The organism is Planctomycetia bacterium (genome assembly GCA_015200345.1).
In the GTDB taxonomy this organism is placed as follows: Bacteria; Planctomycetota; Phycisphaerae; order UBA1845; family UTPLA1; genus PLA3.
The window spans coordinates 1,383,871-1,441,541 of the sequence record CP054187.1; the positions used below are offsets into that span (position 1 = coordinate 1,383,871).

The 57,671-nt window shown below is 63.6% G+C and carries 50 protein-coding genes and 1 pseudogene (2 of these 51 only partly in view); 27 read left to right on the plus strand and 24 right to left on the minus strand.

Annotated elements, in window-relative coordinates; genetic code table 11:
- Both elbB and HRU71_05775 read right to left on the minus strand, forming a co-directional pair.
- On the minus strand, positions 1–24 hold the 5' portion of the coding sequence (gene elbB, locus HRU71_05770) for an isoprenoid biosynthesis glyoxalase ElbB (protein ID QOJ03022.1). The gene continues 642 nt to the left of window position 1, outside the view; only the first 24 of its 666 coding nucleotides appear in the window; it begins with the start codon at positions 22–24; its stop codon lies off the left edge, out of view.
- A gap of 151 nt (positions 25–175) precedes the next feature.
- Positions 176–1,183 (minus strand): TGS domain-containing protein, encoded by a 1,008-nt coding sequence (locus HRU71_05775; protein QOJ03023.1) that lies wholly within the window; start codon positions 1,181–1,183, stop codon positions 176–178.
- A 109-nt stretch (positions 1,184–1,292) separates the two neighbouring features.
- Here HRU71_05775 and HRU71_05780 point away from each other — a divergent pair, with 109 nt between their 5' ends.
- Positions 1,293–1,790 (plus strand): YfcE family phosphodiesterase, encoded by a 498-nt coding sequence (locus tag HRU71_05780; protein ID QOJ03024.1) that lies wholly within the window; start codon positions 1,293–1,295, stop codon positions 1,788–1,790.
- Positions 1,791–1,815: 25 nt separating this feature from the next.
- On the opposite strand, the gene HRU71_05785 is transcribed toward HRU71_05780, so the two are convergent.
- The 6 genes from HRU71_05785 to HRU71_05810 all read right to left on the minus strand — a co-directional run bounded on the left by HRU71_05785 (position 1,816) and on the right by HRU71_05810 (position 9,918).
- Positions 1,816–3,564: a right-handed parallel beta-helix repeat-containing protein gene (locus HRU71_05785; GenBank protein QOJ03025.1), complete on the minus strand. Its 1,749-nt coding sequence runs from the start codon at positions 3,562–3,564 to the stop codon at positions 1,816–1,818.
- Positions 3,565–3,604: 40 nt separating this feature from the next.
- On the minus strand, positions 3,605–4,537 hold the full coding sequence (locus HRU71_05790) for a hypothetical protein (GenBank protein QOJ03026.1): 933 nt from the start codon (positions 4,535–4,537) through the stop codon (positions 3,605–3,607).
- Between the two features lie 175 nt (positions 4,538–4,712).
- Complete coding sequence (locus tag HRU71_05795) at positions 4,713–6,314, minus strand: glucose-6-phosphate isomerase (protein ID QOJ03027.1); 1,602 nt, start codon at positions 6,312–6,314, stop codon at positions 4,713–4,715.
- 45 nt (positions 6,315–6,359) lie between these two features.
- Positions 6,360–7,553, minus strand: coding sequence for an ABC transporter permease (locus HRU71_05800; GenBank protein ID QOJ03028.1), 1,194 nt, complete (start codon positions 7,551–7,553; stop codon positions 6,360–6,362).
- 3 nt (positions 7,554–7,556) lie between these two features.
- Positions 7,557–8,504: an ABC transporter ATP-binding protein gene (locus HRU71_05805; protein ID QOJ03029.1), complete on the minus strand. Its 948-nt coding sequence runs from the start codon at positions 8,502–8,504 to the stop codon at positions 7,557–7,559.
- 61 nt (positions 8,505–8,565) lie between these two features.
- Positions 8,566–9,918, minus strand: coding sequence for a nucleotide sugar dehydrogenase (locus HRU71_05810; GenBank protein QOJ03030.1), 1,353 nt, complete (start codon positions 9,916–9,918; stop codon positions 8,566–8,568).
- Positions 9,919–10,185: 267 nt separating this feature from the next.
- On the opposite strand from HRU71_05810, the gene HRU71_05815 reads away from it, so the two are divergent.
- The gene (locus HRU71_05815; protein QOJ03031.1) at positions 10,186–11,364 is read left to right on the plus strand and encodes an alpha/beta fold hydrolase; all 1,179 of its coding nucleotides are present in this window, start codon (positions 10,186–10,188) and stop codon (positions 11,362–11,364) included.
- Positions 11,365–11,628: 264 nt separating this feature from the next.
- On the opposite strand, the gene HRU71_05820 is transcribed toward HRU71_05815, so the two are convergent.
- Positions 11,629–12,498 (minus strand): acyltransferase, encoded by an 870-nt coding sequence (locus tag HRU71_05820; protein QOJ03032.1) that lies wholly within the window; start codon positions 12,496–12,498, stop codon positions 11,629–11,631.
- 158 nt (positions 12,499–12,656) lie between these two features.
- Here HRU71_05820 and HRU71_05825 point away from each other — a divergent pair, with 158 nt between their 5' ends.
- Both HRU71_05825 and icd read left to right on the plus strand, forming a co-directional pair.
- The gene (locus HRU71_05825; GenBank protein QOJ03033.1) at positions 12,657–13,625 is read left to right on the plus strand and encodes a hypothetical protein; all 969 of its coding nucleotides are present in this window, start codon (positions 12,657–12,659) and stop codon (positions 13,623–13,625) included.
- 228 nt (positions 13,626–13,853) lie between these two features.
- Positions 13,854–15,350: an isocitrate dehydrogenase (NADP(+)) gene (gene icd / locus HRU71_05830; protein QOJ03034.1), complete on the plus strand. Its 1,497-nt coding sequence runs from the start codon at positions 13,854–13,856 to the stop codon at positions 15,348–15,350.
- A gap of 115 nt (positions 15,351–15,465) precedes the next feature.
- On the opposite strand, the gene HRU71_05835 is transcribed toward icd, so the two are convergent.
- The 4 genes from HRU71_05835 to HRU71_05850 form a co-directional block, all read right to left on the minus strand.
- Entirely contained in the window at positions 15,466–17,052 is a 1,587-nt protein-coding gene (locus HRU71_05835; protein ID QOJ03035.1) for an aldehyde dehydrogenase family protein, read from the minus strand.
- Between the two features lie 189 nt (positions 17,053–17,241).
- Complete coding sequence (locus HRU71_05840; protein QOJ03036.1) at positions 17,242–18,084, minus strand: YceI family protein; 843 nt, start codon at positions 18,082–18,084, stop codon at positions 17,242–17,244.
- Between the two features lie 36 nt (positions 18,085–18,120).
- Entirely contained in the window at positions 18,121–18,675 is a 555-nt protein-coding gene (locus HRU71_05845) for a hypothetical protein (GenBank protein QOJ03037.1), read from the minus strand.
- A complete protein-coding gene (locus HRU71_05850) occupies positions 18,668–19,129 on the minus strand; it encodes a hypothetical protein (GenBank protein ID QOJ03038.1) in 462 nt (153 codons plus the stop codon). Before HRU71_05850 ends, HRU71_05845 begins: the two co-directional genes overlap by 8 nt.
- Before the next feature lie 214 nt (positions 19,130–19,343).
- Here HRU71_05850 and HRU71_05855 point away from each other — a divergent pair, with 214 nt between their 5' ends.
- Positions 19,344–20,147 (plus strand): carboxypeptidase regulatory-like domain-containing protein, encoded by an 804-nt coding sequence (locus HRU71_05855; GenBank protein ID QOJ03039.1) that lies wholly within the window; start codon positions 19,344–19,346, stop codon positions 20,145–20,147.
- On the opposite strand, the gene HRU71_05860 is transcribed toward HRU71_05855, so the two are convergent.
- Entirely contained in the window at positions 20,144–20,896 is a 753-nt protein-coding gene (locus HRU71_05860) for a PEP-CTERM sorting domain-containing protein (GenBank protein QOJ03040.1), read from the minus strand. The genes HRU71_05855 and HRU71_05860 overlap by 4 nt on opposite strands.
- 100 nt (positions 20,897–20,996) lie before the next feature.
- Complete coding sequence (locus HRU71_05865; GenBank protein ID QOJ03041.1) at positions 20,997–21,626, minus strand: HNH endonuclease; 630 nt, start codon at positions 21,624–21,626, stop codon at positions 20,997–20,999.
- A 243-nt stretch (positions 21,627–21,869) separates the two neighbouring features.
- On the opposite strand from HRU71_05865, the gene HRU71_05870 reads away from it, so the two are divergent.
- Complete coding sequence (locus tag HRU71_05870; protein ID QOJ03042.1) at positions 21,870–22,913, plus strand: class I SAM-dependent rRNA methyltransferase; 1,044 nt, start codon at positions 21,870–21,872, stop codon at positions 22,911–22,913.
- A gap of 109 nt (positions 22,914–23,022) precedes the next feature.
- Here the strand turns inward: HRU71_05870 and HRU71_05875 are convergent, their stop codons facing one another.
- The 4 genes from HRU71_05875 to HRU71_05890 all read right to left on the minus strand — a co-directional run bounded on the left by HRU71_05875 (position 23,023) and on the right by HRU71_05890 (position 26,646).
- Complete coding sequence (locus HRU71_05875; GenBank protein QOJ03043.1) at positions 23,023–23,358, minus strand: redoxin domain-containing protein; 336 nt, start codon at positions 23,356–23,358, stop codon at positions 23,023–23,025.
- Positions 23,359–23,367: 9 nt separating this feature from the next.
- Positions 23,368–23,805: a redoxin domain-containing protein gene (locus tag HRU71_05880; GenBank protein QOJ03044.1), complete on the minus strand. Its 438-nt coding sequence runs from the start codon at positions 23,803–23,805 to the stop codon at positions 23,368–23,370.
- Positions 23,806–23,901: 96 nt separating this feature from the next.
- The gene (locus HRU71_05885; protein QOJ03045.1) at positions 23,902–25,014 is read right to left on the minus strand and encodes a hypothetical protein; all 1,113 of its coding nucleotides are present in this window, start codon (positions 25,012–25,014) and stop codon (positions 23,902–23,904) included.
- 12 nt (positions 25,015–25,026) lie between these two features.
- Positions 25,027–26,646, minus strand: coding sequence for a hypothetical protein (locus tag HRU71_05890; GenBank protein ID QOJ03046.1), 1,620 nt, complete (start codon positions 26,644–26,646; stop codon positions 25,027–25,029).
- 222 nt (positions 26,647–26,868) lie between these two features.
- On the opposite strand from HRU71_05890, the gene HRU71_05895 reads away from it, so the two are divergent.
- The 7 genes and pseudogenes from HRU71_05895 to HRU71_05925 all read left to right on the plus strand — a co-directional run bounded on the left by HRU71_05895 (position 26,869) and on the right by HRU71_05925 (position 37,551).
- Positions 26,869–27,534 carry a LexA family transcriptional regulator gene (locus HRU71_05895; protein ID QOJ03047.1) on the plus strand — a complete coding sequence of 222 codons (666 nt, stop codon included), beginning with the start codon at positions 26,869–26,871 and terminating at the stop codon, positions 27,532–27,534.
- 1,004 nt (positions 27,535–28,538) lie between these two features.
- Positions 28,539–29,090: pseudogene (locus tag HRU71_05900) on the plus strand (hypothetical protein).
- 20 nt (positions 29,091–29,110) lie between these two features.
- Positions 29,111–30,040, plus strand: coding sequence for a DNA adenine methylase (locus tag HRU71_05905; protein ID QOJ03048.1), 930 nt, complete (start codon positions 29,111–29,113; stop codon positions 30,038–30,040).
- Positions 30,015–31,148, plus strand: coding sequence for a restriction endonuclease, SacI family (locus HRU71_05910; GenBank protein ID QOJ04930.1), 1,134 nt, complete (start codon positions 30,015–30,017; stop codon positions 31,146–31,148). Before HRU71_05905 ends, HRU71_05910 begins: the two co-directional genes overlap by 26 nt.
- A gap of 66 nt (positions 31,149–31,214) precedes the next feature.
- Positions 31,215–32,300 carry a DUF262 domain-containing protein gene (locus HRU71_05915; protein QOJ04931.1) on the plus strand — a complete coding sequence of 362 codons (1,086 nt, stop codon included), beginning with the start codon at positions 31,215–31,217 and terminating at the stop codon, positions 32,298–32,300.
- Between the two features lie 262 nt (positions 32,301–32,562).
- The gene (locus HRU71_05920; GenBank protein QOJ03049.1) at positions 32,563–34,041 is read left to right on the plus strand and encodes an ATP-binding cassette domain-containing protein; all 1,479 of its coding nucleotides are present in this window, start codon (positions 32,563–32,565) and stop codon (positions 34,039–34,041) included.
- Between the two features lie 237 nt (positions 34,042–34,278).
- Complete coding sequence (locus HRU71_05925; protein QOJ03050.1) at positions 34,279–37,551, plus strand: proprotein convertase P-domain-containing protein; 3,273 nt, start codon at positions 34,279–34,281, stop codon at positions 37,549–37,551.
- Between the two features lie 91 nt (positions 37,552–37,642).
- On the opposite strand, the gene HRU71_05930 is transcribed toward HRU71_05925, so the two are convergent.
- The gene (locus tag HRU71_05930) at positions 37,643–38,161 is read right to left on the minus strand and encodes a hypothetical protein (GenBank protein ID QOJ03051.1); all 519 of its coding nucleotides are present in this window, start codon (positions 38,159–38,161) and stop codon (positions 37,643–37,645) included.
- A gap of 252 nt (positions 38,162–38,413) precedes the next feature.
- Here HRU71_05930 and HRU71_05935 point away from each other — a divergent pair, with 252 nt between their 5' ends.
- Positions 38,414–39,943 (plus strand): transglutaminase family protein, encoded by a 1,530-nt coding sequence (locus tag HRU71_05935; protein ID QOJ03052.1) that lies wholly within the window; start codon positions 38,414–38,416, stop codon positions 39,941–39,943.
- A 4-nt stretch (positions 39,944–39,947) separates the two neighbouring features.
- Positions 39,948–40,874 (plus strand): NAD(P)-dependent oxidoreductase, encoded by a 927-nt coding sequence (locus tag HRU71_05940; protein ID QOJ03053.1) that lies wholly within the window; start codon positions 39,948–39,950, stop codon positions 40,872–40,874.
- Between the two features lie 4 nt (positions 40,875–40,878).
- On the opposite strand, the gene HRU71_05945 is transcribed toward HRU71_05940, so the two are convergent.
- A complete protein-coding gene (locus tag HRU71_05945; protein ID QOJ03054.1) occupies positions 40,879–41,223 on the minus strand; it encodes a hypothetical protein in 345 nt (114 codons plus the stop codon).
- 55 nt (positions 41,224–41,278) lie between these two features.
- On the opposite strand from HRU71_05945, the gene HRU71_05950 reads away from it, so the two are divergent.
- The 5 genes from HRU71_05950 (at position 41,279) to HRU71_05970 (ending at position 48,431) form a co-directional block, all read left to right on the plus strand.
- On the plus strand, positions 41,279–42,964 hold the full coding sequence (locus HRU71_05950; GenBank protein QOJ03055.1) for a hypothetical protein: 1,686 nt from the start codon (positions 41,279–41,281) through the stop codon (positions 42,962–42,964).
- A gap of 90 nt (positions 42,965–43,054) precedes the next feature.
- Entirely contained in the window at positions 43,055–44,695 is a 1,641-nt protein-coding gene (locus HRU71_05955) for an alkaline phosphatase family protein (GenBank protein QOJ03056.1), read from the plus strand.
- Between the two features lie 223 nt (positions 44,696–44,918).
- Complete coding sequence (locus HRU71_05960) at positions 44,919–46,925, plus strand: beta-propeller domain-containing protein (GenBank protein QOJ03057.1); 2,007 nt, start codon at positions 44,919–44,921, stop codon at positions 46,923–46,925.
- A gap of 169 nt (positions 46,926–47,094) precedes the next feature.
- Positions 47,095–47,973 (plus strand): hypothetical protein, encoded by an 879-nt coding sequence (locus tag HRU71_05965; protein ID QOJ03058.1) that lies wholly within the window; start codon positions 47,095–47,097, stop codon positions 47,971–47,973.
- Between the two features lie 17 nt (positions 47,974–47,990).
- Positions 47,991–48,431 carry a hypothetical protein gene (locus HRU71_05970; protein ID QOJ03059.1) on the plus strand — a complete coding sequence of 147 codons (441 nt, stop codon included), beginning with the start codon at positions 47,991–47,993 and terminating at the stop codon, positions 48,429–48,431.
- Positions 48,432–48,489: 58 nt separating this feature from the next.
- On the opposite strand, the gene HRU71_05975 is transcribed toward HRU71_05970, so the two are convergent.
- The gene (locus tag HRU71_05975) at positions 48,490–49,038 is read right to left on the minus strand and encodes a hypothetical protein (protein ID QOJ03060.1); all 549 of its coding nucleotides are present in this window, start codon (positions 49,036–49,038) and stop codon (positions 48,490–48,492) included.
- A 167-nt stretch (positions 49,039–49,205) separates the two neighbouring features.
- Here HRU71_05975 and queA point away from each other — a divergent pair, with 167 nt between their 5' ends.
- The 4 genes from queA to HRU71_05995 all read left to right on the plus strand — a co-directional run bounded on the left by queA (position 49,206) and on the right by HRU71_05995 (position 52,498).
- The gene (gene queA / locus HRU71_05980; GenBank protein QOJ04932.1) at positions 49,206–50,312 is read left to right on the plus strand and encodes a tRNA preQ1(34) S-adenosylmethionine ribosyltransferase-isomerase QueA; all 1,107 of its coding nucleotides are present in this window, start codon (positions 49,206–49,208) and stop codon (positions 50,310–50,312) included.
- Between the two features lie 156 nt (positions 50,313–50,468).
- Positions 50,469–50,798 (plus strand): 4a-hydroxytetrahydrobiopterin dehydratase, encoded by a 330-nt coding sequence (locus tag HRU71_05985; GenBank protein ID QOJ03061.1) that lies wholly within the window; start codon positions 50,469–50,471, stop codon positions 50,796–50,798.
- Between the two features lie 117 nt (positions 50,799–50,915).
- Positions 50,916–51,296 (plus strand): hypothetical protein, encoded by a 381-nt coding sequence (locus tag HRU71_05990; GenBank protein QOJ03062.1) that lies wholly within the window; start codon positions 50,916–50,918, stop codon positions 51,294–51,296.
- 203 nt (positions 51,297–51,499) lie between these two features.
- Positions 51,500–52,498: an rRNA pseudouridine synthase gene (locus tag HRU71_05995; GenBank protein ID QOJ03063.1), complete on the plus strand. Its 999-nt coding sequence runs from the start codon at positions 51,500–51,502 to the stop codon at positions 52,496–52,498.
- Positions 52,499–52,618: 120 nt separating this feature from the next.
- Here the strand turns inward: HRU71_05995 and HRU71_06000 are convergent, their stop codons facing one another.
- Positions 52,619–53,593, minus strand: coding sequence for a dihydroorotate dehydrogenase (locus HRU71_06000; GenBank protein ID QOJ04933.1), 975 nt, complete (start codon positions 53,591–53,593; stop codon positions 52,619–52,621).
- Between the two features lie 74 nt (positions 53,594–53,667).
- Between HRU71_06000 and HRU71_06005 the strand changes: the two genes are divergently transcribed.
- The 3 genes from HRU71_06005 (at position 53,668) to HRU71_06015 (ending at position 57,104) form a co-directional block, all read left to right on the plus strand.
- Positions 53,668–54,507, plus strand: coding sequence for a methyltransferase domain-containing protein (locus tag HRU71_06005; GenBank protein QOJ03064.1), 840 nt, complete (start codon positions 53,668–53,670; stop codon positions 54,505–54,507).
- Positions 54,508–54,633: 126 nt separating this feature from the next.
- Entirely contained in the window at positions 54,634–56,634 is a 2,001-nt protein-coding gene (locus tag HRU71_06010; protein QOJ03065.1) for a HEAT repeat domain-containing protein, read from the plus strand.
- Positions 56,631–57,104 (plus strand): hypothetical protein, encoded by a 474-nt coding sequence (locus HRU71_06015; protein ID QOJ03066.1) that lies wholly within the window; start codon positions 56,631–56,633, stop codon positions 57,102–57,104. Before HRU71_06010 ends, HRU71_06015 begins: the two co-directional genes overlap by 4 nt.
- A 322-nt stretch (positions 57,105–57,426) precedes the next feature.
- Here the strand turns inward: HRU71_06015 and HRU71_06020 are convergent, their stop codons facing one another.
- Positions 57,427–57,671: the 3' portion of a 6-carboxytetrahydropterin synthase gene (locus HRU71_06020; GenBank protein QOJ04934.1), read on the minus strand. The gene runs 163 nt beyond the window's last position; the window shows 245 of its 408 coding nt (coding positions 164–408); its start codon lies beyond the right edge, outside the window; it ends in the stop codon at positions 57,427–57,429.

Below are 57,671 nucleotides of genomic sequence, written 5' to 3' on the forward strand. Positions count from 1 at the left end.
TAGACAAACAGCAATTTTATTCATGACGCCTCTCCACATGCCTCTTACGGTGCGTTCGGGCGCACCTGCAACTCAATGGTGAGCGGCGCCCACGACGCCCACGACGCCCACGACGCCCCGCTCCCATTTCTCTGTTCCCTCCATGCCTTCGTGCCTCCGCGACGCGGCCTCCAACTTACTTCTCGTGCAATTCTACCACGTTCTTGTCCGTCAACACATGCGTTGCGGTCACAAGTTGCCCATCGTGAACCGTGCCGCCCCAGATTCTCGCGCCGCTTAACTTCTCCGCAAGATCCTTATGAATATGCACCGCCAAATCGTGGATTGTCGCGCCGACCGGAAGAATGAACGGCGACGACTTGTCCACCGGTTTGCCCGGCTTCTTCGCATAGACGCGAATGACGTTGAGAAGTTCAAACACCGCCGCCATCATCTCCGGCAGACCCTCGCCGCTCGTCGCCGACACCGGCACGATCTTCAGCGGGCAGCCGGTCAATTCTCGAAATCCGTCGAGATTATCCCGCGCCCCCGGCGTATCCAGCTTGTTCGCCGCAAGGATCGCCCGTTTCGGCACCGCCGCCGATTCGTCCTCGTCGAACTCCAGAATCGCCTCCGACACCGGCCGCACCCCATGCGACGCCAGCAACGTCAGGCACTGCTCATATTGCTCGATCAACTCGATCGCAGACAAATCCACCGTGATCAGCAATACGTCCGCCGCACGAAATGCCCCCATCATCCCCGGCTGCACATGCCCCGCCATGATCGGCGGCATGTCCACCAACTGGATCGGAACATCCTCGTGATGCGCCATGCCCGGCACGGCCGCATGCGTCGAGAACGGGTAATCGGCGATTTCCACTTTCGCACTGGTCAGCGCCCCCACGATCGAACTCTTTCCGACGTTGGCCGCACCCATCAACACGACCTGGCCGGCCCCCTGTTTTGGCACGCTGAACGCGTCGTGCTGCCCGCCGCCGGACTTGTGTTTATGAGCCGATGCGGCCGCTTCGCGCGCCGCCGAGAGTTTCTGTTTCAACGCGGCCTGGAGTTTCTCGCTGGCCTTGTGCTTGGGCACCAGCCGGAGCATTTCCTCCAGCGCGGCCACCTTCTCCGCCGGCGAGGACGCATTGCGATAACGCTCCTCGGCCTTGTTGTACATCGGTGATTGATTGACGGCCATGCATGCATCGTACCCCGTGCTGTACGCGTGCAAAAGCGAGGCACGCGCCATTAGAATGGTTGTACCGTCCGAATGGCGTTCCATCCACCGGGGGGAAAGCAGCGGCGAAATGATTCTGGGAATCCTGTCTGACAGCCACGGCGACGTCCACGCCACGCAACGCGCCATCGAATTGCTGCGCGAAAGCGGCGCGACGCGATTCATTCACTGCGGCGATCTGTGCGGCACGGGCGTCCTCGACGCGCTCGCCGGACTGGATTGCTACTTCGTCTGGGGAAATTGCGACCACCCCGATGCCGCGATGAACAAGTACGTCCGCGACATCGGTCTGCCGGTCCCCAACGGCCGACTCACGCTCTACATCGCCGGCAAATCAATTGCAGCCTTTCACGGACACGAGGAAGAATTTCACGCTGCCGCCGGGAGCGACCATTTCGATTACATCCTCTACGGCCACACCCATCGCTACGCCGACACGCGCATCGGCCGCACGCGGCTGATCAACCCCGGCGCGCTCTACCGCGCCCGGCCGCATACGGTGGCCACGCTCGATCCATCGACGGACAAGTTGACGGTATTGCGGCTGGACACCGGACGGCCGGTTTGAACCTTCGTCCGCAGCAGTTCATTCTTCATGGTCCGGTCAAAGCGGTGATGAACCCTTGCGTATCACGCCCATTTGCCAAGCCATCGGAGTTCATGTCCGCTCGCAGGACGTCGCAGTTTGGCTGTCCCGTGGTGTAGGCCGCCGGATCGACCAACGCCAGAACAAACAGCGGCACATCCTGCATGTTTATCACGCCGTCGCAGTTCAAATCGCCCAGAAGAAGCGATGGACGCTCGTAGGCGCCCATGTCCACGATCGGCGGCGTGCCCACGCCGGTATCGGGAACGCTTGCCACGTCGCTGAAGCGCGGTGCTCCGTCGAGATCGGTGACAACGCCCACCGGCACAAACGCGTTCTTGCCCGCATCAATGCACGGGGAGACGGCGGCCAGGCGAAGGTTCCCAGTTGCCACGCTGACAAGTTGCGGATTCGTGTCAAGGCAGCCGGGATAATTCGCCGGATCAGGCGGATCCTCGCCGGGGATCGGTTCAAGCAGATGCTGGATGCAACTGTATTGAGAATTCAAATTGCCCTTGATTTGTCCGTCGATCGGGGCAATGTCTTCTCCATTAGCTATGTTGCCCCAGACGATTGTGTTTCGCAGATTGGCGTTCATGGCATTGTACGTAATCAAGCCGACGCCCTCTCTGCCGGTGTTGGCCGCGATCGTGCAGTTGATGACGTTGATCGTAGCGGGACTGAACGTCAAGCCGCCCACCGCCGCGCCCTCGCCGCCGGCGCTGATAAAGTCATTCACGCACATGACCGTCGCGGTATTGTGGTGGAACACCGAGTTGATGATTGTGGTGTTTCCCCAGGCGAAGATACCCGCCCCATAGTGCGCCTGGTTGTTGCGAAACACGCAGTCGCGGACCGTCAGCCCGCTGGATACACTGTCGATTCCGCCTCCGTATGCGTATTGGGAGGAATTCTGGCAGACAAAAAACGGCCGTCCGATGTTCCCGTCGAACGTGCAACGCGTCACACTGACCGGCAGACTCGATTCGTTATAAATCCCGGCCCCCTGTCCCTCGCCTCCGCTGCCGGCGGTTACAACGGTATTACCAGAAAAAACGCAATCCGTGATCGTGGCCGCGGTCGCGCCGGTCAGGGCCATCCCTCCGCCACTTCCCAGATGGCTGTAGTTGCCGGAAAAAATACAATTTTCAACTATTAGCGTCGCATTCGTAGCACACAGACCGGCTCCGTACGACCAGCCGAGGTAATTATTCTGAAACACGCAATGGCGGACCGTCATCCATCCACCGTTTACGTACAAACCCCCGCCGGGTGCGAAAACCGGGTAGCCGTCCGTGATGGTGAACCCGTCCAGGATCGTTCCCGAAGCCGTTCCGGTCGCGATCAGCACGCTGCCGTCGTTCCCGGGGAAGCCCGGCCCCGCGATGGTCGTGATGTGAACATTCCAGTTGCGCTGATTGGCGGCGGACTCGTTCCCGGCAAAGCCGCCATAAAGTACCACACCGCTCGGCAACGTGATCCCACCGCCGGATAAATACGTCCCCTCTGCCACCCAGACTTCGTCTCCCGCCGCGGCCGTGCCCAGCGCCGCCGACAGATTGACGTAGGCATCCGTCCAGTTCTGGCCGGAATTCGCGCCCGTCGCCGAGTCGTCCACGTAGATTACACTCGCCATGGCATCGCGCACGCCGAGGGTTGAAACAACCAGCAGGCCGCCCAGGAGGAGGAAGCGAGAACCCCGGGATGATCCCTTCTCTCGTTTGCTTCCGCCAAGAATTGGGCTTCTCAACACCATCTCGATTTCGCTCCTTTCGATAGAGGATTCCCGCCGGGGGCTACGATTGCAGCAAGAGCGTCACCAGGCCGGGAACGTCTTCCACATCCACCGCACCGCTCGCATTGGTGTCGCCGTTTGACGAATCGCAGTATGGGAATTGGGCGTCGTAACCTGCGGCATCGATCAGCTTCAGGATGAAGGCATTCACATCGGAGCCGTTCACCTTCCCGTCGCAGTTGAGGTCGCCGGCCCGAGGCGGCAGGGGCACGACCGTGAAGCCGGTGATCGAGTAGTTGTCGAAGCGAGCCGGGAGGGCGTCCCCGCCGGGATAGACGTAGATGCCGACGGCATCAATGCAGGACAGCTCCTGCGTCGTGAGCTCACGCGCCAGAGAGTCGTTCGGAATCAATCGCGCGTCCGGGTTGAAGGAATTGCTCGGCTCATAAATGAGCGGGATGAAGGTGAACGTGTTGTCGAGCGGGTCGGTGGACATCATGGCGTGGGTGACCATCGCCGTCGTCATGCCCAGCTTCGGGGTTTCGTAGACGTACCACGCCCCCCCGCACAATCGGAACGCGAATTGAAAGGATGGCCCGCTGGCCGTCGGACTGCCGTGGGAGTAGTCGATGGCCACGTAGGCGCCGTTGAGGTTGATCGCCGCGATGCCGTTTTGCGTGATCGGCTCCGTCGTCCAGAGAAGGGCGTCGCCGCGGCCGAAGTTGTTGGGATCATTTCCGTTGTCCCCCGGAGCGCCTGTCCAATAGTCGTGTTCCAGGAATACGTGGCCCGACGTGAACTGCGAGCCGAAGTCATTCAGAGCGGTGATCTTATTGACGTTCTGATTGTTGTTGATCGTGAAATCCGTCGAAACGGTCGTCGGGTTGTTCGTGCCGGTAACCAGCGACCATCCGGCCATCGAAAGGGCGGCAGGTTCAGGGAAACCGTCAAAGGTCTCGTGGTAGTCCTCCGCCCACGCAGAGACGACAAGCAAGCCCAGGATTGAAAGAGCCGCTGCGAAGTTGGCGGGCCGCACCCTGCTAGCCGACCCTCCAGACGAATCGGACCGTGCCCGCAAGCCCATCTCGACTTTTGTCATACTTCGACTGCCGAATCAGATGCAAGTGCAAGTGATTACGGCTTTATCCTACCGCGCCGCCCCCCCCCCGTCAACCTTGTCCTTTATCGGACCCGCGCTCGAACCTCGCCGATTCCGGCGAATGGCCCTCGACGCGTCGTGCCAATCCGCGCGCCGCAAGGTGCTCCAATATCAAATAAATTGTTTCCAGATCGCCCGCAGCGTCGGAAGGATTCAACGTCCGGGCGAGTTCCTCCGCCGTCCGCGGTTCGCCCTTCAGCGACGCGAAAACCCGCCCCTGCAACGCCAGCACCGTGGCCGCCGCCTTCTTGCCCGCTTCGACGCCCGGCTGATCGTATGCGTTAATGTTCACCAGGCTCGCGTATAGACCCACCGCTCGCTCGAACAGGGCGATGAGCGCCCCCAGGCTGCGCGCTTCCACGCGCGGCAGCGTGATCATCATCGACGGCCGACCGCGATCCGACAGCGCCTCGCGCGTGCCGAGCAGGAAGCCGTGCAAATAGTCGCCGCTCGTCGCGCCGGGCTGCACTTCGAGCGAATCCCCGCCGCTGTCCAGCACGCGCACAAACGTCACGAAGAAATTCGCCACGCCGTCGCGAAGCTGCTGCACATACGCGTGCTGATCGGTCGAACCCTTGTTGCCGTAAACCGTCAACCCCTGTTCGACCGTCTTCCCGTCGCGGTCCAGCCGCTTGCCCAGCGACTCCATGATGAGCTGCTGCAAATAGCGCCCCAATAGCAGCAGCCGATCCTTGTACGGAAGCACGACCATGTCCCGCGACCCGCGGCCGTCGGTCGCCGCGTGCCAGGCTAGTGCCATGAGCGCGGCAGGGTTCTTCATCGGGTCGCTGATGCGCGTCGCGGCATCGCAAAGCCTCGCGCCTTCCAGCATTGCCGTGATGTCCAGCCCCTGAAGCGCCGCGGGCAGCAGGCCCACCGCCGACGTGACGCTTGTCCGCCCGCCGACCCAATCGAACATCTCAAACCGCGCCAGCCATTGCTGCTGCTTGGCGTGCTGGTCCATCGCCGAGCCGGGCATCGTGATGGCGACGGCATGTTGTGCGAATGACAATCCCGCCGCGCGATAGGCCGCGTCCACCAGCAACATCGCGTTGCGCGTTTCGGGCGTGCCGCCGCTCTTGGACGTGACGATGCAGAGCGTCTCCCCAAGGCGGCCGCTCAAGCCTGCCAGCACACGCGCGATGCCGTCGGGATCGGTGTTGTCGAGGAAGTGCGGCGTTAGCTTGTCGCGCGATGGGTGACCCAGCGCATCGGCGACGAGCATCGGACCCAGCGCCGAGCCGCCGATCCCGATGCAAAGCAGTTGCGCAAAGCGCGGCGCACCGGCCGGTCGAACGCGCCCTGCATGAACGTCCTCGGCGAACTTCTGCACCGCGACGATCGACGCGCGAATGACGCGGGCGATCTCCGCCGACGGCGCGAGGTCCGGCGCGCGCAGCCAGTAATGGCCTACCATGCGATTCTCATCGCGGTTGGCGATCGTGCCGGACTCCAGCGCCGCCATTTCATCGAACGCACGGGTCATCGCCGGACCCATCCGCCGAACGAACGCTTCGTCCATCGGCATTCGACTGACGTCGAGCGAAATATCCAGGCCTGGGATGCAGCACCAGAATTGATTGAACCGTCGCCAGCGATCGCGCGCGTCCATATCGCACCTCGTGATCGAAAAGCCTACCTGCGCGGGCAAGGGGCGTCACGCCGCGCGCAAACGCCGCGTCAACAGCGTGCAACCGACGCCAGCGAACGCCGCGGCCATGCCGACCAGCACGGCCGCTTCGGGCAGAATCCCACCCAGTCCCTCGTTGCGAATCAGCGCGATGAAGCCGTCGTAGGACCAGCCGTTGATCGTGAGCAGCCCGAGCTTCTGCATGAAGTCGGGCATGATCCAGCGCGGAACCATGCTGCCGCCGATGGCGCTCATGGCGAGGTTCACCATCGTGCCGATGGAGTCGAGCTGCTCGTAGGTGCGCGAGATCGCGCCGAGCAGCAGCCCGAACGCCGTCGTCGCCATGCACGTGGCAAGCGTCAACACAAACAGACCGCCGGTCATGTCCCAGATGGCGACGCCGAACACCGCCCACGCGTAAAGGTACATGACGTAACAATGCACGAGACCGAGCGTGACCGCGAACAGTTGCTGCCCCATGACGATGTGCACCGGATGGATCGGCGCAGCCAGTTGCCGGCGGATCGTGCCGCTGGTGATTTCTTCCAACAACCCCCGCCCCGCACCGGTCGAGAGAAACAGCAGGAACATCGGCACGATGCCCGCGAGAAACGTATGCTTCGACGCGACCACCATCCGCTGAATCGCCACGCCGCGCCGGTCGACCTGAATCAGCGCTTGCGGCCGGGCCGGCCCGGTCGTTGCGGACTCACCTTCTTTGCGACGAACACCGAACAACTGCTCGAAGACATTTCGCCCCGCCGCCATCTGCACGAGGCCGATGACAATGTCCGCCTCGCTGTCCTGCGTTTCGTCGTAGTACATCACGATGCCGCGATGCGCCGGGCCGGACAGCACGTTCGGCGCCAGGCCGTAGCCTTTGGGAATGACCAGCGCCACGCGAAACTTGCCCTCGCGGCGGATCGCCTCCTGCACACTCTGCTCCGTGAGCGGCTCGCCGTCGGGCGCTTCGTTTCGCGTCGTGATGACTTTCACACGCTCTTCCTTCAAGGTGTCTAAGAGCAACTGCGACTGCGGCGTGCGGTCGTGGTCGATCACGGCGACCTTGAACGGGCGACCCGCCGGCCCGGCGAAAATCTGCGTGAAGATCGAATACAGCACGATGCCCGGCAGGAAGATGACCGCCAGCGTCGCGCGCGAGCGCGAAAGAATCCGAAAATGTTTCCAAGCGATCGTCCCGATGATCCGTGCGTGTGACATGAGTTAATCGCGCAGCGCGCGGCCGGTCAGTTCGAGGAACACCGTCTCCAGATTCGGCTCGCGCAGGCTGATCGACGTCGGATGAATGCCCAGCTCATCCGCGCAGCGCGCCGCCAGCGCGATGGTCTGACCTGCGTCGCGAACGACAATGTGCGCGGTGTCCGATTCCAGCGTCCAGGCCACGTCGCCGAGGCGCCGCGCCAGTTCGCCCATCCGCGCCGCCGTCAGGTCCGGCGCGCACAGCTCCAGGTCCCGCTTGATCCCACTGCCGCGCGTCAGCTCCGCCAGCGTCCCCTGCGCCAGCAGCTTTCCGTGATCGATGATCGCCGTGCGGTGACACAATCGCTGCGCTTCTTCCATGTAATGCGTCGTGTACAACACCGCACGGCCCGACGACGCCAGACCCTCCACAATCTCAAAAATGTATGCCCGCGCCTGCGGATCGACGCCCGCCGTCGGCTCGTCGAGCAGCACCAGACGCGGATCGTGCAGCAGCGCCGCCGCGATGTTCAGCCGCCGCTTCATCCCGCCCGACCACGTGCCCACCAGATCGTCGCCGCGATCGATCAGACCCACGGCTTCGAGAAGCTCATCGATGCGCCGAGCCAGCGCCGCGCCATGCAGATCGTACAACCGCCCGACGAACCAGAGATTCTCCCGACCGGTCATGCGATCGGCGAGGCTGATCTCCTGCTGCACGTAGCCGATGCGGCGCTTGTAGGCCGCGCCGCCAAGCGGAACCCGATCCTCCGCCGACGCGCTGCCGAGCGTGACCGTCCCGCCGTCAGGCCGGAGCAGGCCGGCAATTATGTTGATTGTTGTCGATTTACCAGCCCCGTTGGGGCCGAGCAGGCCGAAGACCTCCCCGGCGGCGATCTCAAACGACAGGCCGTCGACCGCGCGGTTCGATCCGTACGATTTGACAAGCTGCGATACGGTGAGAACGCTCAACCGGGTAATCCGCGCGAGCGGCTCCTTGATATCTCCGGCCACTGGTCACTGACCACTGACCCTATGCTTTCACGATCTTCTCACGACCCCTGCGCACCTTCGCCGTTGCGTTGCGGCTGTCGATCACCAGTTTCGAATGCCGCACGATCGCATCGTAGTCATAGGCCGAGTGATCGGTGGAAATCAGCACCGCGTCATAGCGCTTCAAATTCGCCGGTGTCAACGGCACCGATTTCATGCGCAGATCGTGCTCGCGGCCGCGATGCGTGCGCGGAATGTGCGGATCGTTGTAATCAACCTTCGCGCCGGCATGCCGCAGCAGCTCGATCAACTCGATGCTCGGGCTTTCCCGCAGATCATCAACGTCCTTCTTGTACGCGAGCCCCAGCACGAGGATTCGAGATCCGCGAAGCGGCTTGCCCCGATCGTTCAACGCATCGGACAACCGATTAATCACATACCGCGGCATGTGCGTGTTGATCTCGCCGGCCAGTTCGATGAACCGCGTCGGCTCGCCGTACTGCCGCGCCTTCCACGTCAGGTAAAACGGATCGATCGGGATGCAGTGCCCGCCCAGACCAGGCCCGGGATAAAACGCCGAATACCCGAACGGCTTGGTCTTTGCCGCGTTGATCACGTCCCAAACGTCGATGCCCATCCGGTCAAAGAGCATCTTCAACTCGTTGACCATCGCGATGTTCACGCAGCGGTAGACGTTCTCGACGATCTTGGCCGCCTCCGCCACTTCGCAACTCGACACGGGCACGACCTGCGCGATCGCTCCGGCGTACAGCTTCACCGCCAGCCGCTTGCTCGTCGGATCATTCCCGCCGACCACCTTCGGTATCGTTTCGGTGCTGTAGTCCTTGCGGCCGGGGTCTTCGCGCTCGGGACTGAACGCGAGGAAAAAATCACGTCCCGCCTTCAGACCACTGCCTGCTTCGAGGATCGGCTTGACCAATTCACGCGTCGTGCCGGGATACGTCGTCGACTCCAGCACGACGAGCTGCCCCTTGCGAAGCTGCGCCGCGATCGCCCGCGACGTCGATTCGATGTAACTCATGTCCGGATCACGGCTCTTCGAAAGCGGCGTCGGCACGCAGATGATGATCGCGTCGGGCTTGCTCAACTCCCGAAAATCCGCCGTCGCGCGAAACCGACCGGCGCGAACCAGTGAACTGATCGTCGACGACGGGATATGCTTGATGTAGCTCTTGCCCGCGTTGAGCTGCTTCACCTTCGACCCGTCTATATCAAAGCCCAGACACTTGTACCCCGCCGATCCGAACGTCCGCACCAGCGGAAGACCGACGTAACCCATGCCCATGACGCCGACCAGCGCGCGGCGCGAGTCAATTCGCTTCTCTAGATCCTTGCTGTTCAAGGAAGTTGTCTCCTGTGAATTCTTCGCCATCCGACGACCCCTCCGCTTCCGGAAGGGCCGACCGAACGGAGCATTAGAAGGGCTGCCGCATGGACAGACAAGCGACGCGAAGCATCCGCCCATGCGGACCGACCACCTTAATCGGACTTGATCGGACTGAACCCACGCCCCCTTTGAACCGTAGTGATAGCGACGTTCGGCGCATCCGATAATCTGGTTTCACGCCCACCCGGCAACCCAATAGCAGCCTGCTTGCCCTCGGCTGTGACCCCGATACACTGCGCCGCACCGACAACCATGCTCCCAACCTCGCCCCTCATGCTTGGCGGAATCTGGACAGCCATCTCCCACAACTGGGCGCTGTTCTCCATTTTGCTTACGTTGCTCCTCCTGGTCATCGTGCCGGCGCTGGTTCTCGCCAAGTACGTCCGCATCAGCCTCAACATCATGAAGGACACGGTGCCGCCGCTCTCGGTGCCGCAGCTCTGCTTCGACCGCATCCCCGGCGAGGAGCGCGACGTCTTCGCCGCCGACGGCATCCGCCTGCGCGGCGTCTTCATGCACCCCCCGCCCGGTGTCCCGCGCCGCGGCCTCATCATCTTCGCGCCGGAGTTCATGAGCGACCGCAACAGTTGCGCACGGTACTGCCGCCCGCTGATCGAGGCCGGTTACGATGTGTTCTCCTTCGACTTCCGCGGACACGGAGAAAGTGCGAAAGAGGATGGCTACAACCCGCGCCAATGGGCCAGCGACCGCGAGATCTCCGACATGACCGGCGTCATCAGTTTCGCCGAACAATGGCTGGAGAAAATGGGCTACCCCCTCGAGATCGGTCTTTTCGGCATTTCACGCGGCGCGTGCACGTCGATCCTCGTCGCGGCCCAGAACCCCGTCGTGAAGGCCATCGTCGTCGACGGGGCCTTCTCCTCCGACCATACGCTCGAACACCTCATGAAACGCTGGGCCAAGATCTTCGCCAAAGTGAAGTTCGTCTATGAAAACCACCCGCCCGAGTTCTGGCGGTTCCTGCGTTGGTGCCTCTTTGTCACCTGCCGATTCAAGTTCGGCTGCACCTACCCGTCGGTCAAAAAGGCCCTCAAACGCATGCCGCCCCGACCGCTCCTCTTCGTCCACGGCCAACGCGACAGCTACATCCCCGTCGAGCAGTCGCGCATGCTTTATGCCCTCGCCCCACAGCCCAAGTACCTGTGGATCGTTCCCGGAGCGAAGCACAACCAATCGGTGGACATGGCACCGGCCGAGTACGCACGCCGCACGGTGGAGTTCTTCGATCAGTACCTCTGGCGCAAGGCCGAGCCGCACAACATGTACCACCCGGATCGCTTCGCTCGCATGGCACGCTCGGCGCGGGATGGTGACACGCGCTCGGCGCCTGACCGAAGCGATGGCGAGTCGCGCGTTCCCGCCTCCAACGCTAACGGGACGATCGAAGTCGCAAGCAAATCTCAAAACTGACGGCGGAGGCCCGCGACAAAGCCACAGTCTCAACGATTCCCTCTCCCTTCCAGGGAGAGGGCCGGGGTGAGGGTAAGCCGTTGAACGCGCCCGGAATCGTCTTCTCTGCTCAACCGCTACACGCCAACGCCTGCTGCCCTGCCCGACAGCCCAGACCATCCTTAATTCCGAAAGGCAAACTGTCTCACTTTGAGTGAAACATTTCACTGTCGCTTATCACCGGTCCTCATTGGCTGTTGACATGAGAAACTAATCGTAGCACCCCTACAACCGCACAATCTCCCCATAGCTCTCCGGCCGGCGGTCGCGGAAAAACTGCCACGTGTTCCGCACCTCGCGGATCATGTCCAGATTCAAATCCGCCACCACCACGTCATCCTCCACGCGCTTGCCCATCGCCAGCATCTGCCCGCGCGGGTCGCAGAAATAACTCTGCCCGTAGAACTCGCCGATCCGCCACGGCTCTTCCACGCCAGGCCGATTGATCGCCCCGACAAAATACTGATTCGCCACCGCGTGGGCCGGCTGCTCCAGCTTCCACAAATACTCGCTCAACCCCGCCACCGTCGCCGACGGATTAAAAACTATCTCCGCACCGTTCAATCCCAGACACCGCGCCCCCTCCGGAAAATGACGATCGTAGCAAATGTAGACGCCCACCTTGCCGACGGCCGTATCAAACACCGGGTAGCCCAGATTGCCCGGCCGGAAGAAGAACTTCTCCCAGAATCCCGGCGCGACGTGCGGAATATGCATCTTGCGATATTTGCCGAGGTACTTTCCGTCAGCGTCGATCACGGCGGCCGAGTTGTAATACACGCCGGGCAGGTCTTCCTCGTACATCGGCACCACCAGCACGATCTTCAGCCGCTTTGCCAGATCGCACATCAGCTTCACGGTCGGCCCGTCGGGAATCTTCTCCACGAGGCTGTACCACTTCGTGTCCTGATCGCAGCAGAAATACGGCCCGTAAAACAATTCCTGCAAGCAGACGACCTGCGCCCCCTGCTTGGCGGCGCTTTCGATCAACCCGACGTGCTTGTCGATCATCGACTTCTTGATCTTCTCAATCGGGCTGGTTCCCGGCTCGGACAACGTCGCCTGAATCAATCCGCCTCGTACAATGCGTGGCATGTGCGTGCTCCTGCTGATAGGTTGGTTCACCCCATTATGCCGCCCAATCGCAAACCGCGAAACCGAATGACGCTCAATCGTTCGACCGCTCCCTGCCCAATCGCTCCTGCATCGCCACCTTAACACCACGCCGCTTTTCGCCGACAATCCCACCTATCATGACCACCTCTCGCCTCGCCATCGGCCTTTCCCTCATCTGCCTCGCCCCACCATCCTGCTCGCAGCCCAAACATCCCGGCACCGCGGCAACCGCTGCCAGCCGCTGGCAGCACCCCACCACCCCGGAGTGCACTTCCCTCCTCGGCAAGCCGCTCTTCGCAACGCCACCCGGCAACTTGGACAACCTCCTCGGCGATCTCGCCGACGCTGAAGCCTTCGCCGCACAACAGCCCGACAACCCCGACGGCCGAATCTGGATCGGCCGTCGGCTCGGTTACCTCTGGCGCATGAACGACGCCATCGCCGTCTTCACCGAAGGCGCCCGCCGCTGGCCGGACGACGCCCGTTTCCTGCGACACCGGGGCCATCGCTATATCGCCATCCGCCGCTTTGATGACGCCATCGCCGATCTGGAGGCCGCCGCGAAGCTCATCGACGGCCGCGCCGACGCCGTCGAACCGGACGGCATGCCCAACGAACAAAACATCCCGCTGACCACGACCGGCTTCAACGTGTGGTACCACCTCGCCCTGGCGCGGTACCTCAAGGGAGACTTTGAGGGGGCATTGGCCGGCTGGCGACGGGCGAAAGGCTTCGGCCGCGGATTCGATGACAATACAGTGGCACTCGCCGATTGGGAATACATGACCCTGCGCCGGCTGGGCCGCACCGCCGAAGCCGCCGCCGTGATCGCGCCGATCCACGCGAAGATGATCATCATCGAGAACCACGCCTACCTGCGCCGCGTGCTCATGTACAAGGGCGAATTGAAGCCTGACGATCTGTTGAGCGAGCGCGACGCCCGCCCGCTCGACATCGCGACCCAGGGCTACGGCGTCGGCAACTGGTACCTCTACAACGGCGACACGGAAAAAGCCCGCGCGATCTTCCGACGCGTCGTCGAAGGCCCCTATTGGCCGGCCTTCGGCCACATCGCCGCCGAGGCCGACCTGGCACGACTGCATTGAGCCAATCTGCGGATTGACTGTTAGCAAGCTGGCAGCCAATACGGTGGACGGCCTGTTTGGACGGCCTCGACCGGCGGCGCCCTTTCATTCTTTGCGCCGGCATCCACAGGTCTGCCCGCGTTTGCACGTTCGCGCGCCCTCAACTACCATCCCCCCTTTTCGCGGCCGCTCTTTTTTCGCGCCGCCAGCGCCGACATCGAACAACCGCCATCACCACGGAGCCTCACCATGACCGCGCAAGCCATCACCATGTCCGGCGGACGCCTCAACGTGCCCGATGAACCGATCATCCCCTTCATCGAGGGCGACGGCACCGGGCCGGACATCTGGCGCGCTTCCGTCCGCGTACTCGACGCAGCCGTCGCCAAGGCCTACGACGGCAAACGCAAGATCGCCTGGAAGGAAGTCTTCGCCGGCGAGAAAGCCTTCAACCTGTTCCGCAAAACCCTCGGCGACAAAAAAGCCTGGCTGCCCGACGAAACCGTCGACGCCTTCCGAACCTACCTCGTCGGCATCAAAGGCCCCCTCACGACGCCGGTCGGCGGCGGCATCCGCTCGCTGAACGTCGCGCTGCGCCAGATGCTCGATCTGTACGTTTGCCTAAGACCCGTCCGCTGGTTCAAGGGCGTCCCCAGCCCCGTCAAGCGACCCGGCGACTGCGACATGGTCATCTTCCGCGAGAACACCGAGGACATCTACGCCGGCATCGAGTACGCCGCCGGCTCGCCCGAGGCGAAGAAACTCCTCGACTTCCTCGCCGCCGAGTTCCCCAAGGACCACGAAAAAATTCGCTTCGGCACCGCGGCCAAGGCCGTCGAATGGCAACAACTGCTCGAATCCATCGGCGCGCCCAAACGCGACATCACCGGCGGACCCGGCGGCGGCGTCTTCGTCGGACTCGGCATCAAGCCCGTCAGCTACCTCGGCACCGAGCGCCTGGTCCACTCCGCCATCGGCTACGCCCTCAAGTTCGGCCGAAAATCCGTCACGCTCGTCCACAAGGGCAACATCATGAAGTTCACCGAGGGCGGCTTCCGCGACTGGGGTTACCAGGTCGCCACGCAGTTCTATCGCGGGCAGATCGTCACCGAGCGCGAGTCATGGATCCTCGGCAACAAGGAAGCCAACCCCGACCTCACGCCCCAGGCCAACGCAAAGCTGATCGACCCAGGTTACGACATGATGGACGCCGACAAGCAGCAGAAGATCGTCGCCGAAGTCGAAGCCGCGCTGAAGCTCTGGCCCACCCACGGCGACGGCAAGTGGAAGAAGATGCTGCTCATCAAGGACGCCATCGCCGACATCGTCCTGCAACAGGTGCTCACCCGCCCGCGCGATTTCGATGTTGTCGCTACGCTCAACCTCAACGGCGATTACCTCTCCGACGCCCTCGCCGCACAGGTCGGCGGCATCGGCATCGCTCCCGGCGGAAACATCAACTACCTCACCGGCCACGCCGTCTTCGAAGCCACCCACGGCACCGCCCCCAAATACGCCGGCCTCGACAAGGTCAACCCCGGCAGCGTCATCCTCTCCGGCGAGATGATGCTGCGCTACCTCGGCTGGACCGAAGCGGCCGATTTAATCATCAAGGGAATGGACGGCGCGATCTCGGCCAAAACCGTGACCTACGACTTCCACCGGCTCATGAAGGCCGAAGGCGACGACACCGCGAAGGAGTTGAAGTGCAGCGAGTTCGCCGATGCGGTGATTAGGCACATGTAGAAGAGTAGCTGCTATGAACGGCGACGCTATTTGCGGCTTAACCGTTTGAGAAACAGTTTGCGTCGGCTGACTATCTCGATCGCGTTGCAGCAATGCGGTTCAGGCAGAGTCCGGCTCACTCCCCAAACTTAATCCCCTGCGCCAGCGGCAGCTCCGTCGTGTAATTGATCGTATTCGTCTGCCGCCGCATGTACGCCTTCCAACTGTCCGAGCCGCTCTCGCGGCCGCCGCCGGTCTCCTTCTCCCCACCGAAGGCCCCGCCGATCTCCGCACCGCTCGTGCCGATGTTCACGTTCGCGATCCCGCAATCGCTTCCCACGGCCGACAGGAACCGCTCGGCCTCCAGCAGGTTGCGCGTGAAAATCGCACTGCTCAACCCCTGCGGCACGTTGTTATGCAGACGAATGGCTTCATCAAGATCATCCAGACCGCAGCGAGCAGCGGGCTTCAGCCCGCGCGGCGCCGCTTCCGCCGCGCCCGCCTTGCCGTATCCGATGATGTACAGAATCGGCGCGAAGGTTTCCTCCTGAACGATCTTGAACTCGTTCTTCGCGTTGGCGATGCACGGCGACACGTAGCACCCGCCGGGGTAGTCCGCGCCCGTCAACACCTGTCCGCCGCACAGGATCTCGCCACCCTCTTCCTTCAGCCGCTTCAACGCGTTCTGCATGTCCGTCACTGCGCCCGCATCGATCAACGGCCCCATCAGCGTCCCCTCGGACAGCGGATTGCCGATCTTCACCTGCTTGTACGCCGCGACCAGCCGATCCGTCAGCTCCTTCCGCACGCTTTCGTGCACGATCAGCCGCCTCGTGCTGGTGCAACGCTGACCGGCCGTGCCGACCGCGCCGAACACGATCGCCCGCAACGCCAGATCAAGATCGGCCTCGGGTGTTACAATAATGGCATTGTTACCGCCCAGCTCCAGAATCGTCCGCCCCAGCCGCTTGCCGACGACCTCCCCGATGCGATAGCCCATCCGGCACGATCCCGTTGCCGAGATCAGCGGTATCCGCCGGTCGTTGATCAACTGCTCGCCGATCGTCGATCCCCTGCCGATCACGAGGCTGAATATCGCCGGATCGACCTTGTTCGCACGGCAGACACGCTCGGCGATCTTCGTCACCGCCACGGCCGTCAGCGGCGTCTTGCTGCTCGGCTTCCACAACGTCGCGTTGCCACAGACCGCCGACAACGCCGAGTTCCACGCCCACACCGCCACAGGAAAATTAAACGCGCTGATCACCCCCACAATCCCCAGCGGATGCCACTGCTCATACATCCGATGCCCCGGCCGCTCGCTGTGCATGCTCAATCCATACAACTGGCGCGACAACCCGCAGGCAAAATCGCAGATGTCGATCATCTCCTGCACTTCGCCCTCGCCCTCGGCGCGAATCTTCCCCATCTCCAGCGTCACCAGCGCGCCCAGATCGCGCTTGTGCTCGCGCAACGCATTGCCCAACTGCCGCACGACCTCCCCGCGCACCGGCGCCGGCGTCACCCGCCACGACTCAAACGCCCTGGCCGCCGCCTCCATGATCTGTTCGTACTCGGCCGAATTGACCTGCGACACCGCACCGATCACCTTGCCGTCGATCGGCGACGCGCTTTCCAGCTTCGCGTCGCTGCCGAGCCACCTCCCGCAGAACCCGCCGGGATTGACCGACTCGATGCCCAACCGCTTGAGAATCTCTTGCATGCGATTACCTTCGTTCTTCTTATTTCCGGGATTGGAGAACCTCGACGACGCGGAGAAAGCTCGCGCGACGAGCCGTTCACGACGGTTCGCGGGAATCGCTTCGCACGTCCGCGCTTTCCGGATACCCGCCAGCCAGCGCGATCGAACTGATCGTCTGACTGCCGCGGTCGCGCGCCTTTCTACCGCTGATCAGATTCCTTTCGGCCTCGGCTTCGGTTTGCCTTTCGGCGCCGCCTTGGGAGCATCCGCCGGCTCCTCGCCCCCGGCGCGCACCAGCACCACGGACACCTTGACCTCCGGCTCCGCCGCCACCTTGCTGCCCACCGCGCCGGGCTTGCCTTCGATGCCGAACTCTTTCAGCGGCACCTTGAAGGTGCCTTTGATGCCCAATGCCTCCTTCGTCTTCGCCGATTTGGAAACATAGGAAAGCGTGACCGGAATGGTCATTTCCACGTCACGACCGTTCAACGACATCGTGCCGACCAGCTTGGTCTTGAACAACGTCGGCTTCGTGTTCTTCTTTTGAAGATTGCTTTCCTCGACGCCGGTGACCTTGAAGACAATCTCCGGATACGTTCCCGCGTTGACCCACGGATCGGCTCGCATGTGTTCATCGCGCATCTTGTTGCCCGTCGATACCTCGCTCCACGGCACCTTGAACTCCCCCGTCGCCCCCTCCGCCACGTTCCGCGGGTTCAGTTCCAGCCACCCCTCGATCTTCTTCGCCGTCCCCTTGATCGTCTCACCGGGCGCTTTGGACGTGAACGAAATCTGATTCCGCGCCGACTCCGAATCAAACTCATACCGCGTCTTCTCATTCGGGCCTTTGTTCAAGCCCGTCGCCGATGCGGATTTCTTCTCGCCCTTCTCCGTCGGACCGGCCGCCGCGCCCTCGCCCCCCTCTTCTTCTGACGCCTTCGCCTTGATCTTCCGACCCGTGGCGACCGGCGGCTCATAGGCCTTCAGCAACTCCACCCCAAACGCCGCCAACAGGAACGCCGCTGAAAAATATACAATCGACTTTCGTATCATAATGCACCACTCCCGGCAGGCTGAACAATCGACCCGTCAGCGGCCGACGCACCGCTCATTCGGGACACTCCGTTCGAGACGCTCCATGATACCCGCTCGGCACCCGGCCACAAAGCCGGTTTCGCCTCGCATCCCGTCGCTTTCGGCTCTGGACGAGCCGGCGCGCGCCGACGGCGCGGGCACCAGGTCGACGCCGTCACGGTCGAGCGCTGCGGGCGAACCCCCTCCCGAGCGTGGTCTCGCCAGCGGCCAGGAGTCCGTCCCGCCACGCCGTAGTCGATCGCCGCCCAGCTTCGTCCAGACCAGCTTCCCCACGGGATAACTCAAGCCCAGCAGCAACAACCCCGCGCCAAGCAGCCGCAGCGTCCACGGATCGTTGGTCTGAATGTCTCGCCCGGCCTTCAGATCGGTTCGCATCTGCACCAGCGCCGCGCTGACGCCCTTCAGCTCCATTCGTAGTGCCGAGATGCTGGCATCCGCTTCGCCGCCGGCCACCGCGGCGGGGTGAACGCATCCCACCGCCGGCTGGCAGGCCGCGATCAGAACCCCCGCACGAAAGGCCGCCTTCCGAACCGCGCGGCGATCACTCATCGAGCGACTCCCGCGCGCCGGATGGCTTGCATGAAGATTCTTGTATCATTTCACGGCCCTGAATCAACGCACGCAGCAGCTCCAGCTTTCGCTCCGCCGACGCCGACGCATCTCGCCAGATCGCATCGGCCGCCGCCTGAACCTCCGGCGACACCCGCCGATCGAGCGACCCCGCCATCGACGCCTGCACCTGACCGCCGACGCCCTCGTAGCGCGCGACTGCGAAATACTCCACGCCGCCGCTCACGCGAATCCCGGGGTTAACCACGTGCCCACCCGCTGCAATCTGCCCGTTGCCCGACTCCCCAAGACGCGAGGCCGCGTCTTTCATCACGCCGCGCATCGCGTCCATCATCTGCGCGTGCTGATTGAATGCATAGCCGCAACCACCCGCGCAACCCGACATCGCACCCAGCGCGGCGAACAATCCTTTGCACAATCCATGCTGTTTCATAGTTGATTCCCCTTGGCAGAATGAGCACGCTCCAGCGCCGAACCGGCCCGCGGCCGAATCGGCCTCGGCGGATTTCAAGCTTGCCCACCGACCCGGCACCGGAATCGGGAACCTCCGTCCGAATATGCACGCGCTGCACTTGGCCGCGACATACGATCACGACCCGGCTACAATTGGACATTCCCTCGCCCAGATGAATCACCTGATTGCTTCCATGATGATCCGAACTTTCCGCATTCGCTCCGGCCGATTTCGTTCCACGTACGCGTTAATCGCCATGCTCCTGCCGGCCCTCGGCATGTCCGGCGGACAGTGCGGCGGCTTCCCGTTCCCTCCGACCGGCGAATGCCCCGGCGACCCGGTCCCTTCCGTCGTCCTCAAGGTCACCAACGGCGCGGGGCAGGTTCTGCCGACCGCGACGGTTTCCTTTCGCGTCAATAACGTCGGGCCGTTCTCCGGCGTTTGTGCCAACGGAACGTGCAACGGTCTGGTCCTCGCGCTCGACACGCTCGGCACTTTTACAATACAAGTGTCTGCACCAGGGTATCTGACCGCCAACCAGACCGTCACCGTCGTCGCCGCCGCCGACGGGTGCCACCCCGTCACGCAGAACATCACCATTCCACTGCAACTCGATAACACGGTCGCCGTTCTGGCCGGCGCGTGGGAATCCGTCAACGCCTACGGACGCACCATCATCCGATTCGGCAGCAACGGGCAGGTGATCGGCGCGATCCTGTTCGATCGAACCATCGCCGGTGACGGAAACTTTTACGTGGCGTACAACAACCGGCCGATCCGCGGCGCACCGGGGCAGTCGATCGTGCTGGCAACCGCCAACGAACCGACGCGCACCCTGAACACAGTCAACTTCGTGACGACGACGCTGGGGTATCCGGTGGGATTCGAAAACGCCGCGCTGGCGGCGGACTTTCTGTCGTTGCAGGGAATGTTGGCCGGCGTGCCGGTCACGTATACACGTCTGTCGAGTATTCCCGGCCCCCTGATGGACCCCTAGCGGCGACGACGCAGAAGCGAACCGCCCGCGCCCGCGAGCAGCAGCATCGCCGTGCCCGGCTCCGGCGCGGCTTCGCCATACAGCGTGAACGACATATCAAGGACCGAGCCGTTTGGCTCCCAGAACGGAACGCCCAGCAGCGTGTCGCCCAGATGCGGGATGCCGCCCTGTCCGCCGATGACCGGCTGCCAGGTCCAGTACGGCAGAAAACCGATAACCGCCTGCACTTCCAGCCAGTAGGGAACATCCGGATCGAGCATCACGCCGGCCGGAAACTGGGCGGAGTAATCCCAGAAACGCTCGCCGTTCTCATTCTGAACCGACACCGTCGGCACGTCCTCGAAATAGTAAATTGCCTTGGTGTAGTCCGGCCCGCCCAACGGCGTGCTGCCGGCCGGTTTCGTCGCGTTCGCATCCTGCGGCCAGATGATGATGTTGAACAGCCCCACCGGCGCGGGTTGGCCGCCGCCGAGGGGAAACGCGCCGGACCACGACAGCTCCGTGAGTTTCCATTTCCCCGACGGATCCGCACTCGGCATGAGAATGAAATCATCGGCCACACCGGAATCAAACGGGAACGCGTACCCGTCCTGCGAGTTCGGCCCGGTGCAGAAATAGCAGTTGCCGCCCAGCGAATTGAAATTGTCGAAAACGATCTCATCACCGCGAGCCATGCCGCACGCCGCAATGGAAAGCGCACACGCCAATTTCATCGTGAGGACGAATTCACCCTCCGTTTGGTTTGACATGGCCGGGTTCCCGTGCGCCCTCGTTATTATACACGCGCGCCGGCAAATCGCCCGGTTTCACGGTCCATAAACCTGCTGATGATTGAATAAACCGCCGCCGCTACTTCAGCTCGACCGACCAGTAGGCGTTGTCCAGAAAGGCCTTCCAGCTCGAGTACCGCCCGTCCGACAGCTTCACCGTCAGCACCGGGTTGCGCTTGGGCTTCTTCGGAACGGTCGTCAGGTGCATGCCGGCCTGCTCGGGGGTTCGACCGCCCTTGCGGATGTTGCATTTCAAGCAGGCGCAGACGATGTTTTCCCACGTCGTCTTGCCGCCGAGGCTCTTGGGCACGACGTGATCCAGCGACAGCTCCGTCGTCGGGAATCGTTTGCCGCAATATTGACAACTGTTGCCATCGCGCGCGTAGATGTTCCGCCGGTTGAACTTCACCGCCTGACGCGGCAGCCGGTCATACACCGCCAGCCGAATGATCCGCGGCACGGCGATGTGCAGCCGCACCGTGCGAATCCAGTCGTGCGCATCCGGCTCGAACTCCCGCGCCAGCGAGCTTAACTCGCACCACTCGGAAAAATCGTATGAAAGGTACTGACCGCTCTCGAGGTGCACCACCTCCGCCAGCTCGCGACAAAGCAGGCTGAACGCCCGCTTCACGTTCACGACGCGAATCGCCAAGTAGTGCCGGTTCAGCACCAGGACGTTGCACGTTGTCCCTGTCGCTTGAGCGTTCACGCTGCACTTCCATCCCGGCGCTTATCGGGAACCCGATCTCGTGGGTGTTGCTCCCCAGCCGCGGCGCCTCACGCGTTCGCCCGCGCCGTCAGCGCTCCCTAGCCGTTGCTACCACCTAATCTTACGACTCCGTACGGCCCATCGCAAGCGTCCGGTAAATGCGCCGCGCCCCGCTCGCTGTCCGATCCCGCGACCCATCGTCCGGCGGTTCGGTCAACCTGCCGCACAAGCTATCATGCACACATGATCTCCCCGGTCGATGCCCGCCTCTTCAACGCCGCGCTCGCACGCCGCAAGTCGCTCATTGAATCCGGCGCAACCACCGCTTATCGAATTCTTAACGGAGCGCCCGACGGGCTGGACGGCGTCGTCATGGAGCGCTTCGGTCCCGTGCTCATCGTCCAATGGCACGAGGGGCGGGCCGATGTCTCACCCGGACGAGTGCAAACCTTTGCCCAGGCAGCTCACGATGCCCTTGGTACGACGGGGGTTTATCTCAAGCGATTCGTGAAGGACCGGGCCGCCGCCGGAACCGACATCGACGCCCGCCATCGCGATGCGACACCGTGGATCGGGCAACCTGTGCCGCCCGAAATCACCATCGAAGAGCACGGCCTGCGATTTCTTATCCGCCCCTATGACGGCTTCTCCGTCGGGCTTTTCCTCGAGCATCGCGACAATCGACGATTGATCCGCGAACTGGCGGCGGGCCGGCGCGTGTTGAACCTGTTCGCCTACACCTGCGGCTTCGGCGTCGCAGCCGCGTGCGGCGGAGCGAGCCTCGTCGCCAACGTGGACCTCTCGCGCCGCTACCTCGAATGGGGGCGCGACAATTTCGCGCTCAACGGGATCGAAACGCGCGCAACCAGTGAAGCGGCAGCCCCCGAATCGGAGGCCGGTCTGATAACCCGATTCTATGCATCGGATACGTTTGACTTCTTCGCCCGCGCCGCCCGGCAGGGCCTGGCGTACGACCTGATCGTGCTGGACCCGCCGACGTTCTCCCGCACCCGCCGACCGGCGCGTGTTTTCGAGCTGGATGCCGATCTTCATCGGCTGCTCGCGGGCGCAATCAGCCTGTTGGCCCCCGGCGGGCATCTGTTCTTCGCCACCAATTACCGACAAATGTCAATGAAACGCATCGAAGCTCAACTGCACGCCGCCGCCGAAGCACGCGACGCCCCCCGCCCGCCCCGCCGCGTGAAGATCCTCAAACGCCCCGCGCTGCCCGCCGACTTCGCCGGCGACGCGGATTATTCCAAGTCGATTCTCGTACGCATTGATTAGCACTGTGTCGCGGCGCGGCGCCTCGATGAACCAAGGCGCCGAACGATTTCACCGGCTCGCCTCCTGACGGATCGGTTTGGTTGTTCGGTTCGACTTCCAAACTCACGAGTTATTTCGGTAACCCCTCAATGATCGCGATCACATCCTTCGGATCGGGCCGATCGTGCGTCTTCCGCGCGATCCAGCGCCACGCAACCCGCCCGTTGCGATCGATCAAATAGTGCGCCGGGATCGTCGTGTCCTTGTCCATGGTCGATTCGTGAAAGAACAACCCCAGCCTGCGGATCACCTCCACCTTTTCATCGCTAAGAAGATCGTAACTCAACTTCTGCCGCGTCGTGACGCCCTTGGCCTCTTTGACCGGGTCCGACGAAATGGCGACCAGCTTGCCGCCGACCGATTCCAGCTTCTTGCTTACAGCTTCGAGACCTCGAAGCTCGGACATGCACACCGGTCACCAGTGCCCGCGATAAAAAACCAGCAACGCCGGACCGTTCGCATGAAGCGATGCCAGCGACACCGGCCGACCTTCCTGATTGGGCAGCGTGAAATCGGCGATCCGCTCGCCCACGGCCGGTGCGTTCGGCGCTTCCGGCTGGACTGACATCACAAACATGAAATACATGAAGAAACCGCCCAGCAGCACGCTGGCCGCGCCGGTCGGCACCGTCCACCACGAACGGCAGCGCGCCATCGCCCACACCGAAATCGCCATCCCGATCAACGCGACCACGATGTTCGGCAGCGCCGTCGAGCGAATCCACGGCACATCCATCAGCGGCATGTACGAAACCATGCCGACCAGTGTGACCGGCAGGCCGATCAGCGCGGCGCGCTTGGCGGACGCTGCACGCGACGGCGCCCGGGGATCCGGCGCGGTTGACCTTGACATGAATTAGACTCCTTACGATTTCACCGGCACGACGCAAGCCGGCCCTGATGACCGAATCCGATTCGACACGAGACGCCTCGCCGGACGCGCTGGAGATTATATCGCCCGTTTCAGCGAATCCACCGCCTTCTCCTCCAGCTTCAGCGCCTGCCCCAGCACGCCGATCTGCTGCTGGCGCATCTGGTACGGCGGCACCGAGTCGCCCGACTCCTTCGCCGACGGCACATACCGCAGATTCTGAATCAACAAGCGCACTTCCTGATCGTACCAGTCGGCCGCCATCAACCAGTGCATCTCCTTGCTGGAGAACGACCGCGCCTGGTCGCGCAGGTACCGCACCGCCGCCGCCCGCGCGTCAATCAGATTCACATACAGCCAGAAGTTCGCATGCACGTACGACGCATCGCGCGGCGCGCGAAGCTGCCCCATCCACGTCTCGAACGCCTTGCGACCCGTCACGTACGCTCCCGCCGGCCGCACCCGCTCGAACAACTCGATCCCGCGACGCACGCCGTCCACATGCACCTGCAAACTCGCCGGTCGCGCCCGCGCGCCGGTCAGCAGAATCACCCCCGTCGGCCAGCCCTTCGCCACGCGATCGACGGACTCCGCTCCGTCGTTGTACGCCCGGCAGAGCCACGTGCGATCCGGGCGATACCCCACGATCAGCCCCCAGTCCTCCGGCGGCATGATGTTCGCCGCCAGCACCGGAACGCGCCGGTCGATGCTGTCGCGAACGGCCTGAAGCAGCGCGTCGCTCGCCGTCAGATCCTCACGCAACACGGCACGAAAATCGTAACTCCAGCCGATCGCCGAGAACAGCGTATCAAGACATCCGTCACCAACCGCCGGATCGGCCGCCCCGGCGTCCCAGCCGTCCGCGCGCACTTGCAGCCGAAACGCGTGCCCGCTCATGCCCATCAGATCGTCGTACGGTATCGAACGGCCCAGCCCCTCCAGCGCCACTTCGAGGCAGTGCATCAGCGAGCAGTCTTTGCCCCGCGCGAAGCCGACCAGCGGCGAAAGACCCACCAGCTTCGCGCTGTTCGCCCCCTCGCGCTCCAGACGCAAGCGCGGCAAATCCGATTGTGCGGGCGCGGACATGGCGCCCGGGGCCGGCATGCCGCACGAAGCGCAAGTCATCGCCGTGAACAGCAGCATCCCGCGTGCCAGCGCGCGGATCGGTTTGAACGGTCGTGGGGTCGCCATGTCGGACCTACGCTACCGCGCCGCCCCGCGCGCTTCCAGCTTCGACCATTGCGACATCGCACGCGCCCACAGCCATATCGGAAGCAAGCGGCCCAATACCATGAATGCGATCAGCAGCAGTCGCCCGGCCCACGGAAGATGCGTCGTCAGTCCGGTTGACATCCCGACGTTATTCGCCGCCGCAACCGCGTCAAACGCGATTTCATAGAGCGTTCCATCGCAACACCCGCGCAGCGCGAGGATCGCCAGCGCGGTAAACCCCATTGATCCGATCGGAATCAGCGCGAGTCGCCCGAAAACGCGCCGGCGCGCCGAGCGATCCCACCCGGCCGCCGATCCCGACAGCCAGAGCATCGCCATCAGCGGCAACACCGTGAGTCGAAATCCGCCGGTCACGCCGCCGACGGACCCGCCGAGCATCGCTCCTGCCATGATCGTGGCATACCCCGGCCAGGAAATGCCTCCCTGCGAAACCGTGAAGCTCTGCAAACCCGCCGACCGCGTCGCCGCCGCATACACGCAGAACGACCACCGCTCGCCGTGCGACATCTGATCGTGCAGCGACGGCAGCGCGCCGCCAAACTCGACCGGCCGCGTCGGCGTCAGGCGCGCCGGCAGGAATCGCGGCGTCTCGCAGAAGAACAGCGTGAGCGCCACGACGGCCAGCGCGCCGCCAAACACACCCGTCTCCCACATCGCCCACGCCCCGCCGCGCGGCGAGTCGATCCCCTCCCCACCGCCGCCCGCGCCCGGCGACGGCCGCAGCAGCGCCATCACCACGGGCAAGCCCAGCGACCCCAGCACTGCCAGAATCGTGACACCAGCGAACGCCAGCGGGTTGCGAAGCTCCGCCGCCAGACCCGACGCCTTCAACGTCCAGCCCGCGTTGAACAGCGCGCTCGCCGCGTGCAACACGCTCCAGCCCGCGCGCACGTCGGCCGTCGGCGCATCCGTCGACGACCACACCGGGTACAGCAGCGCCGCGCCAGCCAGCAACACCGCCGCCGCAGCCTTCAACACCGTCGCCACACGCAACGCCCGGCCAATCAACGGCTGCACGAGCGACGTCCCCACCGCCAGCCACGCCAGCCCAGACAGCACCGTCACCCCGAAGACGACCGTCTGCCCCACGCGCGAAAAATCCTCGCCCAGGCTGTAGATCGTCTGACCCGACAAACATCCGGCCGACACCGACGTCACCGCGCTGCTTAACACGTGCGACCAGAAATTGTGACGGTAATCCGGCACTCCGCTGCGCGTGGCGATCGGCAGCGCCAGCACCAGCGTCGCCGCGACAATCAGCACGCACCAACCGGGCAGCACGCGCGCCAGCACGCGCCGCGCATCGCTCACGTCGCCCTCGATGCCCGCCAGCACCCGCGACAGCCACGCCAACACCGCCGACCCTGCCAAAAACAGCGTCGGCCCCAGCAGCATGAACTCCACGCGCCGAGCGCGCAACGCCAGGACCGCTCCCAGCACGCTGACCATCGCGAACAACGCACGATCCAGTCCACTCGCGATCGCTCGATGCCGTCCGAATGCCGCGCGGACCCAAACCACGCACGACGGCAATTGCAGCAGCGGCGCCAGCCACGCCACCGGCCACGGCGAACCATCGGCCCGCAACATGAGAGCCCCCGCCAGCCCAACAAAGAGGAACGCCGCAAACGGTCGGCCCAAGGGGGGGGTGACAATCTCTGTCACCGTCGAACCCGGTTTTGAATGCTCTCGCGGCATTTGGGCAGACTATCGCTCTGCTCGGCGCTTGACAATGAGCAACGAGGCGATTGTATGGAGGTGGATGCGGCGGGCATCGTATCGGGGGCCCCATCAATACAGTTGAGCGGAATCATGGCTGGCACTCGCACACGCACGGACTCGAACTCACATCGTAACAGCGTCGGTGCGCGCATCCGCAGCCAACGACTGCAACAGGGAATCTCCCAGTGCGGCCTTGCCCAGCGCGCCAACGTCAACCAGGGCTATCTCTCCTCCATTGAACGCGGCGACCGCAACCCGCGACCCGACACCCTCCGCGCCATCGCCGTCGCGCTCGGCGTGCCCGAATCCGTCCTCCTCGGCGACGGCGACGGCCACGACGCACCGCAGCAACTCGACACCCGCGGCCTGCCGCTCTTCGGCACCATTCCCAATGGCGCCCCGACCGACACGCAGGAGCAGCTCGAAATCTTCCCCGTCCTGCGACACCTCTGGCGGCCCGACCGTTACTGCCTCCGCTGCGAATTCGACTCCATGGAGCCGACCCTCAAACGCGGCGACATCATCCTCGTCGACTACCGCCCCGGCGTCGATCCCGAGTTCGTGCAGGGACGCATCTGCGCCTGCCTCGTCGACGGCCGCTCCACGCTGAAGCGCGTCAGCGTCGAGCTACAGACTCGCCAGCGCGTCGTGATCCTCCGGGGTGACAATCCGGCGACGCCGCCCATGCTGATCGACGACTCGCGCGAGTTCGCCATCCAGGGCGTGGCGGTGTGCCTCGTCAGCCGGGAGTTGTAGAAGCGATCCTGCTCTGTTGAAACCCACATCGAACCGGCCGATCCTAGCCCCGAGCGCAAGCGAGCGGGCACCATTCGGTTGCCCACCGGGGCGCGCAGCGTCGCAAAGCCCCGTAGGCTTGCCACCGCCCACCAACACACGCCGCGCGACTGCAACACCTCTCCCCCTTGGGGGAGAGGCCGGGTGAGGGGGAGAACTCGGAAGTGAAGATCATCTACCCTCACCCCAACCCTCTCCCTGAAAAGGAGAGGGTGTTTTGAATCAGCGCGTAACCTGGCCACCGCCCACCAACACTCGCCGCGCGACTGCAACACCTCTCCCCCTTGGGGGAGAGGCCGGGTGAGGGGAGAACTCGGAGTGAAGATCATCTACCACTCACAACCTCTCCCTGAAAAGGAGGGTGTTTTGAATCAGCCGTAACCGCCACCGCCCACCAACACTCGCCGCGCGATCAGCACCTCTCCCTGGGGAGAGGCCGGTGAGGGGAGAACTCGGAAGTGAAGATCATCTACCCTCACCCCAACCCTCTCCCTGAAAAGGAGAGGGTGTTTTGAATCAGCGCGTAACCTGGCCACCGCCCACCAACACTCGCCGCGCGACTGCAACACCTCTCCCCCTTGGGGGAGAGGCCGGGTGAGGGGGAGAACTCGGAAGTGAAGATCATCTACCCTCACCCCAACCCTCTCCCTGAAAAGGAGAGGGTGTTTTGAATCAGCGCGTAACCTGGCCACCGCCCACCAACACTCGCCGCGCGACTGCAACACCTCTCCCCCTTGGAGGAGAGGCCGGGTGAGGGGGGAGTCCCGTAGGATGGGCACCGCCCACCACGATAGAGGTAGGGTGGGTCGGCCGTCTCAACCCGCCGGCTCAATGCGTGGCACAGCCGACCAGCAGGTGCCAGCCGTTTGGTGGTTTGCCATCCCCGCCGGGCCTTGCTTAAACTCCGCCGCCATGGCACGAAGACGCGCTGAAAAAAAGCAGATGCCGCGAGCCGCCGAACCAGCATGGCCCGCGTGACACCGAAGAAAGCAATGCCGACGCAAGCTCGAGTTGTGCAGAGTAAGCCGCTCAACCGCTCCCTCAGCGCCGCCAAGGCCGCCAAGCAGGACGAGTTCTACACCCAGTACGTCGACATCCAGAAGGAAGTCGAAGCCTACCTCGAGTTCGATCCCAACACCTTCCGCGGCAAAATCGTCTACTGCAACTGCGACGACCCCTTCGAGAGCAACTTCTTCAAGTACTTCGCCGCCAACTTCAACAAGCTCGGGCTGAAGAAACTCATCTGCACCAGCTACGACGGCTCGCCCGTCGCCGGGCAGATGACGCTCTTTGACGAATACAACGGCGGTGAGATTGGGGGCGACGGCCACCGCAAGAAGCCCAAGGCCATCGCCGTCATCGTCGACCACGTGAAGGATGAAAACAACGACGGCGCGGCCGACATCGAAGACGTCAAACTCTTCCGCAAGAAGAACAAGGCCAACCGCATCGCCCTCAAGGGCAACGACCAATACCCCGGCGGCGACTTCCGCAGCCCCGAGTGCGTCGAGTTCCTCAATCGCGTATAATCGACTCGATGAGTCTTGCAGAGAACGAATCCTCGACACGAACACGTAAGGCGAGGCCGCCTGCTGTCACGACCTTACAGCGCCCAAAGGTCATCCCTTTCGGATGGTATGGCGGGAAGTATTCGCACCTTGACTGGCTGCTCCCCCTGCTCCCAAAGTGCCACCACTACTGCGAACCATACGCGGGATCAGGCGCGGTACTATTGAACCGTCGTCCGTCACCGGTCGAGACCTACAACGATCTTGACGGCGAAGTCGTCAATTTCTTTCGCGTGCTACGTGATGAAGGAGATAAGCTCGTCCGAGCGATCGGTCTCACCCCGTTCTCTCGCGAAGAGTTTGCTAAGGCCTGTAAGCTAGACCCAGAGTTAGACGCTTTTGAACGCGCGAGGAGATTCTACGTTCGCGCCCGGCAAGTGCGGATTGGATTGGCTCAGACTGCGACGATCGGACGCTGGGCAAACTGCAAGGACACAAGCCGCGCGGGGATGAGCGGTGTTATAAGCCGTTGGCTTGGTGGAGTAGAAGACTTGGGGATAATCGCTGAGCGGTTACTGCGCGTGCAGATTGAGAACCGACCGGCAATCCAAGCGATCGAACTCTACGACTCTCCTGGCACCTTGTTTTACTGCGATCCACCCTATATCCACGAGACGCGCGGCGACTCGAAAGCATACGGCCACGAAATGACAAACCGTCAGCACGAGGAGCTTGCGGAAGTCCTCAACAAGGTAAAAGGGTTGGTGGCGATTTCGAACTATCCTTGCGAGCTGATGGACAAGCTCTATCCCGCGCCTCGGTGGTTCAAGACCATAACAGAGGAGCGCACCAATCACGCCACCAAGGGCAAGCGTATCGAGGGCCTTTGGACGAATTACGATCCGAAGCTAGCTACCGGAAAAGAGAATGGGAATGGACACTTGTTCGGCGACGCTTGAAAGGGCATACAAGGATGCTGAGGCACAGTTGCTCAAGCCCTTCGTAACCAACAAAGAGATTGCGGAGCGCATCAAGTTCGCCGCGATGTGCCCGAGCAATCGCGCGGGCGCACGGTTCCTATTAGCTGCCACTCTCGCGAAGGTCACGCAACCCAACGTAGATATCCGTAAGCCGTTCATTCAAGCGTATCCTGACGATCAGAAGGCAGACGCTTATCCAGGTCGCAACTACGATGAGCAATACGTCTTCGAGTTTATCACGCGGCACAAGCTCCCATGCAGTTCTACGACTGCCTTCCTGACTCCCGGCTTCCGAACGAAGAACATTGTGCTCGACTTGACCCAGAAGCTGCGCGGGAGACCCCCGGAGCTTTACGAGTTTATCCTTGAGATTCTCGATGCCATTCAATCGGGGAAGATCAAGGCTGACGTGGTGATGAGAGAGACAATCCGTCTACTCATCGTCCAGCGTGAGGCGCGCGCCCTGAAGCTCCAGAAGCTGAAAAAGGATTTGCAAGAGCAGGCGGGCGAGCTACCCCTGTCGTCGGAGGACACAGTCAAGCTCATTGAACAGCATCTCGCACTGAAGTACGCCGCGCGGTTGCCCGTGCTGGTTGTTGCCGCGGCCTATACCGCGGCGTCGGCTAAGCTTGGCGAACGCGTGCTAAGCCTAAACGCACACAATGCCGCCGACAAACAAACCGGGGCACTTGGCGACGTCGAGATCACCCTTGCCGATGACGACAACGTCGTGACCGCGTACGAAATGAAGGATAAAGCGGTCACCATTGGCGATATCAATATCGCGATCCAGAAGATCGCCGACGGAGCGGACATACAAAACTACATCTTCGTCACCACCGACCGCATCGACGCGGAGGTGAGAGAATACGCCGCCAAACAGTACAAGGAACTTGGAGGGGTCGAGATTGCGATTCTCGACTGCATCGGATTTCTGCGCCACTTTCTGCATTTGTTTCATCGGCTCCGCACCGACTTCCTTGACGCGTATCAGGAACTCGTCCTCGCCCAACCCGAGAGCGGCGTAAATCAAGCGCTGAAAGAAGCGTTTCTCGCGCTGCGCAAAGCTGCGCAGGCCGAGGGTTGAAGCAGAAGAGAAGCAGCAAGCGCGCACAGGGACGGGTTTGTTTACAACCAGCTTGAAGGCAAGGGGCTGTTCGGGCTGGGCGGGAAGCTCACGATTCAGCCGGAGTATCAGCGGAACTACATCTATGCCGAGGGCGGCGGGAAGCGCGAGCAGGCGGTCATTCAATCGCTGCTCAAGGGGTATCCGCTCGGGCTGATCTACTTCAACAAGGTCGCGAAGGACAAGTTCGAGGTGCTCGACGGGCAGCAGCGCATCACCAGCATCGGGCGGTTCGTCACCGACAGGTTCGCGTTCATGGAGAACGGCAACCCGCGGATATTCACCAGCCTGCCCAGGGACCAGCAGAAGAAGATCAACGAATCGAAACTACTGATCTTCGAGTGCGAGGGGACGGAGACGGAGATCAAGCAGTGGTTCCAGACGGTGAATATCGCCGGCGTGCCGCTAAACGATCAGGAACTGCTCAACGCCGTCTACTCCGGCCCGTTCGTCACCAGGGCCAAGGAAGAGTTCAGCAACAGCCTGAACACGAACATCCAGAAGTGGAGCGCCTACATCAAGGGCAGCGCGAACCGGCAGGATTTTCTGGCGACGGCATTGGATTGGGTGAGCAAGGGGGACATCGGCTCTTACATGAGCGCTCACCGTGGTGATGAGAACATCACCGAGCTAAAAAACTACTTCGATGCCGTGATCGACTGGGTTTCGACGGTGTTCGAGGACGTTTACCCGGAGATGAAGGGGCTGGAATGGGGGCGGCTGTACGAGGAATACCACGACAAAAGCTACAACCAGGCGAAGATGAAAGAGGCCGTGGAAAAGCTGATGGCGGATGAGTACGTCACCAACCGCAAGGGCATCTTCGAGTATGTGCTGGGCGGCTTAACCGACAAGAAGCTGCTGGCCGTGCGGGTGTTCGACGAGAAGACGAAGAAGGTCGCGTACGCCAAGCAGACGCAGGCGGTGAAGGGCAAGAACAAATCCAACTGCCCGCTGTGCGCGGTCGGCGACAACGCGAACAAGGCGCGCATCTACGATTTCGACGAAATGGACGCCGACCACGTGGCCGCGTGGAGCAAGGGCGGCGACTCGTCAGCCAATAACTGCCAAATGCTCTGCACGACCCACAATCGGGCCAAGGGCAATCGATAGTGCGCTCGGCGGGTCGATGCGGCCGACCCACCCTACACAATCTGCCGCGTCCTCCGCGCGAAGCCGACTTTCAAATAATCCCCCTCTTCCCCGCCCCCATTGCCCAAACCGCCGGGACACGCCGTTCCTAATTCCCCACCGGGCATGAGATTGCAATCGCGATGACACTTCCTGTCACCCGATTATTGCAAATTATTGACTCCGCGCAATGGCTTCGCTACGCTCGGTTCGGTTTATGTTAGGGAACCTGGGAGGGCCACACATGCACGAAAAAACCGATTCCGCCGCCGAACTGCACCTGCGCGTCATCCGCGAGCCGGCCGTCACGCCGCTATCGCCGCGGAAGCGGGCCATCTGCTGGGATTTCGGCATTCCGCCGCACGAAGGCTCGCACGTCGTCGCCGACAACCTGCGGCTCGCGGCGCGGCCGGGCACGATCACGGCGCTGATCGGACCGAGCGGCTCGGGCAAGAGCAGCATCCTCCAGGCCATCGCCGATCAGGTCGGGCAGGCCGTCTGGGTCGGCCGCGAGAAACTCGACAAGCGTAGTTCCATCATCGATCTCGTCGCCCCGCGGCGTCCGCTCGCGACGGTGATGCGCATCCTCACGGCCTGCGGCCTGGGCGAGCCGCGCCTGTGGGTGCGCTCGCCGGAAGACCTCTCCGACGGCGAGCGCTTTCGCGCGGCGCTGGCCCGCGCCATCGGCCGCGCCGTCGGCTTCCCGGTGCCCGCGCCGATCTTCTGCGACGAGTTCACCGCGGTCCTGCATCGCCGCCTCGCCCGGGCGATGGCCCACAACCTGCGCAAGCTGGTCGGCCGCGCCGGCCTGACGCTCTTTGTCGCGTCGTCACAGGATGACTTTCTCGACGACTTGCAGCCCGATCAGCTCGTGCGGCTCGGCGGGCCGGCGCCGCGCGTCGATGCCTTTGTTCCCCGGTCGCGGCGATTCTCCCTGCATCGGCGGCTGGTCGTCGAACCCGGCTCGGTTTGCGACTACAGTCTCTTTTCCGCCATGCACTATCGCCATCGCGACGGTCTGGGCTTCGTCGACAAGGTTTTCCTCCTGCGGGAACAGCCCGGCGGTGAGCCTCTCGGCATCCTCGTCTTTGCCCACGGATCGATGGAGCTGGCCCTGCGCAACCGCGCCACCGGCGGGCGATTCGTCCGAAACCTCCGCCGGCTCAACCGTGAGCTGCGCGTCCTGCGCCGGCTGGTCATGCACCCCGACGTGCGCGGCTGCGGACTGGGGCACGTGTTCGTGCGGCGCACGCTGCCGCTGGTCGGCGTGCGATTCATTGAGTGCCTCGCCGCGATGGGCACCGTCAACCCGGTGTTCGAGCGTGCCGGAATGCACCGGATCGGCCAATGCGCCCTGCCGCGCGGGCGGCTGGCGATCCTCGAACGCATGCGCCAACTGAAGCTGGACCCCTTCAGCGACGGCTTCTCAAGCCAGATAGCAAAATATCCCCGCGTGCGAAGGCTCGTCGTCGAGACCCTTCTCGGCTGGTCGCAGGTCACCCACAGCGCCAAGGGCTTCCGCCTGCGAGGCCGAAGCCCCGACGAGCTGGGGCAGACGTTTCGCCAGGTGCTGGGCGAGCCGCCGGTTTATTACCTCTGGGACCGCGAAGGTGAGTACCCTCGCGCGGATCTGCGTCCCGATGCGCAGCCTCGCCTGGCAAACCATTCGCCACCGCGACCGCGCGCCACCGCGACAAGCCGAAAACTCGATCCGCGCGGTTGAGTGTCCCCCGGCCGGCCTGCTCGTGGAACCGTCATCGTTGACCGGTTCGCGGAGAAAAAACCGGAGCGATGGACGCCTTCCGAATTGCAGAAGCCGGGCCGGACTTGGTACAATATTTTTCCGTGAAGTGGGTAAGCCGCACGGTCTCACCCTTCCCCCGCCGCGCGACCGGCCCATCGCGAAACGCTGTTGAAAGGCGTCGCGTTGATTAATTTGTCTCTATTAAGGAACCCGACCATGACCCGCTATCGCCGAGTCCGCGCGCGCTGGTGCGCCGCCGTGCTGATCCTTCCGGCCTTCGCCGCGATCGCATCGGCGCAGAATCGAATCGCCCCCTGGCCTCTGCCCGGCACGTACCGGCCCACCGTCGAGGAACGCAGCACGCTCCCGGCCGACATCGTGCAACAGGTTCGGCAGCCCGCGCTCGATCTGAACGCCATCCTTGCCGAAGACGACAAACTCGCCGAGGAAGGCGGCGCACCGCGCTACGCCATCCCCCGGCCGGTCCAGCTCTCTCCCCGAACCGACGGCCTGTGGGAACAACTGGATGCCGACACGCTGCTCTGGCGGCTGCGCATCACGGTTGAGGATGCCGTCTCGATCAATCTCGGCTTCTCGCGCTTCGTGATGCCCGAGGGCGGGCGATTGATGCTGTATTCGTTCGACATGCGTCACGTGCTGCGCCCCTACACGCACGAAGACAACGCCGACCACGGTGAGCTGTGGACGCCCCCGGTCGCCGGCGGCGATCTCATGCTCGAAGTCACCGTGCCAGCCTCGCTCGCGACGCTGCTCGAGCTGGAATTGACGTCTGTCAACGTCGGCTATCGGCCGTTCATGATCCCGCCGGAGCTACAGGACCTGGGCGCGCCGCGCTCGGGCGCCTGCAACGTGGACGTGATGTGCCCGGAGGGCGATCCCTGGCGCGATCAGATTCAGGCCGTCGGAGTCATTTCCACCGGCGGCAGCCGCTTCTGCACCGGTTTCATGGTCAACAACACGTCAAACAACCTCGTGCCGTACTTCATGACGGCCAACCACTGCGGGATCAACTCCGGCAACGCCGCCTCGCTGGTCGTCTTCTGGAATTACCAAAACTCCTTCTGCCGGCCGCCGGGCAGCCCCGCCAGCGGCCAGCCGGGCGACGGCGTCCTCACGATGAACCAAAGCGGCTCGACCTTCCGGGCCGCGGCGTCGGTCTCGGATTTTACGCTGGTGCAGCTCACCGCCAACCCGAACCCGGCCTGGAACGTCGGTTTCGCCGGATGGGATCGGCAGGATCGCTTCCCGCCCAGCGGTTCGTGCATCCACCATCCCAATACAGACGAAAAGCGAATTACGCTTTATGACATCGCCGTGCGGCCCGATCGGCCGACGCATGGTTCCAGCTGGGGATGTTCACCTTTCCCCGGCCCCGGCGACGGCACGCACATCAAGGTCTACTGGTCGCTCGCCGTCACCGAGCCCGGCTCGTCCGGTTCGCCCCTGTTCGACGAGTTCAAACGCGTCATCGGCCAGTTGCATGGCGGCGCTTCGGCCTGCGGCCAGACCGGCGACAACCTCTCCGACTGCTACGGTCGAATCTGGCGTTCGTGGACCGGCAACGGCACCGCGGCCACGCGCCTTTCCGACTGGCTCGACGCGACCAACACCGGCGCGCTCAACACCGACACGCTGCTTAGCGGCGGCTTGAGCGTTTCGCCGACCACCGGCACGACGCACATCGGCATCGTCGGCGGGCCGTTCACCAACAACCCGACGAACTACTCGATCAACAACCAGACGGCCAACGCCGCGAATTACTCGGTGAGCATCGTCGGCGGCGGTACCGCGCCGCTGTTGCTCAACGGGGGTCCCGGCCCGCTCAATGGAACCGTGCCCGCGGGCGGCCCGTCTGCTGGCGTCGCGGTCTCGCTGGATGCGTCGGCGGCGTCTCTGCCGGCTGGCATCTACACGACGACCGTGCGCTTCCAGGACACAACCAACAACCTCACGATGGACCGCATCCACACCCTGGAGGTCGGCCAGACCGGTTTCAACACCACGCCGGCCAACGGCCTCTCCGCGGGCGGACCGGTCGGCGGCCCGTTCACTGCCACACAAGTCTATACTCTGACCAGCACGCAGCCGACGCCCGTGACGATCCAGATCGCCGCCAACCAGCCGTGGATCTCGATCAACGGCGGCACCGGTCCGGTCAACCTCAACCTGAACGGCACCGGTGACAACGCGGCCGTCACAATCGGCTACTCCGCGGCGGCGAACAGCCTCGCGGCGGGCCTGTACAACGGCCAGGTCAGCTTCACCAACCTGTCGGGCAGCAACAACGGCAACACGACGCGCGCGGTGCAGCTCGACGTGGGACGCTACACTTACACAGCCACCGACGTGCCGCAGAACATCAACGACAACGCGACCATCACCAGCGTGGTCAACGTCACCGACGCCTACTGCATCGGTGACGTCAACGTGCAGGTGGACATCACCCACACGTACATCGGCGATCTGATCGTCGAAGTCATCTCGCCGGCCGGCACGATCGTGCGGCTGCACAATCGCACGGGCGGCAGCGCCGACGATATCCATCGTCTCTATGACGACGGCGTGACCAACCCCGATGGTCCCGGCACGCTGGCCGATTTCATCGGTGAAAATGTGCAGGGCAACTGGACGTTGCGCGTGTCGGACAACGCCGGACAGGACGTCGGAACGCTGGACGGCTGGCAGTTGAAGATCGCCGCGAGCGGCGGCAACTGCGCCCCGCCTCAACTGGTCTACAGCTGGCCGCTCGATACCGATCCGGGCTGGTCGGCCGACGCCGGTCCCGGCGGCAGCGGACCCAACGGCAACGGCTGGGCCTGGGGTGTGCCGGACAACAGCGGCGGCACCTGCGGCACCGGTCGACTCAACCCGACGAGCGGGTTCACCGGCTCGAACGTGTACGGCTACAACCTGATCGGCTGTTACACGAACAACCTGTCGCCGACGCGCTGGCTCACGACGACCGCCATTGATTGCACCGGGCTGTCGAACGTGAAGCTGAAGTTCCGCCGGTGGCTGGGCATCGAATCGGCGACGTTCGACAAGGCCTACATCGAGATGTCGACCAACGGCACGACGTGGACGCCGGTCTGGACGCACGCCGGCGGGTCGTTCAGCGAGCAGGCCTGGACCCAGCAGTCCTACAACCTGATCGGCGCTGACAATCAGCCGACTGTCTATATTCGATGGGGCATCGGTCCGACCGATAGCTCGGTCACGTACCAGGGCTGGAACATCGACGACATCGAAATCTGGGCGATCGTTCCGGACACCTGCGCGGGCGTGACCGTCGGCGATGTCAACGATGACGGCGACGTGAACGGCGAAGACCTCGCCGGGTTCACGGCGACCGTGCTCAACCCCGGCGGCGCGACGCAGCACGCCCTGTGCGCCAGCGACGCATCGGGCGGCGGCGGCGTTACGCTCGATGACGTTCAGCCGTTCGTCGATATTCTGCTGGCCCCGTAACACAGGCCATCGGATTCCGCGTTCACGCAACGCAAAAGCCCCGGGCCGGTGCCCGGGGCTTTTTGTTGAACGGAATCAAAACCGATCCGGGTTACTCGCTTAGGATGCGACGGAGAATGCGATCTTCCATCGCGCCGTCGCGATAGAGGAACGTCCAGTCGCGCGGGGCCTGCTCCCCGCCGAGGTAGGTGCCCTCGGTCGTCGGCAGCACGCCGCTGAAGGCCTGAATCGCGGACGACGCCGTGGTGATCTGCGACTCGGGCGCGTTCAGCCGATAAACGTCGACCTGCACGTCCACGCGCCACGTCCCCTCGCGAACAAATCGCACCGTGACCTGCCGCCGAATCGTATGCAACGACGCCTGCGCCAGCTCGTAGCCGCCCTTCACGTCCTGACGCCACGGCTCATGCCACTGCTTGCTGGTCATGGGCAACGTCGTGATGACGCCCTGCGCGCGATCCTGCCGATCAGGCTGGAACTCCATCTTCCGCAGCACGCTCAAGGTCGCATCCCACAGGTACTCGCGTTCGGCTTCGTTGATCTCGCTTGCCGTCGCTGCCTCGGGCGGGACCGGTCGCGAACAACCTGCCTGCCCGATCGCGGCAATCAATCCGGCCGCGCAAACCGCCAGGGCGCAAACACGTTTCGTGAAGAAACGAACTGGCTGGGAATTGCTTGAAGGAGCCGCAGCGATGCAATCGCGTGGAAGACGCATGACGCGGGCCACTTTAGCGGGCCTCGGCGCGGCGTCAAGTCTCGCCGACGTACGCGAGAAGCCTGCCGTCGCGGCTCGTTATACTCTCCAATCGGTTTGTGTAAGCAGGCCGTGCCCGGCACGGCGGAAAGGGATGGTTCGATCCGCATGAGCATTCAACGCCTGTTCGCGGCATGGTTGTGTCTGGCGCCCACGGCGCTGCTGACCTGTTCGAAGCCGCAGTCCAGCACGCCGCCGCGATCGGAGGACGAATGGTACACCGTCGAAATGCAGGGCCAGCGATGCGGCCACATGCACTCGACACAGCAGCAGGTCGGCGATGAGATGCACACGCGGACGGCCATGACGGTGGAGATCGTGCGCGGCCCGGCGAAGATCAAGATCACCATGGACCAGCGCTACCGGGAAACGATGGATGGCAAGCCGCTCGGCTTCGAGAGCGAAATGCTGATGGGCCAGATGCCGGTGAAGCAGAAGGGGACGGTGGCCGACGTCAAGATCACGCTCGTGACCGATCAGATGGGCGCGTCGCATACGAATACGTACGACTTCGACCCGGAGTGCAAGTTCGCGTGGGGCCTGCTGCTCGAGCAGCGCGCGCGGGGAATCAAGCCGGGGATGAAGTTCACGGTGAAGACGTATGAGCCGTCGGTCCGCGCGGACGGGCCGGTGGAGGTGACGTTCAACGTCGAGGACAAGGAAAAAGTTGACGTGCGGGGGACGAAGCGCGAGTTGTACCGCGTGACCAGCACGCTCCAGATGCAGGTGCCGGTGCAAACAACGATGTGGGTGGACGAAGAGGCCAAACCGATCGTTTCCAACATGAACCTCGGGTTCATGGAGGTGCGAATCGTTCAATCAACGAAGGAAGAGGCCCTGAAGACGGACGGCGTGAAAGGACCGGAGATGTTCTTCAGCACGTTTGTGTCGTCCGACAAGAAGATCCCCGCGAAAGCCAAGTCGGTGGTGCTGAAGCTGACGGTGCCCAAAGACGGCGATCCGCTGCCCGACATGCCGGACACGGGGATGCAGTCGTTCAAGCGGGTGAACGACCATGAAGCGACGCTGACGATCCGCCGGCTGGATTGGAAAAAGCTTCGCGAGATCGCCGCAAGCGAGGATGGCAGGGCCTCCGCCGAAAAGGAGATGAGCGAGTTTCTCCAGGCTTCGGCGATGGTGAACACGGGCGACGCGCGGATCAAGCGATTGGCGAAACGCGCGGTGAAGGATGCGAAGACCCCGGCGGAGCAAGCCGACGCGCTGCGCGAATATGTGACAACCTATGTGAAGAACAAGGGCCTCGACGTCGGATTCGCCACGGCGAGCGAAGTGGCGAAAACGCGGGCGGGTGATTGCAGCGAACACGCCGTGCTGCTGGCGGCGCTGGCGCGGGCGGCGGGCCTGCCGTCGCGCGGGGTGAGCGGAATCGTGCAGATTCCGTGGAGCGAAATGCCCAACGGAGCCGAGAGCGCGTTCGGCTATCACATGTGGACGCAAGTCTTCATCGGCGGACAATGGGTGGACATCGATGCGGCGATGCGTCAGACCGATTGCGACCCGACGCACATCGCTCTGTCGCTGATGCCGCTGAACGACGAGGCCCTGGGGCAGTCGGTGATGTCACTGCTGCCGCTGATGGGCCGGCTGAAGATCGAAGTCGTCAAGATCGAGGAATAGCGTGATGCGCATCGCCCTCACCGGCGCGACGGGCTTTCTCGGCCGTTACATCGTTCAACGCCTGGCCGCATCGGGCCACGCGCTTCGCTGCTGGCGACGTGCGGAGTCGGACGCAAGCGGACTGGGCAACGCGGTCGGCGCGATCGAATGGGTCGCCGGCGGACTGGGCGAACCCGACGGATTCGTCGATTACTGCCGCGGTGCCGATGCCGTCGTCCATGGCGCGCTGGCACGGGCCGCGGGCACGGGCTTTCGCGCGGCGGCCGACGCGGGATTCGAGGAGTTCATTCGCCTCAACCTGCTTGGCTCGCTCATGCTGATGCGCGCAGCGCGGGCGGCGGGTGTGCCGCGATTTGTCTTCATCTCGACCTGCGCCGTGCACGAAGTCATCCTCGCCGATCGACCGCTCGACGAGGCGCACCCGCTCTGGGCGACTTCGCATTACGGCGCGCACAAAGCCGCGATTGAAAAATTCGTGCATAGTTTCGGACTGGGCGAAGGCTGGCCGATCTGTGCCGTGCGGCCGACGGGGATTTACGGCGTCGCACATCCTCCGCAGCGAAGCAAATGGTACGATCTGGTGCAGCGGGTCGTGCGAGGCGAGTCCGTCCACTGCGAGCGCGGCGGCAAGGAAGTCCACGCGGCCGACGTCGCGAAAGCCGTGGAGATTCTGCTGGTCGCGCCCGAGGAGTCGATTCGCGGCCAGGCTTTCAATTGCTATGACCAGTACGTGGCGGACTACACGGTGGCGAAGCTGGCGGCGCAATCGAGCGGCAGCCGCTCGACAATCACCGGCTGCGCCCCGTTGCCGAAGAATCAAATCGCTGTCGACAAGCTCATGAAGCTGGGCATGTCTTTCGGCGGCGATGCCCGGCTGCGTGAAACGGTAAACCAATTGGTGAATCATGCACGGATCGATTCGTCCGCGTGATTCATTACAACCGATCCACCAGTTGAATCGTCCCGCGAACGCGCACCGTACGTAGAAACAGTTGCCTCGCCGGCATCGACTCCGTCTCGCGCACCGCAACTTCGATCAACGCCAACCGCCACGGCCCCTGCAACGAATCGCCGATCTCCACCCATCGCTCGCATTCGATGTCGTCGATGTCTCGCCCCTCGTAGAGCGCCGCCGCCGCGACGTGATCCATCAGCGGCAGGCACCGCGCCCGCGCCCGCCGCGCGTCAAACGGCTCGATCGCCGCATCCTGGGCCAACTCGAACGCGATCGTCTCGCCGATCCGTTCGTATCGCTCGAATCCCGCCGACGGGTGACCCATCTCAACCGACTCCGACCGACTTTACTCCATCCGTCAAACCGCGATGATGCCGCACATGATCGTCGCCGAATCACACGACGTTGTCACCGCATCCCCCGCCCCGCGCGATCGACGGCTCGCCGCCATCCTGCTCACGTTGGGATTTTGCCTCACGGTCGTCTGCGGGCGCGTCCATCCCGACGGCCTTGTTCACTTCGACGATCTCACGCACTACCTCTTCGCGCGATGGGCCTGGACCTGGCCGACTTATCTGCTCAACGACTGGGGGCGACCGGGTTTCACGATTCCGTACTTCCTGCCTGCGGCGCTGGGCTGGCCCGCCTGCAAAGTACTCTCGGCGATCGTGCATGCTGCGGCCGCGTGGCTGGCGTACGGCATCGCCGGCAGACTGGGTATTCGATACGCCTGGGCCGTCATTCCGCTGTGCTATGCGCAGCCGCTCTTTTTCAATCTCGCCCAGACGACGCTGACCGAATCGCCGATGGCGCTGTACGTCACGGCGTCGGTCTACCTGGCGCTGCGCGCGCGCTGGGGCGGGTCCGCCGCTGTCATGTCGCTGGCATTCATCACGCGGCACGAGGCCGTGATCCTCGCCCTCCCGTGGGCCTGGTGCGCCTGGCGCGCGGGCGTGCCGCTGCGCCGATCGTGGCCGCTCCTCTGGGCGCCGGCGGCCGTCAACCTCGCCGCCATCGCGGCCGGCGTTCAACCGGCAATTGAATTGCTCTTCGCGCCGCGCGCGTCCACGCAATACGGGCGCGGCGGCTGGCTGACTTTTCTCTGTCGATCGCTGGAAGCGTTCGGCCCCGGTGTCATGGTCCTGGCCATCGCCGGGCTTGCACCGCTCTGGCGAAACCGGGCGGCGCGATTAACGCTCGGCGTCGCGTTAACCTACTTCCTCGCGCACACCGCGATTCGGGCGCTGGGCTTGTACGCCTCCGGCGGTTACGCGCGGTTTCTCGTGCCGATCGCGCCGCTCGTCGCCATCGCCGCCCTGGCCGGATGGAATCGCCTGTTCGACGCCGACGCGGCCGAACGCCGCCGGTGCGCGGTCGCCCTCGTCGCTGGCATGATCATCTTGGATGCCTCGCTCGAACGACAATTCGAAATCCACGAACGCCTGCACGACATCCTCGCCGAGTATCCCCAGGTCGACCAGGCGCGGACGGCGATGCGCTGGGCGACCGGTTTGTTTCTCGCTGCTTGCGCGACCGCGGTGATCGTCGATCGAAAGGCCCACCATGCGGAACCGCGCGTTTCCGGGGGCGGCCCACGCGCGGGCTTCGCGGTCCGCGCTCCGGCACTCCTCGTCATCGCCCTGATCGCGCTCACCGCGTGGAAACTCGCCGGGCCGATTCGACCGCCGCCCGAAGCGCCGATCGTCCGAGACACGCTCGCATGGCTGCGCGAGGCGGGCCACGGCGAGCGCGAGATTATTTCGGCAAACGTCTGGATCGACTACGTCACCCGGCGAAACCTCCCGCCGGATCGCCCCTCGGTGCGCGAAGCCCTGGCCGCCGCGCCGATCGGCGCCCTGTTCGCGTGGGAAAATCAGTTCGCCGCCAGCGAGGATCATCGACTGCCCCTGTCTGATTTCGTCGATCACCCGTCGTGGCGGCTGATCCACCAGTCCGCACCACGCCCCGGTGCAAAGGCGCCGTATCTGCTGATTTTCCAGAAAATAAGCGTGTGGCCGCAGCCCACGCCCGCTACGTCCGTTGCCCCCGCTCAACCCCGGCCTTAAGATTTCCACCTGCCGCGAGCATGCGTCAGAATGCGCCGACGGGGCGCGTCAGACGGGCCTTATGCTGCGGCCGGAGCGGTCAGCGACTTCATGTCCGGTGCAAACACGACCAACGGTGACGGCGCCTGTTTCAAACGGGTGCTCCTGATCGGCCTCGACGGCGCGACCTTCGACGTGCTCGGCCCGCTCATGGATCAGGGCATCATGCCGCATCTGAAGGCGCTCACGGCCGGCGGGGTCTGGGGCGAGTTGGAATCGACCCGCCCGCCGATCACGCCCGCCGCCTGGACGACCTTCATGACCGGCAAAGGCCCGGGCAAGCACGGCATTATCGACTTTCTTCGATATGATGTGGAGGCCAACCGGCTCGTTTTCAACAACAATCAGCGCATCAGCCAGAAGACCATCTGGAGCATCTTGAGCGACAAGAACTACCGCGTCGGCTCGATCAACGTGCCGATGACCTTCCCCCCCGAGGAGGTCAACGGGTTCATGATCTCCGGCTTCGACACACCGACCGGGCAGGACTTTACCTACCCGAAGGAACTCCAGGCCGAAATCCTCTCGCGCTACCCCGACTACACCCACGAGAAAAAATGGGAGCGCAAGGCCCTCGGCGGCGACAAGGTCTTCGCCCAGAATCTCCGCTACATTTGCGACAGCTTCGAACGCGGCTACGAGCTCTCCCGCTTCTGCGGCGACAAGTACGGCTGGGACGTGCTCATGGTCCTGTTCAAGCTGGTCGACAACCTCCAGCACAAGGCCTGGCGCTACCTCGACCCGCGCACGCGCCACCTCGACCCGAAACGAACGCAGCTCACGATCGACTGCTTCGCCGCGCTGGATCGCGTCCTGGGCAAGCTCCGCACGTTGGCCGACGAACACGGCGCGACCATCCTCATCATGTCCGACCACGGGCACGGCAGCCTCGACGGCAAGGCCCAACCCAACCTGCTGCTCGCCAAATGGGGCTACCTCGCCCTGCGCAACGGTGCGGCCAAGGCCCAGACCCGCGCCGGCATCTGGTGGAAGCGGCTTGTCGGTTCGCGCAACGGCGCCGGCAAAGGCAGCAAGCTCGATCACGATCTTGCTTTTGATGCCTCGCGCACCCGCGCTTGCGTCCTGCACGCCGGCATCTACGGTTTTCTCTACATCAATCTCAAAGGACGCCAGCCAGACGGCATCGTCGAACCGCGTGACTACGAAGCGCTGCGGCGCGAAATCCGCGACAAGCTCCTCGCCGCGACCTGCAAGGATCGCGACGGCAAGACCATGAACATCTTTACCGATGTCTTCGTCACCGAGGAACTCTACGGCTGCAATCGGCAGGATCACCCGTGGATGCCGGACCTGCTTCTCGCCCCCGCCGACGGACTCGCGGTTATCAAGAAGATCCGCGGCTCGTCGCCCGTGCGATGGGTGCCGCTCGACCGGCTCGAGGGCACGCACCGCCTCGACGGCATCTTTGTCGCCAACGGCCCGGGCGTCCGAGGCGGGCGAAAAATTCGCGCGCACATCGCCGACATCGCTCCGACCCTCATCGCCGGACTCGGCGAGCGTGTCCCGAACGACATGGAAGGCCACGTCATTCAGGAACTGTTCGACAAGCCCGTTCACGTCCGCTACGAGCCGCCTCGCGAACGCCGCATCGACGAAACCGCCCCCGTCCTTAGTAAGTCCCAGCTCGAAGAAGTCGCCAGCCGCCTCGGAGACCTCGGCTACCTCGATTGATCCATCGCATGGGCTTATTGCCCAGTCCACCGATTCAGTCGGGCACTATTGCATTGATTCACCTGAATCGAACCCATGCTCCGGCCAGCCTGCCGAATACCAACGCTTGCACGTTCAAGTCACCCGACCTTATAATCCGATGACTCGCACGGACACATGGAGGCACTCATGCCGCGCCTTCGTCCGAGTCCCCGCCCGATGGCTCCTCGCGAAAGGAAACATCATGATGTCACTCCCGCTTGATCTCTGCGCCCGCCTCGCTTCTCTCATTCGCCCCGTTCGGTTCGGCGTGCCCGCGCTGGCCTGCGCGTTACTACTGGCCGGCGCGGCCTGCGACACCGTGCGCCTGACCGGCTCCGGAAACATCGCCCCCAGCCAGTTCGGCTTCGGGAACGACGCCGCGCCCGCATCGGCCGAGGCCGCCCAGACCGAATCCGTCGCCCGCGACATCGAAGAGGCCGACGTGGTCAAGGTCGTCGGCAATCGGGTCTATGTGCTGAATCGCTACAAAGGACTTATTATCATCGACGTCTCCGATGCCGATCACCCGGCGGTGCTCGGCACGTTTGACCTGCGCGGCCGCGGCGTCGAGATGTACGTCGTCGGCTCGCGCGTCTTTGCCCTGCTTAGCGCCGACTTCTTCTTCTACGCCAACGTGCTCCCCGCCCTGGGCGGCGCCGAGCCGGGCGTCGCCGTCGGCCCCCCGCTCGTGCCCCAGAGCCGACAGCCCGACTTTGAAGGCAGCCAGCTCGCCATCGTCGATGTCAGCGATCCGACCCAGCCGGAGTCCGAAGGCAAGATCAACCTCGTCGGCTACGCCAGCCAGAGCCGACGCGTCGGCGACGTGATCTACGTCGTCGGCACCAGCCTCGCCGCCGGGCAGTCCGATGGCGACACCCCCTCGTCGCAGGATGCCGCGTTCGTCGTCTCGACCAATGCCTTTGTCGCCTCGGTCAACGTCGCCGACCCGTCCAACCCCGTGCCTGTGCAACGCGAGACCTTCGAGGGCGACAACGCCGTCATTCACGTCTCCACCACGACCATCTTCGCGGGCAGCAGCGAGTACGACTTCGACACCGGCGACGTCTCCACGCGCATCACCGCGATCGACATCTCCGATCCCGCCGGCGCGATCAACGTCCGCGGCGACGTGCTCGTCCCCGGCATGATCCGCAACCGCTTCTACATGGACGAATTCGACGGCGTGCTGCGCGTCGTCACGCAATCCACCGGCTTCGGGTTCCGCGACGTGACGCTCTATACCTACGACGTGACCGACCTCGATGACATCCTCCCCCTCGGCAGCGTCGACATCATCCAGAACGAATCGCTTGAAGCCGTGCGCTTCGACGGACCGCGCGGCTACGCCGTCACCTTCTTCCGCGTCGATCCGCTCTTTGTCCTCGATCTCTCCGACCCCGCCAATCCCGCCGTCACCGGCGAACTCGAAGTACCCGGCTGGTCCACGCACATCGAGCCGCGCGGCGATCGACTCATCGCCGTCGGCATCGACGACACCGACGGGCAGCGACCGGCCGTCGCCTACTACGACGTGTCCGACCCGAGCAGCCCGCAGCAACTCGCGCGCGTCATCCTCGGCCCGCCGGGTTCGTACACCGAATCCGAAGCCACCTACGACGAGAAGGCCTTCAAGGTCGTGGACGAGTTGAACCTCATCGCGATTCCCTTCCGCCACGTCGAGTACCCCGCCGGGCCGACCCCGGTTCCGGGCGGTCCGACGCCGTTCAACGATTCGCCTCCTGGCGCGGGCGAAGGCTCCGATTCATCAAGCCCCGGCTCGGCAGCGGAGATCAACCAACCTATCTGCCAGAACGCCGTGCAACTGGTCGACTTCTCCGACACGGCCCTTGTCCAGCGCGGCCTGTTCGAGCATCGCGGCCGCGTCGAACGCGTCGGCGTCATTGACGGTCGCGTCTTCGCGCTGTCGCAGGCCTCTTTCCAGACGGTGAACATCGCCGACCGCGATGCGCCCACGTCCGCCGGAGTGGCCGACTTCTTCACCGGCGAAGAGATGCCCTACTACGCCGACGACTGTGGGTACCTCTACTATGGCGGCATCGACGAAGAATTCGGCCAGGGCGGTACGCTTGCGCAACTGCTCGCGTCGCTGTTGAACAATTGCGGCGCGACCGGCGTCTTGCCGCTGGCGGGCCTCGTCGCGGGATTTGTCGGGATGACCCGCGCACGACGGCGACGTATTCAGCGATAAGCGCCCGCGGCGCGCCGACATCGCTTTCGTTTCTTCTCCCCTCGAAGCCGACGGATTGCAATCCGTCGGCTTCTTGATTGCGCCGGATACGCCCACAGGCAACACGTCTTTTCGATGCCCGTCGGCGCGGTATCATTCGCACGTCGCCGACGATTCGGAACCGCCGCGAATGAACACGCCTCCCGCACCTTCACACGCCTCGCTCCCCACTGCACAGGGTTTGAGCGATCTGCCGCGCGACGAATTAGTGCGCTACGGTCGACAACTGGGTCTCGAACTTGATCCCGACCTGCCCACCGGATCGCTCGTGGCTTCCATTCGCACTCGCCAGGAATTGCTGATCGAACTCGAACGCGACGCGCTGCTGGATATTGTCGTCTGGGCGCGCCGGCCCGTGCGGCGCTCCGCGAGCAAGGAGGAACTGGCACGCGAAATCGCCCGCATCGAGCGAACAAACTACAACAGTCTGCCTCTTCGCGGCCTCGTGGCCCTCGCACGCTTGCGCGGCCTGCCCGCCTCGCCGAACGAGAATGCCCACGACGTTATCGACCGCCTCAAGAAAGCCGAAGGACTCCTGAAACGCTTCATCCGCAAGCGCCGCCAATGGGTCACCTCGCTCATGACGAAGCTGATCGCCGGAGCAGAAGAACCCGATGAAGGCGACTACCAGTTCCTGCCCGAAGAAGGAAGCGAGCTGACGCGCGTCACCCTCAAACAGCAGATCGAACAGCACGGCATCGTCGGAGGCATCGCCAGCCGGCTGCGCGGCGCCGCCGACGATTACATCAAAGTAAAGCTCGACGAAATCGAGCAGCGCATCGACGCGAAGCTGTTGGAGATCGACCAGCGCCTCGCCGAATGGCGAGACCGCGAAGTCGCCAACCGCCTCAAGATTCTGCGCATCACGCTGGTGTTTTCGGCGCTTGTCGCCGCCATCTCGCTCGGCTATAAATGGCTCGCGGATCGCACGCTGCCCGGGCCGATCAAGGATTCCCCGCCCGCAGCCGTCGCACCGAACTCCGCCGAATCGACGCCGACGAACCGCTGATACGACTCAGGGACACCATGCACGAGAAACTCTCCAGCCGAATGGAGGCCATCATCCGACTCTCGCAGCGAATCGCTCGCGACTACGAGCAGGATTACGTCGGAACCGAGCACCTGCTGCTGGCCGTCCTCGAAGAAGGCACCGGCGTCGGCGCGGAAATCCTCAAGGAACTCGGCATTGACCTCCCCAAGGCCAAGGCCGCCGTCGATCGACTCATCAAAGCCAGCCTCGAAGACACCTGGGTCTTCGGCCGGCTGCCCGGCACGCCGCATTTTCGAAATGTCATGGCCGTCGCGATTGAAGAAGCTCGACACCTTGCCAGCAAGGTCGTTTGCAGCGAGCACCTGCTGCTCGCCCTCGCGCGGGAAGACGGCAGCGTCGCCCAGGCGGCTTTGCATGATCTGGGCGTCCGGGTGGACTCACTTCGCGCGGCGATTCAGAAACGCCTCGGGCAATAAGACGCGAACCCCGACCCCGAGTCATGATTCGCCCGACACGTGACCGATTCCACCCCGATTAACTCAATCCAATCACACCCGCCGAGTGCGGACCGCGCTGCTCCCAGTTCTTGCGCACCAGGCCCAGCCCGTACACGCAATATTCAAACTGCTCGCTCAGCGCTCGCAACACGCCAGCCGGCGGCCGCGTCTCACTCGTGCTCAACCGCGATGCGATGTCGTATGAACGCTTGCCCTGCTCAAAGTAAGAAATGAGATCGTCGCGCGTGCGACGCCGATGCAGCCGCCGCAGGTTCTCCGGATAAACACCAGTCCAGAATAGCGTGTAGTCACCGATCTGCCGGTGAATCAACCGTTGACGCGCTTCGCCCGCCGGCGCGGCGCTCGCCAGCGACGCCTCCAGCATCTCCGCCAGATCAGCCACCCGCTGACCGCTGCCGTCCTCCAGCGTCGTGATCCGCTCGATGTGAATGTACTGCGTCAACAGATCAGAGAGATAGTCCAGCACACCGGGGTCGCATAGCCCCAGTTCCGTCTGGAAACACTCTTCCACCAGGCCGGCGAACCATCGCCGAATCGCGCTTTCGTGTGTCGGTTGTTCCATCATCGGCGCTGCTCCTCGCATGCACGCCCGTCACAGTGCGACTGCCGCCCTTCACGGCTGCCCGCACCGCGACGCTTATTTCATCGTAGGATTCGGACGCCCCGCGGTAAAGGTTTTTTCCGACCGAATCCCTCCAGTATCATTATCGGCCGACTCATCACGGTGCTCCGATACGTACCCAACTCCTCCAGTTTGACCTGCCCCCCGACCGAATCGCCCAGGCCCCGTGCCACCCACGCGACGCCGCACGACTCATGGTCCTCGACCGCGCCACCGGGGAAATCCAGCACCGCATCTTCCGTGACCTGACGGAATTCCTACGGCCCGCTGATCTCCTGGTTCGAAACGTCTCCCGCGTCCTCCCGGCTCGTTTCACCGCGCGCCGCGCCACCGGAGCGAGCCTCGATGCACTCTTGGTCCGCGCCGACGCACCCGATCAGTGGACCATCCTCCTGACCGGCGCCGGCCGACTTCGACCGGGCGAATCACTCGAACTCGTCGGCTCCGACGCGCGCATCACGCTCCTGGAACGACTCGAACGCGGACTGTGCCAAGTCGCCCTGTCACCCCCGCAGGAAGCCGAACCGCTTCTGGCACGAATCGGCCGCGCGCCGCTGCCGCCCTACATCCGCCGAGCCAAGGCCGCCGCCGACCCGCGCGACGCGTCCGATCGCGATGACTATCAAACCGTCTACGCCCGCGAGACCGGCTCCGTCGCTGCACCCACCGCCGGCATGCATTTCACGCCCGATCTCTTGGATCGCCTTCGGGCCGCTGGCGTTAACACCGCCGATCTCATTCTCCATGTCGGCCTCGGCACCTTCGCACCCGTCGAAGTCGACGATCTCGATCACCACCCCATGCACACCGAATCGTACGATCTCCCTGATTCGACCGTCCGCGCCGTCGACGCCGCCCGGCGCGCCGGGGGTCGCGTCTTCGCCGTCGGAACGACGACCGTCCGCGTGCTGGAAACCGTCGCCGCGCACGTCGCCGCCTCCTCGAACCAAGGGGACCCTTCTCGCGAGCCTGCGCAAGGAAGCGAGCAACTTGCGACGCTGCGCCCGATGGCAGGGACGACAAACATTCTGATTCAGCCCCCATGGAACTTCCGCGCCGTCGACGCCCTGATCACAAACTTCCACCTCCCCGGAAGCACCTTGCTCGCCCTTGTCGCCGCGTTTGCCGGTCTGGACCGCATCCTCAACGCCTATCGCATTGCCATCGATAACGATTACCGCTTCTTCAGCTATGGCGACGCGATGTTGATTATCTGACTGCGGCGCGGAAGTCGATTCTCCCTCGCCCTTGCACGCATCCTGCACGTTGGTGAAAATGGCCAATTGCGATTCGCGATTGTCGAAATGCTGCAAGACCTCGCCATTTCGATTTTTCGTTTTTCTTAACGTTTCGACGTTTCTCGGGAGCCTCCCATGTCCGACCTCGCCAATCAGCAATGCGTCCCCTGCAAAGGCGGCGTGCCTCCCATGCAGCCCGATGCCGTCCGCGCCATGCTCTCCCAGCTCGACGGCTGGGCCGCGGAGAACAACCACCACCTTGTGAGGTCGTTTCCCTTTCCGAACTTCGTCACCGCCCTTGCATTCGTCAATCGCGTTGGCGAGCTCGCGGAACAGCAAGGCCACCACCCCGACATCCACCTCGCATGGGGCATGGTCCGTATCACCATCTGGACCCACAAGATCGACGGCCTCACCGAGAGCGACTTCATCCTCGCCGCAAAGATCGACAAACTGCCCCGATAACGCCCCAAAGAGCCGATTGCGCAAGCAATCGAAGCCTCCAGTAACCCACTTCAGAACCCGATGCTATAGTAATCTGATGACCAGGCCTTATCGGTCATACCCATCGGGAGGCGTACCGTGTCAACATTCGAGCTAGCCAACGCGCTACGCAGCTTCACCATCATTATCATTCGCAGCGCGCGAAAGGCCGGCTGCGCCGCCACGCTATTACTTGTCGCTGCCCTTTCCGGCTGCGGCACGCTCGACGGCTTTGCCGGGTTCGGATACGCCTCCCCCGCCGGCTCCATCAACTTCGCCCAGGCCCCGCGCGCACCGGGCAGCGCTGACCCGTTCCTGAACACCACCGGATCAGGCAATTCGCAAAATCCCATCTTCTTCCCCGGCACCGGCAACACCTTCAACAATCCGACCAACTCCCCGCCCACCAACGAACCCACCGATGCCAATTCCGGCAACGCCAACACCGGCGCCGGCGGCTCCGGTAGCGGCGGCGGCTGATCGCTTGCGATTTTGCCATCCGCGCACTCCGCGACTTCTTCCTCTACAATCCATCCACCCTTGCACGCTGCGTCGCGTGTTCGGCCGTTAACGGCCGGCATCGCCGCAAACGTGAGATGCGCGGCGCCGCCGAACAGTTTCAAGATGGCAGGCCGCAACGTTCGCTGCCATCCTCTTCAACGGATTGGATCAACACACCAACCATGCCACGCGAACGCATTCAAAAAATTCTCGCCGCCGCCGGATTCGGTTCTCGCCGAAGCTGCGAGCAACTCGTCCTCGACGGCCGCGTCAGCATCAACGGGCAGACGCTCCACGAACTACCCGCCCTGGCGGACCTGGCCACCGATCGCATCGCCGTGGATGGCAAGCTCGTTCAAGCCGAGCAAACCGTCTATTACCTCCTGAACAAGCCGCCCGGCGTCCTCTGCACCAACAACGATCCATCCGGCCGCACCCGCGCCTGCGACCTGTTGCGCGGCGTGCGCGAGCGCATCTTCCCCGTCGGCCGGCTCGATGCCGATTCGATGGGGCTGCTCATCATGACTAATGACGGAGCGCTGGCACAAAAACTGACCCACCCGCGCTACGGCGTGCCAAAAACCTACCGCGCCGAAATCGCCGGCGTCCCGACCGACGCCGACCTCGCCAGGCTGCGCTCCGGCGTCTGGCTCTCCGAGGGCAAGACCGCGCCCGCACAGGTCCGCATGGTTCACCGCCAGCGCGATCACGCCATCCTCGAAATCACACTCCGCGAGGGACGCAATCGCGAAATCCGACGAATGCTCGCCAAGCTCGGCCACAACGTCCGCCGACTCGTCCGCATCAGCGTCGGCAAGCTGTCCATTCACAAGCTCGGCGTCGGCGCCTACCGCAAACTCACGCCCGACGAAATCAAGTACCTTCGCGCCCTGGCGGACAAAGTCCCCGATCACGCCGCCCACGAACGAATCGCCCCCCGCCGCAGCCCTTCACGCGCCCCGCGCACCGGCCCCTTGCGCCATTCAAAGGCCGCTCCGACGCGCGCCACGCGTTCCGACGCGCCGCGCGACCCGCGCAAGTCGTCGCGCAATGCCTCGGCTGATACTTACCCGCGACGAGGTGCCGGCCACCGTTCGGCCGCGAATCAAGGCACCTCGCGCCGCGATACGCCGAAGCCGCGATCCACCCCACGCAAACGCCGCATCATCGGCCCTTCCTGACCGCTCGTTCCTCTGATCGTATCATGTCCCGCCGCAGCACCGCAGCCAGGTCCTGTGACGCCGCCTCTCCGCTTCGTGCCCCTGCGCCCCGGTGCCACGGACCCGACATTTAGACATTTCTCAACCTGCCGTCGCCACCGTTCCATCCTCGCCGGGGCGGATCAATTGACCCGTCAGCTCTCCCACGCTCGACAACCCTCGACGCGCCAGGTACGCGCGCAATCCCTCCGCGATCTTCAACGGCGTCGTCGGATCAACATACAGCGCCGTCCCGATCGCCACCGCCGTCGCACCCGCCAGCAAAAACTCCACCGCGTCCTCCCATCGACTGATCCCACCCAGCCCGATGATCGGAACGCCCCGCTCCCGCGCCACCTCCCGATACACCCGATGCACCAGATGCACCGCCAGCGGCTTGATCGCCGGACCCGACAGCCCGCCCGATCCGTTCGCCAGCTTCGGCCGCCACGAATCGATGTCCACCGACATTCCTACAAATGTATTCACCAGCGACAGCGCGTCCGCTCCGCCCTCCACCGCGGCCCGCGCCGTCGAGGCGATGTCCGTCACATTCGGCGACAGCTTCACCACCAGCGACCCGCGCGTCACCACCGGCCGCACCGCGCTCACCAGCTCGCGCAACAACCCCGCATCCGTCCCGAACAGCAACCCGTCCGACACATTCGGGCACGACACGTTCAATTCAAAGCCCGCCAGCGCCGGCTCCCCGTCCAGCCGCCGGCAGATCGTCACGTACTCCTCGATGCTGTGACCCGCCACATTCACAAACACCGCCGTTCCCATCGTCGCGATGTACGGCAGCTTGTCACGAACAAACGCCTCCAGCCCCACGTTGGCCAGCCCGATCGCGTTCAGCATCCCACCGCTCGTCTCCGCGATGCGCTGCGGCGCGTTGCCCTTGCGCGCTTGCACCGTCACGCTCTTGGTGATGAACCCCCCCAGCCGCGACAAGTCCATGTACGGTGCGTACTCCTCCCCATACCCGCACGTCCCCGACGCCGTCAGCACCGGGTTCGTCAACTGAACCGCCCCGATTCGCACTGACAAATCTGGCTGTTGCTCTGCGTCCACCATCATTCGCCGTTCATCACTTCCCGCGCGGGGTCCTTTCGCCCCGGCGCCCTTCGACGTAGACTACTCTTCCGAACATGCCTTCGCCATCAACACACGATGTTCTGCAATCCCACTACGAGCCGAATCACCGCATCGCCGCCGCCCACGGCTTCCATGCCTACAACTGCGGGTACGCCCCTTTAAACGCTCCCGGCACGTTCACCGATTTTCAACGCGAACTCGTCTGGCGACTCCTCGGCAACACAACCATCCCACACGACGCAACCGTCCTCGATGTCGGCTGCGGGATCGGCGGCCCCACGCGATGGATCGCACAAAAATTCCCCGCCGCGCGCGTCATCGGCATCGAATTTCTCGCCGACAGCGTCCGACGCGCCCGCGATGCTGCCGATCCCTCCATCGCCTTCATCCAGGGAGACGCCCAGCGCATCCCGTTCCGCGATGACTCCGTCGATCTCCTTTTCAACCTCGAATCCGCCCTGCACTACCCCGACAAAGCCGCCTTCCTGCGAGAATGCGCGCGCGTCCTGCGACCCGGCGGAACCCTCTGCCTCGGCGACATCACCGCCGTGCACAAACGATTCCTCGCTCCCATTGCCTGGCTCAATCGAGCTGCATCCTCCTTCAACGGCGCCGTGCTGCTCTGGCAGGCCGCCGATTATTTCCATCACCTGCGCGAAACCGGATTTGAAATCCGATCCCACGAAAACGCCGCGCCGGCCATCGCACGGTCCCTGGCACAGGGTCTCCACGATATCGCCAAGCGAGGCTGGTCCGCCGCACGCGGCTTTCGCGGCCGGTTCTTCTATCTCGTCGCCCTCGAACGAATGTTGCGATTTGGCCTCCTCGGCTATCACCTCTTTCAGGCCACGCTCCCTCCTTCCCCGGTACGAAATCCACTCGAATCACCTTGATCCGCTGCGGACCGCGATCCCCATCGTCCCTGCGGCGATTCTTATCTGACCCGCTGCTTTTCAAGCTAAGCCTGACCATTCCCGACGCCGATAAGCCCCACCGGAGTGTGTCTCCGGGAACATGAGGTGCGCCGCGCCGTGATTTCTCCCCTGGCCATTGACCAATTCTTTCTTGGATGCCGCGATCTCGCCGCCGACAAGGCCATCGTCGACGCGATGCCGCAAGTCCCCGAATCCCGACAAAGAAACCTGCTGCACATCCTCTTTGAGCACGGCACCGACGAAGGGCTGGAAGCCGTTCCCACCCTCTTCCACCATCTCGGAATAACCGCGCAGTCCGATGTCATCGCAAACGTCGCGCAACTCTTCGGCGCCCTGCGCGCCACCTCTCGCCACCCCGAAACACAATCCCGCCTGAACAGCATCCAGATCATTCAACGAAGCCTCAATCCGCGCCTCGCTTACCTCGCCGCCATCGCCCTCAACGACGGCGCCGTCCAGGTCCGCGCCGAAGCCGCCGCCACCATCCGTGTACTCACGACCCATCACTGGCGAACGCACCATGAAACTCGCAAGGTCCTCCGAGACCTCTCCTCCGATGCGCCAAGCCACGACGCCGCGGCCGACCGCCACCTCGCCCATGCCATCGTTCAAACCCTTCAGATGATCCGCGACGAACGCGGCCATCTGCTCGAAGCACTCCGCGACGCCGTCGGCAACTTCGACACGCACCATCGCACCGAGGTCCTTCAGGCTGCCATGCTCCTCGCTGAAGATCTCGAGCAAAGCCTCTTCCATCCCAACACTCTCAAACGCGGCAAGATCACCCAGGCCATGATGGAGCTGTTCACTGACCAGATCACTCCCGAATTAGCGCCGTTCGTCTACATCGCCCTCTGCCACCCCGAACCGCGACGCCGCGTCCTCAACGCCCTGGCCGCCACCCGCAACGACGACTTCTTTGTCGGCATGATCCGATGCCACTGGCTCGCACGCGAACCTCGCATCCGACGAGGACTCGCCTTCGTTCGCTCGCTCGCCTGGCTCGCCGACCCCATGCGCGCCGCCTTCTCGCTCCCTGCCGATGCCGCCTCGCTTGCTCCAGACTGGCTCCTCACCCTCGGAATCCCGACCGATCAGAAGATTGCCCTCTTGCGACAGTTCACCCTGATCGACAACCCCGCCGCAAACCGCGCCGCCCTCTGGGCACTCGTGCAGATCAACGTCCCCGCCTCCACCCTCGCGCTTCGGGAACTCCTCGACCACGAAAACCACGCCTTGCGACGGATCGCTGAACTCGAACTGAAACATCGCCGCCGTATCGAAGATCGACTCGTCCCAACCCGGCTCAATCGCCCGGAAGGCTGGGCGCGCATGCTCCACCGCGCCGCCATCGACGAGGAATTCGAAAGCCTCTGGAATCGATTCGATCAACTCGACCCGCGCGAAGCCGGCGCCGCTGGACCTTGCGCCCTCCGCTACATCTCCGGTTTTGCCACCCAGGTCCAGGTCCGCCTCGTCAGCAATCAGGCCGCGGACCGCCTCCGCGCCGTGCGGCTCATCATCGCCCTAAACGTCGCTCCCGAATTCGCTCGCACCCTCTTTAACATGGCAAACGATCCCGACGCCGAAGTCCGCGCCGCCACCCTCGAAGCCGTGGCGCGCGTGCACGACGAAACCGCGCGACGCATCCTCGAGCGGGCACTCGCCGACGACAACCCCCTCGTGCAAACCGCCGCCATCGACGCCCTCGACTACATCAACGACCGCCGGCGCGCCGAACTCGTCGCACCCCATTGCGACAGCCTGCACGCCCCAGTCCGCGCCGCCGCCGTGCGCGTCCTCCTCCGACTGCACAAGCCCGATGGCGCCAACGAACTGCTGAAAATGCTCAAGGACCCCCGGCCCGATCACCGCTGCCACGCCCTCTGGATCATCGACCTCCTCAAACTCACGCCACTCCACGCCAGAGTGTCTGAAATGTGTCACCACGACCCCGACCCTCGAATCGAACGCATCGCCCACCACGTCGCACGCCGATTGCTCAAGGCCTCCAACTCCCCGGAACCGGCCGCTGCGACGCAAACCGCCCTCGCCACGAACCCGGCCGTGGAGACCGCTTCATGACCCTGACAACACTCCTCAACCTGACCGCCTCCCTCCTCGCACAACGCGCCTACCCCGAGCGCACGCTCCGCATCCAGGAAGCTTTTCGAAGCTACCACGCGGACCCGAAGGACTCCGCCTTCTCTTCCGTCGGAAATCTACTGCTCATCCTCGGAATCATCTTGGCTGTCCTCGTGGTCGCCGCCAGGATCGTCAGGCAAAACAACCAGCCCGTCGCCGCACGCAAGCCGCGCCGATTTTTCTCTTACATGTTGAAACAGTTGGGTGCAACCTACACCGACCGACTCCTCATGCACCAGGCCGCCCATCACGCCCAACTCGCGCAGCCCGCCATGATGTTGCTCTCGCCCGAGCTTTTCCAACGCTACGCCCTCAACTGGGCCGATCAACTTCGCCTCCGATTCTTCCGACAACGCGTCCGCGCACGCTTCGAAACCATCGCCGCCCGCGCCTTCGCCCCCGCGCCCTAATCCCTCGCCCGCCCCATCCCCCATATTCCTGTTTTCATATCCCTACAAGCTGTTTCAAAACCCCCTCTCCCTTCAAGTCTTCGCGCCATCGCCAGATGCCGCCTTCGCCTACAAGCTGTTTCAAAACCCCCTCTCCCTTCAAGGGAGAGGGCTGGGGTGAGGGTAAAACGAAAAGTTTTCTCACGATTTCCCCCTCACCTAACCTCTCCACCAAGGGGGAGAGGAGTATTGAAACCGGTTTAAATTCCCTGTTCTCTTTTTGACCTTCCGTGCCTACGCGACCGTCTGCCTCCCTTTCGACTTGTTGACGTTGCGACCTTTCTCACCCGCCCGAATACTCCGCATACGTCTTCGCCGTCTCATACACCCGCACCCGAAGCAGCCGCGCCGGCTTCAACGGCTCCTCCAGCAATCCCCAGATCACCCGCGCGATGTTTTCCACCGACGGATTCACACCCGCGAACTCCGCCACATCACTGTTCAAATGCTTGTGATCCAGCCGGTCAATCACCTCGCGCTTCACCACCGCTTCAAACTGCGGAACCTCCACCACGGTGCCCCGGTCGG

Bases quoted from the DNA above. Each gene is read 5' to 3' on its own strand.
- HRU71_05965 (QOJ03058.1), top strand. From the start codon at position 47,095: ATGAACACGCCTCCCGCACCTTCACACGCCTCGCTCCCCACTGCACAG.
- HRU71_05895 (QOJ03047.1), top strand. From the start codon at position 26,869: ATGGCTGGCACTCGCACACGCACGGACTCGAACTCACATCGTAACAGC.
- HRU71_05910 (QOJ04930.1), top strand. From the start codon at position 30,015: ATGGACACTTGTTCGGCGACGCTTGAAAGGGCATACAAGGATGCTGAG.
- HRU71_05975 (QOJ03060.1), bottom strand. From the start codon at position 49,038: ATGATGGAACAACCGACACACGAAAGCGCGATTCGGCGATGGTTCGCC.
- HRU71_05845 (QOJ03037.1), bottom strand. From the start codon at position 18,675: ATGAGTGATCGCCGCGCGGTTCGGAAGGCGGCCTTTCGTGCGGGGGTT.
- HRU71_05950 (QOJ03055.1), top strand. From the start codon at position 41,279: ATGATCGTCGCCGAATCACACGACGTTGTCACCGCATCCCCCGCCCCG.
- HRU71_05920 (QOJ03049.1), top strand. From the start codon at position 32,563: ATGCACGAAAAAACCGATTCCGCCGCCGAACTGCACCTGCGCGTCATC.
- HRU71_05960 (QOJ03057.1), top strand. From the start codon at position 44,919: ATGATGTCACTCCCGCTTGATCTCTGCGCCCGCCTCGCTTCTCTCATT.
- HRU71_05855 (QOJ03039.1), top strand. From the start codon at position 19,344: ATGATGATCCGAACTTTCCGCATTCGCTCCGGCCGATTTCGTTCCACG.
- HRU71_06000 (QOJ04933.1), bottom strand. From the start codon at position 53,593: ATGGTGGACGCAGAGCAACAGCCAGATTTGTCAGTGCGAATCGGGGCG.
- HRU71_05985 (QOJ03061.1), top strand. From the start codon at position 50,469: ATGTCCGACCTCGCCAATCAGCAATGCGTCCCCTGCAAAGGCGGCGTG.
- HRU71_05880 (QOJ03044.1), bottom strand. From the start codon at position 23,805: ATGTCAAGGTCAACCGCGCCGGATCCCCGGGCGCCGTCGCGTGCAGCG.
- HRU71_05825 (QOJ03033.1), top strand. From the start codon at position 12,657: ATGACCACCTCTCGCCTCGCCATCGGCCTTTCCCTCATCTGCCTCGCC.
- HRU71_05970 (QOJ03059.1), top strand. From the start codon at position 47,991: ATGCACGAGAAACTCTCCAGCCGAATGGAGGCCATCATCCGACTCTCG.
- HRU71_05870 (QOJ03042.1), top strand. From the start codon at position 21,870: ATGATCTCCCCGGTCGATGCCCGCCTCTTCAACGCCGCGCTCGCACGC.
- HRU71_05800 (QOJ03028.1), bottom strand. From the start codon at position 7,553: ATGTCACACGCACGGATCATCGGGACGATCGCTTGGAAACATTTTCGG.
- HRU71_05835 (QOJ03035.1), bottom strand. From the start codon at position 17,052: ATGCAAGAGATTCTCAAGCGGTTGGGCATCGAGTCGGTCAATCCCGGC.
- HRU71_05890 (QOJ03046.1), bottom strand. From the start codon at position 26,646: ATGTTGCGGGCCGATGGTTCGCCGTGGCCGGTGGCGTGGCTGGCGCCG.
- HRU71_05775 (QOJ03023.1), bottom strand. From the start codon at position 1,183: ATGGCCGTCAATCAATCACCGATGTACAACAAGGCCGAGGAGCGTTAT.
- HRU71_05940 (QOJ03053.1), top strand. From the start codon at position 39,948: ATGCGCATCGCCCTCACCGGCGCGACGGGCTTTCTCGGCCGTTACATC.
- HRU71_05780 (QOJ03024.1), top strand. From the start codon at position 1,293: ATGATTCTGGGAATCCTGTCTGACAGCCACGGCGACGTCCACGCCACG.
- HRU71_05810 (QOJ03030.1), bottom strand. From the start codon at position 9,918: ATGGCGAAGAATTCACAGGAGACAACTTCCTTGAACAGCAAGGATCTA.
- HRU71_05875 (QOJ03043.1), bottom strand. From the start codon at position 23,358: ATGTCCGAGCTTCGAGGTCTCGAAGCTGTAAGCAAGAAGCTGGAATCG.
- HRU71_05885 (QOJ03045.1), bottom strand. From the start codon at position 25,014: ATGGCGACCCCACGACCGTTCAAACCGATCCGCGCGCTGGCACGCGGG.
- HRU71_05925 (QOJ03050.1), top strand. From the start codon at position 34,279: ATGACCCGCTATCGCCGAGTCCGCGCGCGCTGGTGCGCCGCCGTGCTG.
- HRU71_05945 (QOJ03054.1), bottom strand. From the start codon at position 41,223: ATGGGTCACCCGTCGGCGGGATTCGAGCGATACGAACGGATCGGCGAG.
- icd (QOJ03034.1), top strand. From the start codon at position 13,854: ATGACCGCGCAAGCCATCACCATGTCCGGCGGACGCCTCAACGTGCCC.
- HRU71_05795 (QOJ03027.1), bottom strand. From the start codon at position 6,314: ATGGACGCGCGCGATCGCTGGCGACGGTTCAATCAATTCTGGTGCTGC.
- HRU71_06005 (QOJ03064.1), top strand. From the start codon at position 53,668: ATGCCTTCGCCATCAACACACGATGTTCTGCAATCCCACTACGAGCCG.
- HRU71_05860 (QOJ03040.1), bottom strand. From the start codon at position 20,896: ATGTCAAACCAAACGGAGGGTGAATTCGTCCTCACGATGAAATTGGCG.
- HRU71_05785 (QOJ03025.1), bottom strand. From the start codon at position 3,564: ATGGTGTTGAGAAGCCCAATTCTTGGCGGAAGCAAACGAGAGAAGGGA.
- HRU71_05955 (QOJ03056.1), top strand. From the start codon at position 43,055: ATGTCCGGTGCAAACACGACCAACGGTGACGGCGCCTGTTTCAAACGG.
- HRU71_05815 (QOJ03031.1), top strand. From the start codon at position 10,186: ATGCTCCCAACCTCGCCCCTCATGCTTGGCGGAATCTGGACAGCCATC.
- HRU71_05935 (QOJ03052.1), top strand. From the start codon at position 38,414: ATGAGCATTCAACGCCTGTTCGCGGCATGGTTGTGTCTGGCGCCCACG.
- HRU71_05850 (QOJ03038.1), bottom strand. From the start codon at position 19,129: ATGAAACAGCATGGATTGTGCAAAGGATTGTTCGCCGCGCTGGGTGCG.
- HRU71_05905 (QOJ03048.1), top strand. From the start codon at position 29,111: ATGAGTCTTGCAGAGAACGAATCCTCGACACGAACACGTAAGGCGAGG.
- HRU71_05820 (QOJ03032.1), bottom strand. From the start codon at position 12,498: ATGCCACGCATTGTACGAGGCGGATTGATTCAGGCGACGTTGTCCGAG.
- HRU71_05995 (QOJ03063.1), top strand. From the start codon at position 51,500: ATGCCACGCGAACGCATTCAAAAAATTCTCGCCGCCGCCGGATTCGGT.
- HRU71_06015 (QOJ03066.1), top strand. From the start codon at position 56,631: ATGACCCTGACAACACTCCTCAACCTGACCGCCTCCCTCCTCGCACAA.
- HRU71_05840 (QOJ03036.1), bottom strand. From the start codon at position 18,084: ATGATACGAAAGTCGATTGTATATTTTTCAGCGGCGTTCCTGTTGGCG.